At 61.8% G+C, this 47112-nt stretch carries 45 protein-coding genes and 1 tRNA gene (1 of these 46 only partly in view); 25 read left to right on the top strand and 21 right to left on the bottom strand.

All coding sequences use genetic code 11. From position 1 onward, the window contains the following. Window positions 1-103 precede the first annotated feature (103 nt). The 4 genes from AC1RJY_RS11040 to AC1RJY_RS11025 all read right to left on the bottom strand — a co-directional run bounded on the left by AC1RJY_RS11040 (window position 104) and on the right by AC1RJY_RS11025 (window position 3452). Complete coding sequence (locus AC1RJY_RS11040; RefSeq protein ID WP_498602290.1) at window positions 104-652, bottom strand: TOPRIM nucleotidyl transferase/hydrolase domain-containing protein; 549 nt, start codon at window positions 650-652, stop codon at window positions 104-106. An 82-nt stretch (window positions 653-734) separates the two neighbouring features. Further along, complete coding sequence (locus AC1RJY_RS11035; protein WP_498602289.1) at window positions 735-1679, bottom strand: COX15/CtaA family protein; 945 nt, start codon at window positions 1677-1679, stop codon at window positions 735-737. 46 nt (window positions 1680-1725) lie between these two features. Further along, on the bottom strand, window positions 1726-2490 hold the full coding sequence (locus tag AC1RJY_RS11030; RefSeq protein WP_014921879.1) for an ABC transporter permease: 765 nt from the start codon (window positions 2488-2490) through the stop codon (window positions 1726-1728). After that, the gene (locus AC1RJY_RS11025) at window positions 2487-3452 is read right to left on the bottom strand and encodes an ABC transporter ATP-binding protein (protein WP_498602288.1); all 966 of its coding nucleotides are present in this window, start codon (window positions 3450-3452) and stop codon (window positions 2487-2489) included. The genes AC1RJY_RS11030 and AC1RJY_RS11025 overlap by 4 nt, the downstream gene beginning before the upstream one ends. 109 nt (window positions 3453-3561) lie before the next feature. Here AC1RJY_RS11025 and AC1RJY_RS11020 point away from each other — a divergent pair, with 109 nt between their 5' ends. The 6 genes from AC1RJY_RS11020 to AC1RJY_RS10995 are packed head-to-tail and all read left to right on the top strand — an operon-like array spanning window position 3562 to window position 8715. Then, complete coding sequence (locus AC1RJY_RS11020) at window positions 3562-4383, top strand: helix-turn-helix transcriptional regulator (RefSeq protein WP_014921880.1); 822 nt, start codon at window positions 3562-3564, stop codon at window positions 4381-4383. Next, a complete protein-coding gene (sufB, locus tag AC1RJY_RS11015; protein ID WP_011774792.1) occupies window positions 4383-5846 on the top strand; it encodes a Fe-S cluster assembly protein SufB in 1464 nt (487 codons plus the stop codon). The genes AC1RJY_RS11020 and sufB overlap by 1 nt, the downstream gene beginning before the upstream one ends. A gap of 2 nt (window positions 5847-5848) precedes the next feature. Beyond that, the gene (gene sufD / locus AC1RJY_RS11010) at window positions 5849-7162 is read left to right on the top strand and encodes a Fe-S cluster assembly protein SufD (RefSeq protein WP_011774793.1); all 1314 of its coding nucleotides are present in this window, start codon (window positions 5849-5851) and stop codon (window positions 7160-7162) included. 21 nt (window positions 7163-7183) lie between these two features. After that, the gene (locus tag AC1RJY_RS11005) at window positions 7184-7540 is read left to right on the top strand and encodes a non-heme iron oxygenase ferredoxin subunit (protein ID WP_011774794.1); all 357 of its coding nucleotides are present in this window, start codon (window positions 7184-7186) and stop codon (window positions 7538-7540) included. A gap of 43 nt (window positions 7541-7583) precedes the next feature. Then, window positions 7584-8369, top strand: coding sequence for a Fe-S cluster assembly ATPase SufC (gene sufC, locus AC1RJY_RS11000; protein ID WP_011774795.1), 786 nt, complete (start codon window positions 7584-7586; stop codon window positions 8367-8369). Between the two features lie 13 nt (window positions 8370-8382). After that, window positions 8383-8715 carry a metal-sulfur cluster assembly factor gene (locus AC1RJY_RS10995; protein ID WP_011774796.1) on the top strand — a complete coding sequence of 111 codons (333 nt, stop codon included), beginning with the start codon at window positions 8383-8385 and terminating at the stop codon, window positions 8713-8715. Between the two features lie 115 nt (window positions 8716-8830). Here the strand turns inward: AC1RJY_RS10995 and ypfJ are convergent, their stop codons facing one another. After that, complete coding sequence (gene ypfJ, locus AC1RJY_RS10990) at window positions 8831-9733, bottom strand: KPN_02809 family neutral zinc metallopeptidase (protein ID WP_014921883.1); 903 nt, start codon at window positions 9731-9733, stop codon at window positions 8831-8833. A gap of 61 nt (window positions 9734-9794) precedes the next feature. Here ypfJ and AC1RJY_RS10985 point away from each other — a divergent pair, with 61 nt between their 5' ends. Continuing rightward, on the top strand, window positions 9795-11186 hold the full coding sequence (locus AC1RJY_RS10985) for a class I adenylate-forming enzyme family protein (RefSeq protein ID WP_498602287.1): 1392 nt from the start codon (window positions 9795-9797) through the stop codon (window positions 11184-11186). Further along, window positions 11158-12399: a thiolase family protein gene (locus AC1RJY_RS10980; RefSeq protein ID WP_498602286.1), complete on the top strand. Its 1242-nt coding sequence runs from the start codon at window positions 11158-11160 to the stop codon at window positions 12397-12399. Before AC1RJY_RS10985 ends, AC1RJY_RS10980 begins: the two co-directional genes overlap by 29 nt. Here AC1RJY_RS10980 and AC1RJY_RS10975 read toward each other — a convergent pair. Genes AC1RJY_RS10975 through AC1RJY_RS10965 form a run of 3 tightly spaced genes read right to left on the bottom strand, consistent with a single transcriptional unit; the run spans window position 12396 to window position 14418 of the window. Continuing rightward, window positions 12396-13025, bottom strand: a complete 630-nt coding sequence (locus AC1RJY_RS10975) for an energy-coupling factor transporter transmembrane component T family protein (protein WP_011774800.1) — start codon at window positions 13023-13025, stop codon at window positions 12396-12398. The genes AC1RJY_RS10980 and AC1RJY_RS10975 overlap by 4 nt on opposite strands. Continuing rightward, the gene (locus AC1RJY_RS10970) at window positions 13022-13771 is read right to left on the bottom strand and encodes an energy-coupling factor ABC transporter ATP-binding protein (RefSeq protein WP_014921886.1); all 750 of its coding nucleotides are present in this window, start codon (window positions 13769-13771) and stop codon (window positions 13022-13024) included. The genes AC1RJY_RS10975 and AC1RJY_RS10970 overlap by 4 nt, the downstream gene beginning before the upstream one ends. Window positions 13772-13788: 17 nt before the next feature. Next, window positions 13789-14418 carry a biotin transporter BioY gene (locus AC1RJY_RS10965; protein ID WP_210063814.1) on the bottom strand — a complete coding sequence of 210 codons (630 nt, stop codon included), beginning with the start codon at window positions 14416-14418 and terminating at the stop codon, window positions 13789-13791. Between the two features lie 275 nt (window positions 14419-14693). Between AC1RJY_RS10965 and AC1RJY_RS10960 the strand changes: the two genes are divergently transcribed. Beyond that, window positions 14694-16292: an ABC-F family ATP-binding cassette domain-containing protein gene (locus AC1RJY_RS10960; protein WP_011774803.1), complete on the top strand. Its 1599-nt coding sequence runs from the start codon at window positions 14694-14696 to the stop codon at window positions 16290-16292. Window positions 16293-16300: 8 nt separating this feature from the next. On the opposite strand, the gene AC1RJY_RS10955 is transcribed toward AC1RJY_RS10960, so the two are convergent. Genes AC1RJY_RS10955 through AC1RJY_RS10940 form a run of 4 tightly spaced genes read right to left on the bottom strand, consistent with a single transcriptional unit; the run spans window position 16301 to window position 18406 of the window. After that, complete coding sequence (locus tag AC1RJY_RS10955; protein ID WP_011774804.1) at window positions 16301-16786, bottom strand: YbaK/EbsC family protein; 486 nt, start codon at window positions 16784-16786, stop codon at window positions 16301-16303. Then, on the bottom strand, window positions 16770-17636 hold the full coding sequence (locus tag AC1RJY_RS10950) for an SURF1 family cytochrome oxidase biogenesis protein (RefSeq protein WP_011774805.1): 867 nt from the start codon (window positions 17634-17636) through the stop codon (window positions 16770-16772). The genes AC1RJY_RS10955 and AC1RJY_RS10950 overlap by 17 nt, the downstream gene beginning before the upstream one ends. Continuing rightward, window positions 17637-17912: a hypothetical protein gene (locus tag AC1RJY_RS10945; RefSeq protein ID WP_014921889.1), complete on the bottom strand. Its 276-nt coding sequence runs from the start codon at window positions 17910-17912 to the stop codon at window positions 17637-17639. Then, the gene (locus AC1RJY_RS10940; protein WP_011774807.1) at window positions 17909-18406 is read right to left on the bottom strand and encodes a DUF3099 domain-containing protein; all 498 of its coding nucleotides are present in this window, start codon (window positions 18404-18406) and stop codon (window positions 17909-17911) included. The genes AC1RJY_RS10945 and AC1RJY_RS10940 overlap by 4 nt, the downstream gene beginning before the upstream one ends. A 153-nt stretch (window positions 18407-18559) precedes the next feature. On the opposite strand from AC1RJY_RS10940, the gene fabG reads away from it, so the two are divergent. The 3 genes from fabG (at window position 18560) to AC1RJY_RS10925 (ending at window position 21998) form a co-directional block, all read left to right on the top strand. Then, entirely contained in the window at window positions 18560-19285 is a 726-nt protein-coding gene (gene fabG / locus AC1RJY_RS10935; RefSeq protein ID WP_043470263.1) for a 3-oxoacyl-ACP reductase FabG, read from the top strand. Between the two features lie 116 nt (window positions 19286-19401). After that, on the top strand, window positions 19402-20154 hold the full coding sequence (locus AC1RJY_RS10930; protein ID WP_014921891.1) for an SDR family oxidoreductase: 753 nt from the start codon (window positions 19402-19404) through the stop codon (window positions 20152-20154). Between the two features lie 341 nt (window positions 20155-20495). Continuing rightward, complete coding sequence (locus AC1RJY_RS10925; RefSeq protein WP_011774810.1) at window positions 20496-21998, top strand: sugar ABC transporter ATP-binding protein; 1503 nt, start codon at window positions 20496-20498, stop codon at window positions 21996-21998. Window positions 21999-22078: 80 nt separating this feature from the next. On the opposite strand, the gene AC1RJY_RS10920 is transcribed toward AC1RJY_RS10925, so the two are convergent. Next, the gene (locus AC1RJY_RS10920) at window positions 22079-22606 is read right to left on the bottom strand and encodes a hypothetical protein (protein ID WP_238324304.1); all 528 of its coding nucleotides are present in this window, start codon (window positions 22604-22606) and stop codon (window positions 22079-22081) included. A 360-nt stretch (window positions 22607-22966) separates the two neighbouring features. After that, window positions 22967-23860 (bottom strand): phosphoserine phosphatase SerB, encoded by an 894-nt coding sequence (gene serB / locus AC1RJY_RS10915; RefSeq protein ID WP_210063812.1) that lies wholly within the window; start codon window positions 23858-23860, stop codon window positions 22967-22969. A 110-nt stretch (window positions 23861-23970) separates the two neighbouring features. On the opposite strand from serB, the gene AC1RJY_RS10910 reads away from it, so the two are divergent. From AC1RJY_RS10910 to lplAB, 5 genes are all read left to right on the top strand, one after another. Next, window positions 23971-24756 (top strand): ABC transporter ATP-binding protein, encoded by a 786-nt coding sequence (locus tag AC1RJY_RS10910; protein WP_043806098.1) that lies wholly within the window; start codon window positions 23971-23973, stop codon window positions 24754-24756. A 19-nt stretch (window positions 24757-24775) separates the two neighbouring features. Then, a complete protein-coding gene (locus AC1RJY_RS10905; RefSeq protein ID WP_011774814.1) occupies window positions 24776-25561 on the top strand; it encodes a sulfite exporter TauE/SafE family protein in 786 nt (261 codons plus the stop codon). 7 nt (window positions 25562-25568) lie between these two features. Beyond that, window positions 25569-26378 (top strand): TrmH family RNA methyltransferase, encoded by an 810-nt coding sequence (locus AC1RJY_RS10900; protein ID WP_011774815.1) that lies wholly within the window; start codon window positions 25569-25571, stop codon window positions 26376-26378. A gap of 141 nt (window positions 26379-26519) precedes the next feature. Continuing rightward, window positions 26520-26777, top strand: a complete 258-nt coding sequence (locus tag AC1RJY_RS10895; protein ID WP_017200906.1) for a type B 50S ribosomal protein L31 — start codon at window positions 26520-26522, stop codon at window positions 26775-26777. A gap of 76 nt (window positions 26778-26853) precedes the next feature. Next, complete coding sequence (lplAB, locus tag AC1RJY_RS10890) at window positions 26854-27963, top strand: lipoate-protein ligase LplAB (RefSeq protein ID WP_498602285.1); 1110 nt, start codon at window positions 26854-26856, stop codon at window positions 27961-27963. A 10-nt stretch (window positions 27964-27973) separates the two neighbouring features. Here lplAB and pepN read toward each other — a convergent pair whose 3' ends face one another. Both pepN and AC1RJY_RS10880 read right to left on the bottom strand, forming a co-directional pair. Continuing rightward, complete coding sequence (gene pepN / locus AC1RJY_RS10885; RefSeq protein ID WP_498602284.1) at window positions 27974-30577, bottom strand: aminopeptidase N; 2604 nt, start codon at window positions 30575-30577, stop codon at window positions 27974-27976. Window positions 30578-30581: 4 nt separating this feature from the next. Beyond that, window positions 30582-31631, bottom strand: a complete 1050-nt coding sequence (locus AC1RJY_RS10880; RefSeq protein ID WP_498602283.1) for a YeiH family protein — start codon at window positions 31629-31631, stop codon at window positions 30582-30584. A gap of 110 nt (window positions 31632-31741) precedes the next feature. Here AC1RJY_RS10880 and AC1RJY_RS10875 point away from each other — a divergent pair, with 110 nt between their 5' ends. The 3 genes from AC1RJY_RS10875 to AC1RJY_RS10865 are packed head-to-tail and all read left to right on the top strand — an operon-like array spanning window position 31742 to window position 35128. After that, window positions 31742-33298, top strand: coding sequence for a circularly permuted type 2 ATP-grasp protein (locus AC1RJY_RS10875; protein ID WP_014921897.1), 1557 nt, complete (start codon window positions 31742-31744; stop codon window positions 33296-33298). A gap of 55 nt (window positions 33299-33353) precedes the next feature. Continuing rightward, window positions 33354-34280 carry an alpha-E domain-containing protein gene (locus AC1RJY_RS10870; protein WP_014921898.1) on the top strand — a complete coding sequence of 309 codons (927 nt, stop codon included), beginning with the start codon at window positions 33354-33356 and terminating at the stop codon, window positions 34278-34280. Further along, the gene (locus AC1RJY_RS10865; RefSeq protein ID WP_011774822.1) at window positions 34277-35128 is read left to right on the top strand and encodes a transglutaminase family protein; all 852 of its coding nucleotides are present in this window, start codon (window positions 34277-34279) and stop codon (window positions 35126-35128) included. Before AC1RJY_RS10870 ends, AC1RJY_RS10865 begins: the two co-directional genes overlap by 4 nt. 72 nt (window positions 35129-35200) lie before the next feature. Here the strand turns inward: AC1RJY_RS10865 and AC1RJY_RS10860 are convergent, their stop codons facing one another. Next, a complete protein-coding gene (locus AC1RJY_RS10860; RefSeq protein ID WP_011774823.1) occupies window positions 35201-36652 on the bottom strand; it encodes an SDR family NAD(P)-dependent oxidoreductase in 1452 nt (483 codons plus the stop codon). A 64-nt stretch (window positions 36653-36716) separates the two neighbouring features. Beyond that, window positions 36717-38129 (bottom strand): glucose-1-phosphate adenylyltransferase, encoded by a 1413-nt coding sequence (gene glgC, locus AC1RJY_RS10855; RefSeq protein ID WP_011774824.1) that lies wholly within the window; start codon window positions 38127-38129, stop codon window positions 36717-36719. Window positions 38130-38222: 93 nt separating this feature from the next. On the opposite strand from glgC, the gene glgA reads away from it, so the two are divergent. Further along, window positions 38223-39419 carry a glycogen synthase gene (gene glgA, locus AC1RJY_RS10850; protein WP_014921901.1) on the top strand — a complete coding sequence of 399 codons (1197 nt, stop codon included), beginning with the start codon at window positions 38223-38225 and terminating at the stop codon, window positions 39417-39419. A 143-nt stretch (window positions 39420-39562) separates the two neighbouring features. On the opposite strand, the gene AC1RJY_RS10845 is transcribed toward glgA, so the two are convergent. Both AC1RJY_RS10845 and AC1RJY_RS10840 read right to left on the bottom strand, forming a co-directional pair. Beyond that, window positions 39563-41668, bottom strand: coding sequence for an acyl-CoA dehydrogenase family protein (locus AC1RJY_RS10845; protein ID WP_014921902.1), 2106 nt, complete (start codon window positions 41666-41668; stop codon window positions 39563-39565). Window positions 41669-41714: 46 nt separating this feature from the next. After that, window positions 41715-42503 carry a TetR/AcrR family transcriptional regulator gene (locus tag AC1RJY_RS10840; protein WP_014921903.1) on the bottom strand — a complete coding sequence of 263 codons (789 nt, stop codon included), beginning with the start codon at window positions 42501-42503 and terminating at the stop codon, window positions 41715-41717. Here AC1RJY_RS10840 and AC1RJY_RS10835 point away from each other — a divergent pair. Genes AC1RJY_RS10835 through AC1RJY_RS10825 form a run of 3 tightly spaced genes read left to right on the top strand, consistent with a single transcriptional unit; the run spans window position 42502 to window position 46128 of the window. After that, on the top strand, window positions 42502-43854 hold the full coding sequence (locus AC1RJY_RS10835) for an acetyl-CoA C-acetyltransferase (protein ID WP_014921904.1): 1353 nt from the start codon (window positions 42502-42504) through the stop codon (window positions 43852-43854). The two genes, AC1RJY_RS10840 and AC1RJY_RS10835, sit on opposite strands and share 2 nt — an antisense overlap. Window positions 43855-43864: 10 nt before the next feature. Further along, complete coding sequence (locus AC1RJY_RS10830; RefSeq protein ID WP_014921905.1) at window positions 43865-45205, top strand: 3-oxoacyl-ACP reductase; 1341 nt, start codon at window positions 43865-43867, stop codon at window positions 45203-45205. Continuing rightward, window positions 45202-46128, top strand: coding sequence for a MaoC/PaaZ C-terminal domain-containing protein (locus AC1RJY_RS10825; protein WP_210063807.1), 927 nt, complete (start codon window positions 45202-45204; stop codon window positions 46126-46128). Before AC1RJY_RS10830 ends, AC1RJY_RS10825 begins: the two co-directional genes overlap by 4 nt. A gap of 152 nt (window positions 46129-46280) precedes the next feature. Here AC1RJY_RS10825 and AC1RJY_RS10820 read toward each other — a convergent pair. Then, a tRNA-Leu gene (locus tag AC1RJY_RS10820) sits at window positions 46281-46363 on the bottom strand. A gap of 268 nt (window positions 46364-46631) precedes the next feature. Between AC1RJY_RS10820 and AC1RJY_RS10815 the strand changes: the two genes are divergently transcribed. Next, window positions 46632-47112 carry the start of a M20/M25/M40 family metallo-hydrolase gene (locus tag AC1RJY_RS10815; RefSeq protein WP_043470269.1) on the top strand. The gene runs 824 nt beyond the window's last position, so 481 of the gene's 1305 nt are visible here — the first part of the coding sequence; the start codon lies at window positions 46632-46634; its stop codon lies beyond the right edge, outside the window.

The following is a 47112-nucleotide window of genomic DNA, read 5'->3' as shown; positions in this document are numbered from 1 at the left end:
CCCTCTCTCACATCCCTCGGGCTTGAGCCCAACCCTCTCTCACATCCCTCGGGCTTGAGCCCAACCCTCTCTCACATCCCTCGGGCTTGAGCCCAACCCTCTCTCACATATCGAATGATGCAACCAGGCGAGCGAGAGGGGGAGGCGCCTGTCCGTGCGGTAGCGCGGCGACCAGCAGGGGAGCGTATCGAATCTTGTTGCCGCTGCGTCCGCCGAAAAACCGGCGCAATTGCATCGTTATGGGTTGGTCCCGCAATGAAGGCTGGCGTTGAAGGAGCTCGAACGACGCGAGCTCGCCCTGGTCTTCGATGACGCTGAGCACGGCTTCAATGCCAAGGCAACGGATGAGTTCGTCCTCCAGATCAGCATCACAGACCTGGAACCCGAGCTCCTCCAATGGGCCGACCCCCAGGCCTGCCCTGCTGAGGGCGCGGGCAACTCCCGGAGACTCTGCTGAGTCGCAGAGGCCCAGCAACCTGTGACCGGCGCCTTTCGGACCGTAGCGCTCGAGGAAGTGGACTATGCTCGTGGCGCCGCCCATCGGCACCACCGAGATTCTTCGCGCGCTGATGTCATATCCACGGAGGGCGGCCAGTGCCTCGACCGCCAGGCGGTCACTTTCACCCTCTACCAGTACTGTCGTCGACTCCATGGGGACAGTATGCCGGACGCTATGCCGGCCAATCCGGCTGGACCCCAAACCCAAGTACTGTCAGGGAGCATCGGTGGTGGAGCTAGTTGGCGGGGCTGTGCTTCGCTACATCAGCGGCGTTGGTGGCCGCACTCATCAACACGGCAGCACCGAACATGTGCGCGCCGACCAAAAAAGCCGGAATTCCGTTGTAGTACTGCGTGAAGCCGATGACCGCCTGCAGCAATGTAACGCCGAGCAGAAGGTATGCGGCCGTGCGGAACGGGCCCCCAATCTTGTGACGGACCACCAAGTACACCGCGAACAGTGTTCCTGCCGTGATGAGGTAGGCCGGTACGGCGTGGATATGCGAGAAGAGATCCCAGTCCAGGTCATTTCGCGGAGCGTCTGCATCTCCTGCGTGGGGCCCGGCGCCAGTGACCACAACACCCAGCATGACCGAAAGTGCCGAGAAAACAGCGACAGCCATCATCAGGGGGCGTGCGATGGAGGGGAGCGCCGGAAGGGTGCGGTTCATGAAGCGGCCGGTCCGCCCATAGGCCCGGTTGACCAGCAGTGTGGCAAAGACCACCAGGGCCATGGAGACAAGGAAGTGCAGCCCGACAACCCACGGGTTGAGGCCGGACAGAACGGTAATACCGCCAATGATGGCCTGGGCCGGGATGCTTGCAAGGAGCCCCAGGGCAAGGATGAAGAGGTCGCGACGTTCCTTGCGGAGGTTCCACAAGTACACGAGCATGAGCGCGGCAACGGCCGCGAGGGCGAACGTGAGCAGGCGGTTGCCGAATTCAATGAACCCGTGGATGCCCATCTCCGGTGTATTGACCAGGGAGTCGTTGGTGCAACGGGGCCACGTGGGGCAACCCAGCCCCGAGGCGGTGAGGCGGACGGCACCACCGGTCACCACAAGAACCGTCTGCCCAATGAGGGACAGCAGGGCCAACCGGCGTACGGCCTTGTTAACCTCGGTGGGCAACTTGGACGTGAATCGCTGGATGGTTTTCGGGAGGCGCGATGCCGTGCTCACAGTTTTCTCAACTCTCAGTTCTGAATGTTGGTGGATACCAGGTTGCTTAGTTCCACTTAAACCAGCGGATGGCTGCAGCGCCGGCCAGCACTGTCCACAGCAGGAGGATCACAACGGCAGGGAACGGGACGGCCCCCGCCAGAAAGGCGTCCCGGAGTGCTTGGCCCAGCGCACCGGAAGGAAGGAATTGGACGATGCCCTGCAGCAAAGAGGGCAGTCGTTCGGCCGGTACCACTATGCCGCCCAACGCTCCGAGGAGAATCCACAGCAGGTTGGTGATCGCAAGGGTAGCTTCGGGCCGTACCGTTCCAGCCACGAGCAAGCCCAATGCGGTGAAGGCAGCAGCACCGAGAACCAGCAGACCGAGCCCCGGAAGCCAGGCCTCCGGCCGCGGCTGCCATCCCAGCAGACCGGCAACGGCCCCTACTACCAGCACTTGGAGGAACAGAACCACCAGCACGGCGAGGATCTTGCCCGCGATGAGCCCGCCCCTGCCAAGGGGAGTGGTGGAAAGAAAGCGGAGAACTCCGTATCGGCGATCAAAACCGGTAGCGATGCCCTGACCGGTGAAAGCCGTGGACATCGCGCACAGGGCGAGAATTCCCGGGGTCGCAACGTCCACACGGGAGCCACCAAGGCCATCCAGCATCGGGGTGACCACCAACCCCACGAGCGCCATCAGAGGCAGCACGATGGCGAGAATGAGTTGCTCACCATTGCGGAGCATGGTGATGGTCTCGTAGCGCCCCTGCTGCATGATCCGGCGCGGCAAGGATGCCGGCCCGGCGTTAGGGGAGAGAAGCTTGCTCATCGGAGTTCCCTTCCGGAAATGTCCAGGAACACGTCCTCCAGGCTGCGGGCTTCCAATCGCAATGAGGCAGGCATGATGTTCCGTTCAGCCCACCAGGCGGTGAGGGCCGCAAGGTCCTTCGGCGTGAGTTCACCAGTGATGGTGTAGCTGCCCGACCGGGTCTCGGTGACCTGGAGGCCCGCACCAAGCACGTTGGCAAAGTTCAGCCCGGCCGGAGCATCAAAGTACAGTGTCCGGTCCGAAACAGCGGATTCGGCGGAATGGTCATGTCGAAGCAGTTCGGCGACTGTTCCTTCCACAACGTTATGACCGCCGTCGATGATGTAAACATAATCCGCCAGGCGTTCGGCATCATCCATGAGGTGAGTCGTCAGGACGATTCCCATGCCTGCGTCCCGAAGTTCCGCGATGAGATCGAAGACCATCTGGCGTGACTGTGGGTCAAGCCCCGCGCTGGGTTCGTCCAGGAACAGGATCTCCGGGTTTCCTACCAAGGCTGCCGCCAGTGCCAGCCGCTGCTTTTGGCCGCCCGAAAGACGCCGCACGCTGGTCCTGCTGAACTGGTTGATACCCAGCCGCTCCACCAGGGCGTCAACGTCCATGGGCTTTTGGTACATGCCGGCAATGTGCCGCAACAAAGATATGGGACGGGCCGACGGCGGGAGGCCGCCGTCCTGGAGCATCACACCTACGCGGGACCTCAAGCCGGCTCCTGCCGTGTCCGGGTCCTCGCCAAGGAGGGAGATTTTTCCGTCCGTTCGCTTCTGCAGGCCTTGGGCGCATTCCAGAGTGGTGGTTTTACCTGCGCCGTTAGCCCCCAGCAGGGCGGTTACTTGGCCGCGTTCGGCCACGAGGGACAGCCCGCTGACCACCCTGAGCATTTTGCCGTCAAGGGAGGCCAGGGGGCCTACGTCCTTAATGAGTCCATCTATAGTGAGGACAGGGGAATCGGGGGATCGCACCAGAGTATTCTACGGGAAGTAGTACGGTCACACTTGGCGGGCGGCGCAGGTCAGTCTTGCCTTACTGGATGCATGAAACAAATTACGACATGATTGTGTTGTGTATTCCATGAGCAGTCCAACTTCCATGCCCTCAACACGGCATGCTGCAGCGGCAGAGGCATTCGTTGCCTCGCCTGCGCTGCCGGACGCGGATGACCGCACACGGGACCGCGTCTTGAGCGCCGTCCTGGAGAACGGCCCGGTAAGTGCCGCGGAACTGGGCGACCTTCTAGGATTTACGCCGGCTGCGGTGCGGCGGCACCTTGACCACCTGGAACGCACCGGCGTCATCGAAGTCAAGCGTGTGGCCAAAGCCGGTTCCGGCGCAGGCCGTCCGGCCCGACGATATGTCCTTAGCTCGCAGGGGCAGTCCAAGCTAGGCGACGATTACCTGAATATTGCCAGTTCGGCACTCAGGCGCCTTCAGGAGCTTGCCGGCGAGGACGCAGTCCGTGAGTATGCCGAAGAACGCTTCTCGGACATGGAGCGCCGCTACGCCCCCGAGGTGGAAGCCGCCGGTAGTGACATCACGGCGCGCGCAATGGCGTTGTCGAAGGCCCTCAGCCGTGATGGCTTTGTTGCCTCGGCCCATTCCATTGAAGCCAAGGCCCCTCTGCCGGCCGCGTTGTCCAGCGTTCAGCTGTGCCAGGGCCACTGCCCGATTCAGCGGCTCGCCGCAGAGTTTCCCGTGTTCTGCGACACCGAGACCAAGGTCTTCTCGCGTTTGGTGGGCGTAGATGTCCGGCGCCTTTCCACCCTCGCGCAGGGCGGACACGTCTGCACCACCCACATACCTACCGGGCGCCCGGCTGCCACGGCATCCCCAGATGTCGCAGTGCAGCCCGGGAACCCGTATCAGGAATCAAACAACCAGCAAGAAAGGCCGTGATGACGGACCAAATAGCAGAGAAAGCGGTAGCTGACGGCACTGTGATCTCGGAGATTCTGGAGAAGAATCCCGAACTGCACGGTATCGGAAACTACGAGTACGGCTGGGCCGACAAGAACGACGTAGGCGCCAACGCCCGTCGTGGCCTCAACGAGGAGGTCGTCCGTGACATCTCCTCGAAGAAGAACGAGCCCGAATGGATGCTCGATCTGCGGCTCAAAGGCCTGAAGTACTTCGACCGCAAGCCCATGCCTACCTGGGGTGCAGACCTCTCCGGCATCGACTTCGACAACATCAAATACTTCGTTCGCTCCACTGAGAAGCAAGCGGCAACATGGGAAGACCTTCCGGAGGATATCCGGAACACCTATGAGAAGCTGGGCATTCCCGAAGCTGAGCGCAGCCGCCTTGTCTCGGGCGTCGCTGCCCAGTACGAGTCCGAGGTTGTCTACCACCAGATCCGTGAGGACCTGGAAGCCCAGGGTGTCATCTTCCTGGACACTGACACCGCCCTGCGCGAGCACCCGGAGATCTTCCAGGAGTACTTCGGCACCATCATCCCGGTGGGCGACAACAAGTTCGCTTCGTTGAACACGGCCGTATGGTCCGGCGGGTCGTTCGTGTACGTGCCCAAGGGCGTTCACGTGGACATCCCGCTGCAGGCCTACTTCCGCATCAACACGGAGAACATGGGCCAGTTCGAGCGCACGCTGATCATCGCTGATGAGGACTCTTACGTCCACTACATCGAAGGCTGCACGGCTCCGATCTACACCTCGGATTCCCTGCACTCGGCCGTCGTGGAGATCATCGTGAAGAAGGGCGCCCGCGTCCGCTACACCACCATCCAGAACTGGTCCACCAACGTGTACAACCTGGTGACCAAGCGCGCCATCTGCGAAGAGGGCGCCACCATGGAGTGGATCGATGGCAACATCGGATCCAAGGTGACCATGAAGTACCCGGCCGTCTACCTCGTTGGTGAGCACGCCAAGGGTGAGACGCTGTCCATCGCCTTCGCCGGCGAGGGCCAGCACCAGGACACGGGCTCCAAGATGGTGCACATCGCGCCGAATACCAAGAGTTCCATCATTTCCAAGTCCGTGGCCCGCGGCGGCGGACGTGCTGCTTACCGCGGCCTCGTGCAGGTCCGCGAAGGCGCCAAGCACTCCGCCAACACGGTCCGTTGCGATGCCCTCCTGGTGGACACCATTTCCCGTTCGGACACATACCCGTACATCGACATCCGCGAGGATGACGTTGTCATGGGCCACGAGGCCACCGTTTCACGCGTCAGCGAAGAGCAGCTCTTCTATCTGATGTCCCGCGGCATGCCTGAAGACGAGGCCATGGCCATGATCGTGCGCGGCTTCATCGAGCCGATCGCCCGTGAATTGCCCATGGAATACGCTCTTGAGCTGAACCGCCTGATTGAACTGCAGATGGAAGGGTCCGTCGGTTAACAATGACTGATATCACTACTGAAAAGGCGCGCATCGGCGCGCCCTCGGCCCAGCCGTTTATCAACGGCTTCACCGAGGAAGGCGAGAACCTTTCGCCCGTCAACACCGGAACGAACACCAGCACGACGTCGGAGCAGCCTTCCGCTGGTCCGCTCGCCGGCGCTTCGGCCAAGAGCCACTCGCACGGTGGCGGGGTCGGCATCCCGGACAGTTCCCGCGCCGGCCGCCTCACCTCATACAAGTTGGCAGACTTCAAGCCGCTGAACGGCCTCGAGGAAGACTGGCGCTTCACTCCGCTGAAGCGTCTCCGCGGCCTCCACACCGAGGTCCTCAGCGGCGCAGCTCCGGCTGTCAGCGTTACTGCACCGGCCGGCGTTGTTGTTGAAACCGTTGGACGCGATGACAAGCGCATCGGCCAGGCTGCCATTCCGGAGGACCTCGTGTCCGCCAATGCTTGGGAGAACTTCGCCGAAGCTACAGTCGTCACCGTGCCCGCCGAACTGCAGGCCGACAGTGAAGTTTCGGTCCTGATCACCGGCGCCGGAGAGGCTCCTTCTGCCCAGCACATCGTGATTGTGGCGGAGCGTTTCTCCAAGGCTGTGGTGGTTCTGGACCACCAAGGCAGCGCGGTTGTCTCCGAGAATGTGGAGATCATCGTTGAAGACGGCGCCGAGCTGACCGTCGTCTCGCTGCAGGAATGGGCCGACAACGCCGTTCACGCGTCATCGCAGCAGGCAAAGATCGGCCGCGACGCCAAGTTCAAGCACATCGTTGTCAGCCTTGGCGGCGACCTTGTACGTGTCACCCCGTCCACGCGCTTCACTGCCCCCGGCGCCGACGTCGAAATGTTCGGTCTGTACTTCGCCGATGCCGGTCAGCACCTTGAGCAGCGTCTCTTCGTTGACCATGCAGTGGCCAACTGCAAGTCCCGTGTCCTCTACAAGGGTGCTCTTCAGGGACGCAATGCCCACAGCGTCTGGGTTGGCGACGTCCTGATCCGTAAGGAAGCTGAAGGCACGGACACCTATGAGGCCAACCGCAACCTGGTCCTCACGGACGGTGCCCGCGCTGACTCGGTTCCCAACCTTGAAATCGAAACCGGTTTGATCGAGGGTGCAGGCCACGCCAGCGCCACCGGCCGTTTTGATGACGAGCACCTGTTCTACCTCATGGCCCGCGGCATCCCGGAAAAGGTTGCCCGCCGTCTGGTGGTCCGGGGCTTCCTTAACGAGATCATCCAGCAGATCAAGGTCCCGGCAATCGAAGAGCGCCTGACCGCAGCTGTTGAGCGCGAACTCGCCGCGACCGACAACTAAGACAGGCCAGGCAGAGCAACAATGAGTGAAGAAACCAAGGGCGAACTGGTATGCAACGCCAATGACATCCAGGTCAAGCAGGCGCTGCGTGTCCTGATCGACGACTACCCCGTAGCCATCGTCAAGGACTCGATGGGCGATATCCACGCCATCGCCGATACCTGCTCGCACGCGGACATCTCGTTGTCCGAGGGTGAGGTTGAAGGCTGCGCAATCGAGTGCTGGGGACACGGTTCCCAGTTCGACCTCCGCAGCGGACAGCCCCTCCAGCTGCCTGCTTACGACCCCGTGCCCGTATTTGCCGTCACCATCGATGGCGACGACGTTTACGTGGACGTGACCAACGTTGTGAACGGCGCCTCGGTAGATAACTACTGAGCGCCCAGTACCGCCAGACTTACGAACGGAAAGAAAGAAGAGCATGTCAACTCTTGAAATCAAGGACCTGCACGTCAGCATCGAGACGGAGCAGGGCACCAAGGAGATCCTGAAGGGCGTCAGCCTCACCATCAAGACCGGTGAAACGCACGCCATCATGGGCCCCAACGGCTCGGGCAAGTCCACCCTTGCCTCCACCATCGCCGGTCACCCGCGCTACAACGTCACCAGCGGCACCATTACGCTGGACGGCGAAGACGTTCTTGAGATGAGCGTCGACGAGCGCGCACGTGCAGGCGTCTTCCTGGCCATGCAGTACCCGGTAGAGGTTCCCGGCGTCACCATGACCAACTTCCTGCGCACCGCCAAGACCGCGATCGACGGCGAAGCACCGGCCCTGCGTACGTGGACCAAGGACGTCAAGGCTGCCATGCAGCAGCTCCGTATCGACGCCGACTTCGCACAGCGCAACGTCAACGAAGGCTTCTCCGGTGGTGAGAAGAAGCGCGTTGAGATCCTTCAGCTCGAACTCTTCAAGCCGAAGTTCGCCATCCTTGACGAGACCGACTCCGGCCTGGACGTCGACGCTTTGAAGGTTGTCTCCGAGGGCGTCAACCGCGCCCACGAAGAGGGCAACATGGGCACTCTGCTCATCACCCACTACACCCGCATTCTGCGCTACATCAAGCCGGACTTCGTCCACGTGTTCGTTGACGGCAAGGTTGTTGAAGAAGGCGGACCCGAGCTCGCAGACCGTCTTGAAGAAGAGGGCTACGACCGCTACGCCCCAGGCGCCGGCGTTGCCGTTGCTCCTGCTGTGCAGGCCTAGTTAGGATCGTTCCATGACCGAAATCAACACGGCGCGAACCAGCCTCGAGGACGTCGAGGAAGCGCTCAAGGACGTCATCGACCCGGAACTCGGGGTCAATGTGGTGGATCTGGGCCTTCTTTACGGACTCAAGTACTCCGATGAGGACGGCGCGCTTCTGATCGATATGACACTGACCACGGCGGCCTGCCCGCTGACGGACGTGCTTGAAGAGCAGGTGGGCAAGTCCCTCGACGGCGTGGTTGATGATTGGCGCCTGAACTGGGTGTGGATGCCGCCTTGGGGTCCCGAGCGGATCACCGACGACGGCAAGGACCAGATGCGGGCCCTCGGCTTCAACATCTGATCAGCAGTTTTTCGCTCGCTACCAGCGGGCACAAGGAAGGGTTCCGGGCCATTGGCCCGGAACCCTTCTTCGTCTTACCTTCCAGCCCTGTTCTTCCAGCCCTGGCCTTCCAGCTCTAGGGCGCTGCAACTCCGAAGGTGTCGCACTTGTTGATGTCACCTGTGGTGTAGCCCTGATAGAACCACTTCTGCCGCTGTTCACTGGATCCGTGCGTCCACGATTCCGGGGACACGCGCCCCGTAGCCGCCTCCTGGATGCGGTCATCGCCGACGGCGGACGCGGCCGAGAGCGCGTCCTGCAGGTCTTGTTGGGTCAGGGGATCAAGGAAAGGCTTGCCGCTGGCATCCGTCTGTGTCGTAGCGTGGCGAACCCACAGACCGGCAAAGCAGTCGGCTTGGAGTTCCACCCGGACTGCTCCCGACTGCGGACCCTGGGGGTCCTGCTGTGCTTGGTCCAAGGTGCCCAGAATGTTTTGGACATGGTGTCCGAATTCGTGGGCTACTACGTACTCCTGTGCCAGTGGTCCTCCCGACGAGCCGAAGCGGGTGACCAGGTCATCGAAGAACCCGGGGTCAAAGTAGGCGGTGGTGTCCGCAGGGCAGTAGAACGGTCCCACGGCACTCGTGGCCGAACCGCAACCCGTGGTGGTGGCTTGGCTGAAAATGACGGTATTTGGCCGTGGATACTGCACGTTGTAGTCCGCAAGGTAGTCAGGCCAGAACGCATTAAGGCTGTTCACGGTGCCCGTGATCCGGCAATCCAGCCGCTTGTCCGCATCAGCGCCGGTCTGGCACTCCTGGACACCTCCGGCACCACCGCCACTTTCGACGGCGGGTGGCTGGCTTCCGCTGCCCGTCAGGTCCCCGAGGATGTTGGGATTGATACCGAAGAGTGCCAGCAGCAGCACCACTATGCCCCCTCCGATCCCTCCGCCGATCTTGGTGCCGCGGCCCATGCCACTGCCACGTCGGTCTTCCACTTGCGAGGGGTCCAGCTGCGCGCCGTCATTGAAACTCATACAGTCAGAATAGACGTCACTATTGGTGCCCGGTGCCGGACACTGCAGTAAAATTGCGTGGATGCCTTTCCTGGACAAACTTCAGCTCTGGGCCGAGGAGCGCCCGCACGACGCCGCCGTCGTTGTGGGCAGCAGCCGGCTCACCTGGGCGGGACTCCGCGACGCTGCAGCAGGGCTGCTCGGTGATGCGACTGCCACAACTGTCCTTGCCGAGCCCAACTCCGTTCGCTTTGTGGAGCGGTACACTGCTGCGGTGGCGGGGGAACGGCGCTGTGCCGTACTGGACCCCGAATGGCCGTCGCCAATGATCGAAGAAGTCTCGTCGCGGATCGTCGAGGCCATCACGCCGGTTGAGACCGGGCTGGTGGATGGAGATCCGTCGAGTACCTTCCTGATCGGGCTTACCTCGGGCACCACCTCTGTCCCCAAAGCCTTCACCAGGTCCCGCCGTTCCTGGCAAGTGTCCTTCGAAGCTTCGATCGAGTTCTTTGGCCTCTCGCAGGACGACCGGACCCTTGCGCCGGGCCCTTTGTCAGCCAGCCTGAACTTGTATGCACTCTCGGAGTGTCTGTACGCCGGAGCTGCATTCCACACCCTTGAATCGTTCGACGTCGGCGACGCCCATGCTGCCATCAGTCACGATGGCATCACCCGCCTGGTCCTGGCACCCACTGCGTTGAGGTTGCTCAGCGAGCGGGGTCTCGCAGGGGACGTTGATGCTTCCGGCATTCGCAGCATTATTTGCGCAGGTTCCAAGTTGGATGCCCGGACGTTGGAAGCGGCCCGGCGTTGGGCGCCCCGCGCCGCCATCTACGAGTATTACGGGGCTTCGGAGTTAAGCTTTGTTTCCGGCACCCGTTTGGCCGCTGGTGAACCCTTGGATTCCGGTGGTACCGGGATCGGCTTGCCGTTTCCGGGCGTGGAGCTGAGTATCCTCGATGATGCCGGCAGCCCCCTCCCGGACGGTGAGCACGGAAATATCAGCGTTCGCAGCGGAATGGTCAGCAACGGCTACCTTTGGGGCGACGATGGACAAGCCTTGCGGTGCATCGATGGTTGGTACACCGTGGGGGACCAGGGTTTCCTGGACAACGGCACTCTTCACATCCTTGGCCGCCGCTCGGACATGATCATCACCTCGGGAAAGAACGTTTACCCGCACGAGGTAGAGCTTGCCGTCGCATCCGTGCCGGGTGTGGATGTTGCGGTTGCAGCGGGTGCGCCCGACGATATCCGCGGCCAAAAGGTGATCGCCGGCGTCGTACCTGTGTACGGTGCGGTCACTGCCACCCAGCTCCGCACAGGGCTGGATGGTCTGCTGGCACGGGACAAGTGGCCGTTGCAGTACTACTTGTTGGCGGAGCTTCCCATGACCGACAGTGGCAAGGTCAGTAGAAAAGTCCTGCTGGACTGGATCAAGAACCATGACCCCCGGGCACAACTCCTTGGGTAGCGGAAGCCCCGTGGCCAGCGTCGAGGAGTTGCAACGCGAGTCCGACGAATCGCGGCAACCGGTCATCATCGCCGCGCTCCGCTCTCCGATCTGTCGTGCCAACGGGCAGCTGAAGCATCTCCGTGCGCCGGATCTCCTGGCACCCGTGTTGGGTTCCCTCCTGGAGACAGCGGGCGTGGATCCCACGGACGTGGACGATGTCATCATCGGGAACGCCGTGGGCGGAGGCGGTAACGTGGCCAGATTCGCTGCACTCCAGGCAGGGATGCCCATCACAGTGCCCGCCCTCACCGTTGACCGGCAATGCGGCTCGGGTCTTGACGCCATTGCACTGGCGTCACGCCTGGTTGCAGCCGGCGGTGACCCTCTGTATCTGGCCGGTGGGGTGGAAAGCATCAGTACCGCTCCGGCCCGGGCCAACAGAACCAACGACGACGAACTCGACTTCTACTCCAGGGCCAGCTTCGTGCCGCCACAGTTCGGCGACCCTGACATGGGTATTGCTGCGGAGAACGTTGCCCGCGAGTTTGGCGTGACACGTCAAAGACAAGACGAGTACGCACTCAGGAGCCATCGCCGTGCGGTCGACGCCGCGACGGCGGGCACATTTGCGGATGAGATCGTTCCGCTCAAGAACAACGAAAAACTGGTGGATTCCGACGACGGCCCCAGGGCTTCCCTGCGGGCGCCGCTGATGGCCAGGTTCCCCGCTGCGTTCGTGGCCGGGGGAACGGTCACGGCAGCGAACTCATGCTTTGACGCAGACGCCGCGTCCGCCGTCGTCATCACGTCGCTCAAGCGGGCCCGCTCCATGGGTGCGACGGACGGGCTGCTGGTGCTGGGATGCGACACCGCCGGCGTTGATCCCACACTCCTTGGCATCGGAGCCGCCCATGCCGCCGAACGGCTCCTTGACCGTCACGCGATGGCCGTGGGAGACATTGATCTGATTGAGTTCAACGAGGCCTTCGCCTCCCAGGCCATCGCTTGCCTGGATCACTTGGGTGTAGATCCTGGCAGTGCCAACCTGGATGGCGGCGCACTGGCCCTGGGTCACGGCTACGGCGCCTCAGGGGCGGTCCTGGTGACGCGGCTGATGGCCCAGGCGCGCAGCCGATATGCCTCCCAAGGACAGAGCCCCATGGCGTTGGCAATGATCAGCATTGCAGGCGGCATGGGAACCGCAGCGCTCCTGCAGTACGCCAGGCTCTAGTCCCTCAGGTCCGGTTCGCCCAACCCGCGGGCTGCCAGAGCGTCACCCGTTTGCCGGGCATACGCCACGGTGGTGATGAACACGGGCAGAACCAGCGCTCGGGGATTGCGTTCAAGCCCTCGGGCCCGCGCTGAGTCCCGGACGTCCGAGAAAGCGCCCGCTATGTAGGGGATGCTCCTCAGCATCACCGCGATGGTCAAGGCGAAGCGCTCCGGGTCGGCACCGAAGCGCCGGAACGGTTTTGCGAGGGCCACCACGCCATCCAACAGGTCCTGTACGGGAGTGGTTGCCGTCAGCACTGAGGCAGCCACCACGCAGACCAGGACGTTCAGGACGATGCGCCCTGCGGTGGGGGCCCCGAGTTGCCACCATTGGAAGAGTCCGATGACCAAGAGGATGGGCGTCACCATCCACACTGCACGCAGGAGGCGGCGGAACCCGGCGCCCGTGAGCAGGAACAGGCCGCACATGATGGCGAAGATCACAAGGGATACGGCCCAGTCCACAATGAGGAAGGATGCCGTTCCGCAAGCCGCCACCACCAGGAATTTCAGCCACAGGGGAGTGCGGTGGATGATCGAGTTCCCTCGCACGTAGTTGGCGATCAGGAAGCCATGCCCCCTCATCTCGGCACATCACCTAAGCGGGCGCCATGCCCGACGTCGTCCAAGGCAGCCGCGCACAGTGCACGGTAACGGGCGACGCCGTCGGCAGCACCGCCGTCGAACACGATGCGTCCGGACTCCACCACCAACACCCGGTCCATATCGAGCGCGAGGTCCAGATCGTGCGTGGACATGATCACCTGCTGGTCCAGTCCGGCGATGGTTCGCCGCAGGAGTTCGCGGTTCCTCAGATCAAGGAGGGTGGACGGCTCGTCGAGAACCAAGACTGTGGGGTCGACGGCAAGGACTGCGGCCAACGCCAACAACTGCCGTTCACCACCGGAGAGTTCGTAGATGCTTTGATCGGCCAGATGAAGCAGGCCGAAGCGATCCAGCACTGCTTCTGCCCGCGCGGCCCGCTCCTTGGAGTTCTTGACGGAACGGCGTAACGAGAGCTCAACGTCTTCCCGCCCGGTAGGCATCACCAACTGTGACAGGGGATCGGTAAAGACGAAACCCACATTGCCGCGGACGCGGCGTACATCGGAAACAGAGTCGACGCCGTGGACCACAACCGTGCCAGCGCTTGGAACAACCAGGCCGTTCAGGAGCCGTAGCAGCGTGGATTTCCCGGATCCGTTGGCTCCGATCACCGCGATCCGGCGCTCGGTCAGTTCCAAGGAAAAGTCGTGCAGCAGGGTCTTGGGCACGTCGCTGCCATCAACCGCCACGTGCACCGAGACCCTGCTGAAACAGATGGAGTTCATGTACTGATTGTTCCCGCTTACTTGACCCGGCGCACCAGGACGTCCGGGAAGGCCTTATGAATCGCCACGGCGATGATCACGGCCAGGACGTTCTTGATGATGTCACCGGGGACGAAAGGGAGGTCGGCGAGGAAGGCCTTGGGAAAGTCCAACTTCGCATTGACCATCATGCCCAGGACGCCAAGTGCGTGGATAACCACGATGCTGCTTACCATGGCCGCTGCGAAGAGCCACAAGGCACGGAACTTAACCGTCCTGCGGATGACCACCGCCGCCAGATAGCCGGTTGCCGCTGCCGCCAGTGGAAACGCGATGATGTAACCAGCGGATGGAGTGGCAAGGATACCCAAGCCACTGCGGCCACCACTGAAGATCGGCAGCCCGGCGAAGCCAAGCAACACATAGAGGCCGACGGCGGCGAAACCGCGCCCGGCGCCCAACACCAGTCCGCTGAGCATCACGGTCAGGGTCACCAACGTGATGGGAACGCCAAGGGCGCCTACCGGAATACCGGGGACGATCGCGGAGGCTGCCACGAGGGCAGCGAAAACCGCGATGAGGCCCAGATCGGTGGCGGTCCAGCGTTTGCGGGACGTGGTGGTGCGCTGCCCAGTGGCAGAGGCAGCGGCAGAATCGGTCTGGCTCATGACGGTCCTAACGGGTGTGATGCGATGCGATGAAAATGTTTGTTTCCCCTCTTGTCGAGGGTACGGAGGGATCGAATGCCGGATTTTGGAGCCTTTCCACAATGCTGAGCGGGAATTCTTTGGCCGTTGGCACAGTTTTCCTCTCCGTAGGCCGATGTCAGCCCTCGGCCGGGGTACCGGTAGACTTGAACAGGCTGTTCTCACGGCCGCCCCCGCCGCACTTATCGGACCCACCGGTCCCCGCGAGCGTTCCCCATTGAAAGGCATCACCCGAATTGATTACCGTCCAGGACCTCGAACTCCGCGCTGGCGCACGCCTGCTCATGGACCAGGTCAACTTCAGGGTGGACAAAGGGGACAAGATTGGACTCGTCGGACGTAACGGTGCCGGCAAGACCACCCTCACCCGGGTCCTCGCCGGCGAGGGGCTTCCCGCAGGCGGAAAAGTCACCCGCAGCGGTGAGATTGGTTACCTTCCGCAGGACCCGCGGACACCGGACATGGAACAGCTCGCCCGCGACCGCATCCTTTCCGCTCGCGGCTTGGACGTCGTGGTGGGCAAGCTCAAGAAAGCCCACGAGGACATGGCAAGCGATGATGCAGCCGTCCAGCGCAAGGCCATGAACCGCTATGACCGCCTGGAGGCTGAGTTCCTTTCGGGTGGCGGCTACGCTGCCGAAGCTGAAGCCGCTGCGATCTCCTCCAACCTCGCGCTGCCGGACAGGCTCCTCAACCAGCCGCTGAAAACACTATCGGGTGGCCAGCGGCGCCGTGTGGAGTTGGCGCGCATCCTGTACTCCGATGCGGAGACCTTGCTCCTCGACGAGCCCACCAACCACCTTGACGCCGACTCCATCACTTGGCTGCGGGACTTCCTTAAGAACCACCAGGGTGGATTGATCGTGATCAGTCACGACACCGACCTGCTCGAAGCAACGGTGAACAAGGTCTTCCTCCTGGACGCCAACCGTGCCCAGATCGACTTTTACAACATGGACTGGAAGCGCTACTTGCTCCAGCGTGAAACGGACGAGCGCGCCCGGAAGCGTGAACGCGCCAATGCTGAAAAGAAGGCGCAGGTCCTGATCGATCAGGCCAACAAGATGCGTGCCAAGGCAACCAAGGCCGTGGCTGCCCAGAACATGGCCAAGCGCGCTGAGAGGCTCTTGAGCGGTTTGGAGGCCGTACGCGAAAACGACCGCGTGGCAGCTCTGCGGTTCCCGGATCCGTCTCCTTGCGGCAAGACCCCCTTGACGGCGGAGGGATTGAGCAAGTCTTACGGTTCGTTGGAGATTTTCACGGACGTGGACCTTGCTATCGACCGCGGCTCCAAAGTGGTCATTCTTGGACTCAACGGTGCCGGCAAGACCACTCTTCTGCGCATGCTGGCTGGTGTCGACAAGCCGGACACCGGCGACATCATCCCCGGACACGGCCTCAAGGTGGGCTACTACGCCCAGGAGCATGAGACGCTCGACGTCGACCGCACGGTCCTGGAAAACATGCGGTCTTCAGCTCCGGACATGAAGGATGCCGAAGTCCGAGGCATCCTGGGCTCGTTCCTCTTCTCCGGTGACGACGTTGACAAGCCCGCAGGCGTTCTCTCCGGCGGTGAGAAGACCCGGTTGGCCCTGGCTACAATTGTGGCCTCCAGCGCCAACGTGCTGCTCCTCGATGAGCCCACCAACAACCTGGACCCTGCAAGCCGCGCCGAAATCCTGGGCGCACTGAAGAACTACAGTGGCGCCGTCGTCATGGTCAGCCACGACGAAGGTGCTGTGTCAGCGTTGAACCCGGAGCGCGTTGTGTTGCTCCCGGACGGCGTTGAGGACCACTGGAACGAAGACTACCTGGACCTCATCACGCTGGCGTAGGGACTGGGCTAGCGGACCTGGAGAGGTTCCGCGGCGGTGATTCGTGCCAGTTCTTCATAGCTGATGGAGAACATTGAGTTGTGATCTCCTGCGCCGGCCCAGAGGACCGGGTGCGCTTGGAGTGAGATGTCCAGAAGCGTCCTGATCTTCCGGGGGTGGCCCACCGGCGCAACTCCGCCTACTTCCTGGCCAGTGTGTTGCAGCACGAATTCCGGCCTGGCACGGCGGATCTTTCCGATGCCCAGCTGATCGGCCACCATCGTCGTGTCCACCTTCGCCGCACCGCTGGCGAGGATAAGCAGGGGCTCGCCGTCGAAATCGAAAATCAGGCTGTTGGTGATCGCCGCTACATCGCAGCCAAGGGCCGATGCTGCCGCAGCCGCTGTGGGCACCTTTTCCTTGAAAATCCGGACCGTGTCCTCTGCACCAGCCGCTATCAAAGCAGACCGGACGTTCAGGACGGGATCATGAAACAGTTCAGTAGCCTTGTGCATCCAGAATGGCGTCTTCCTCTTCTTCGGACGTGGGCCGTTTGTTTTTGCGGGGAGCAGGCGTGCGCTTCTTGGGCGTGCCACCGGCGGCAAGGATGTGCTCGTCCTCTTCCTCTTCTGCGTCGATGGCCGCGTTCCGGGCCTGTTGCCGCGCTGCGTATCCGAACCCGATAAACATCAAGACGCCAAAGGCGAACCACTGCAGGGAGTAGGAGAGATGCGTGCCCTCTTCCGTGGCTGGCTTAGGGAAGGGCGTGGGCATGGGTTGCACCGCAGGAGTCTCGCTTGCCAATTGCCCATAGGCTCCCGTGGCTATGCCGTAGGGGAGTTCAGTGGCAAAACTGGCCAGGTCAATGGAGGCGAGCTGACCGTCCACGGCGCCGCGGTCCAGCTTGGGCTCTGCCGGCTTGAGGCGGGCGACCACGGTCACCTCACCTGTGGGAGGCGCGGGAACGACGTCGGGACGGCCAGGTGTGTCGTTGCCGATCGGCAGCCAGCCGCGGTCAATCACCACGGCTTCGCCTGTAGTCAGCCGGAAAGGAACTACGACGTCGTAACCTGGCTGGCCGTTCAGCGGCCGGTTTCGCACAACCCGCTGACCATCGAGGTCGTAGCTGCCACGCATCTCAACCTGGGTCCATTCCCTTTCAGGATCCAGATCCTGAAACTGGTCCTTGATCTCCGCGAAGGGGATAGGGGTGGCCGAGTAGTTGCTCACCACACGATTGATTTCCGCCAGCGTTTCAGCCCTGCGGTCCATCTGCCAACGGCCCAGAAAAACGCAGGCCGTGGCGAAGATAACAGCCAGCACGAAATACCCCAGCCACTTGCTGGAGAAAAGGAAACGGTACATTCAGCCGGCCTCATTCGATGTTGCTTCACTCGCCGTGAACGGCACGGTTTCTTTCCACAGGCCGCGCGTCTGCAGGTAGTCCTCCAGCCAGTCCCGGTGGTCTCCGCACGAAAGCCATACCTTGCGGCGATCCGGCGTGTGGATCCGGGGATTGTTCCACAGGAGTTGCCACTCAGCGCCGGCACGGCATCCCTTGCGGGAGCACAACGCAGGAACCGTGGCGCGTTCGGCCTCCTGGCCGGCCGCCCCTAAGCCGCCAAGATTAAAGATATTCATGAAGCCGCCCGTTCGTCGCCGGGATGTCCGGCCTCGCTTGCACGGCCCGCTGCGGGGCCCGCTTGATTGCTTGGTGGTTCTTCATCCACCAGTTCACCTTGGAGCACTGTTGGTGCGTCTGCAGGAGTTTCTTCCGGCTCTGAGGAACGTTCTATTTCCGGGACGGCCACGTAGTCCAGCAAGGACTCGCTATGGTCCTCGGCTTTGTCGTTGCCGTTGGCGATGACCACAGCGATCCATGGCAGGAACACTGCGCCTGCGATGGCGATGATCTTGAACCAGCCGTCCACCACGAAAATCAGGATGATGCAGACCATGCGGATGCCCATGGCCACCGCGTACTTGATCATGCGATCACGCATGTCTTCGGAGTGTGCCGCAGCGGCATCTGTGATGCTGTGGACTTCGGGGTCGCTGGAAACAGCGTCCGGTTCCCCGGGCACTTGCTGCAGGGGACTGTTTTCTCGTGTCACAACTGAATCATCACGCTCCAAAGGCCTCTTCCAATTCTCTCACCAAGGCTGTACCCGCCCAAACCGCGCTGGTTTCCGGTTACCCGCGGGTTGCAACGAGCTGCGGATAGGATCGACACAGGAAAATCCCCCTTCATTGCGGCATACGAATGCCGCGGAACCTGGAGCGAAAGCATGTCTGAAGCAGCATCCACCGGCCGCAGCGTCCTCATTACCGGCGGCAACCGGGGCATCGGCCTCGCCATTGCAGAATCGTTCCTTGCCAACGGTGACAAGGTTGCCGTCACCTACCGCAGTGAAACAGATCTGCCTGAGGGCATCCTGGGCGTCAAGGCCGACGTCACGGACGAGGCATCGATTGACGCTGCGTTCAAGGTTGTTGAAGAGGCGCATGGGCCAGTGGAAGTGCTGGTAGCCAACGCAGGCATCACCAAGGACACGCTGCTGTTGCGGATGAGCGAGAACGATTTCACCTCAGTTCTGGACACCAACCTGACCGGCGCCTTCCGGGTCATCAAGCGGGCCTCCAAGGGCATGATCCGGCTGCGCAAGGGTCGCGTGGTCCTCATATCATCAGTCTCGGGTCTTTACGGCGCCCCCGGCCAAATCAACTACTCCGCTTCCAAGGCCGGAATGGTGGGCATCGCACGGTCACTGACCCGCGAACTCGGCAGCCGCGGTATCACTGCCAACGTAGTTGCTCCGGGTTTCATCAACACGGACATGACCGCAGAACTGCCGGAGGAAACTCAGAAGTCCTACTTGGCCAATGTTCCTGCGGGACGCTTCGCCGAGGCTTCGGAAGTCGCAGACGTTGTTCGCTGGGTTGCCAGTGACGAGGCAGCGTACATCTCCGGCGCCGTGATCCCGGTTGATGGCGGACTGGGGATGGGCCACTAGGCCACTAGGCTGCACAGCAGATTTTGTCCGGGACCAACAACGGATTTCTTTCCTGCCGCTGGCATGATGGAAGTCGAGCCCACGGAATTTGGATGAAGTGAACAAAAGGAGCACGAATGGGAATGCTGGATAACAAGACCGCCATCGTCACGGGATCTTCCCGCGGAATCGGCGCCGAAGTTGCCAAGATCCTCGCAGGTGAGGGTGCCGCCGTCGTGGTTAACTATCGCCAGAAGGCGCCTCGCGCCAACAAGGTAGTAACCGAAATCCAGGCAGCAGGCGGGCGCGCCGCTGCCGTAGGCGCGGACCTGACAACCGATGAAGGTGTTCACGCGCTGGCAAGCACCGCCATGGAGGAGTTCGGGTCCCTGGACGTACTGGTACTCAATGCCTCCGGTGGCATGGAGTCGGGCATGGAAGAAGGGTACGCACTCAAACTGAACCGCGATGCCCAGATCAACATGCTCAATGCAGCCGTTCCCCTCATGCCCGAGGGTTCGCGCGTGGTCTTCGTCACCAGCCACCAGGCGCACTTCGTCGAAACCGTACCCACCATGCCCGAGTACGAGCCCGTGGCAAAGAGCAAGCGTGCCGGCGAGGACGCCCTGCGTGCGCTCCTGCCGAACCTTGCCGACAAGGGCATCTCCCTGGTTGTTGTATCCGGCGACATGATCGAGGGCACCGTGACGGCGACCTTGCTCGATCGCTCCAACCCGGGAGCCATCGAAGCTCGCCGCGCAGAAGCCGGCAAGCTGTACTCCGTGGAGGAATTCGCGGCCGAGGTCGCCAAGATGGTGACCGCGGACGTCGAATCCGGCCACACCGAATACGTGGGCGGCTCCGACTACTTCGGCAAAACCGCCGAGTAGCGCGCACAGCAAACCAGCAGCGGTCCGGGACATACGTCCTGGACCGCTTCTCTTTAACCGGCTTTCCAGCGTTAACCAGCCTTCCGGAGCAGAGGATGACAATCCAATAAAACATTCGGATTTTTGCGTCACGAATTGGTGGTTATTGTCTTGCGTTTTTAGCTTTGCATTAACGGACCTCTTCTGATTGACTTTCCACAGCGCCCTCGTCCCAATCAGCAATCGAATTGCATAAACACGGACGGCGGGATTACGCCCAATCACCCAGCTCAGGCAGCAGGTGGAAACTTCACGGGGTGACTCCAGTGGCGGCTTTTGTCCCTTTGCTTTAGGAGCTTTCTTTGGACCTGTTATTGCGCGCCGATGATATCCACGCCTCGTACGATCATCGGCGCATCCTTAAAGGCGTCGGACTTTCGGTACAACGCGGCGAGATACTGGGGTTAATTGGAACCAACGGTGCGGGAAAAACCACCCTTATGGGCGTACTGGCCGGATCTCATAAGCACGATGCCGGATTGATGACGCTGGCCGGAGAAAAGTATGGGCCGGACTCTATGGAGGAAGCGCAGGCCTGCGGCGTCGGGCTCATCCCGCAGAACTTCCGCATCGACCCTCAACTAAGCATTGCGGAGGCCATCTTTCGTGGCACTTTCCAAGCAGGCAAGCCCCATCACGAACTTCGTAACCAGGCATCCGAACTGATCCGGGACATCGGCATCAGCTTGGATCCCGACACGAAGGTCGGAACGCTGATTCGCGCTGAGCAAGCCCTTGTGGAAGTCCTGAGGATGGTTGCCGAGGAAGCCCAGTTGGTCATCATGGACGAGGTTGCCGCCTCGCTGCCGGACCATGATGTAGCTGTACTGCATCAGGTCTTGCGAATGCTGGTCCGGCAGGGACGGGCCATCATCTACATCACGCATCGTCTGGATGAGGTCAGGTCCATTGCGCACCGCATAGCCGTCCTGAGGGAAGGCAGGGTGCACAAAATACTGGAAGCCAGCAGTACTGACATCGATGAACTGGCATTCCTGCTGCTTCAACAAGAACTGGAAGGCAACGCCAGGCCCACTGACCCGGCTGGAGGTGACGAGGCCCTCCGGGTGGTGAACCTCAGCATGGAGGACCGGGTTCGGGAGGTCACCTTCAATGTGGCCAAGGGCGAGATTTTTGGCTTGGCTGGAACACATAGATCGGGCGTCTACGAGTTGGTCGAAGCGCTTGCGGGCGTCCGCCCCAGCACATCGGGCCACATCCATTTGCACGGTGAACCCGTACAGATTCGAGGGGTCCAGGATGCCTTGCGCCTGAAAATCGGCTACTTGTCCGATGCTGCAGACAATGGTGAGGCAACCGGCAGCATTATGGACGGCCTTCAGGCAAGCGCTAACGGGGGTGCCGCAAATCTACAGGATGAGGTTACCCAGCTTCGTGGAGTAGTTGAAGTTATTCGACGCATGCGCATCAGCACGACGAACATCCATGGCGACATCAGCACCTTGTCGGGGGGCGACCGCCAGAAAGTCCAGCTCGCGCAGTGGATGGCCACGGGCTGTGATGTGCTGATCCTTAGCCATCCAAGCCGTGGCATTGACATCGGCGCAAAAGACGCGGTTTACAAGATGCTCAACGAGCTCAGTCAGACAGGGGTAGCCATTATTCTCCTGTCGTCCGACTTATCCGAACTGGTCAGCTGGTGCCACCGCATCGGCGTGATGCGCGACGGCGAACTTGTCACTATCGAGGCCAATGCCAACACCAATGAGGACGTATTGGTCCACCATATGTTGGGCGTGAAGTTTGAAACCGGCGGAAGCGAGGCCCGTCGCGTGAGAAATTAACGCGCTTCTGATTGCTGAAGTGCAAAGGGGACGGTGGCACAGAAGCACACCGTCCCCTTTGCTTTGCCCTCAGGGGTTTGTCAGATGGTGATGTCCTTGGCGAGGTTCTTGAGCTTGTGCCTGGCCAGCGCCAGATTGGCGTACGTGCGATCGAGTACCAGATAGACGAAGAGGCCTCTGGAACCGCTTGAGTTCAGAACGTTGATGAGGTGGTACTGCGTGCCCAACGTAATAAGAATGTCGTCAATGTCGCTGTCAATGCTGAGATCGGCCATGGTGCGCAGCTTGGCGCTCACTACATTTGAGTTGCCCGCGGCAGCAACGCCCAGGTCGAAGCCCGGGTTTCCGCCTTGGGCCAAGGCCATGCCGCTGGAATAGTCCACCACGGCCGCACCGGTGGCCCCTTCAATGGCCAGTAGTTGCTTGATGGCCTCATCGAGTGTGCTCATATCGGGTTGTTCCTGTTCTGTTGTGTAACCGGAGGTATCCGTGCAGTCGGCAGTTCGGATTGCATCCACTCCGTAGAGATTCGCGTGGAAAATCTCATGGAGGGGCGTAAAGGGCTCGTCTTGCGGGGCGTGGTCATATCCAGCTGATTCGAATCTCACGATGCGTTTCCGCCATTTCCACCCTCGTTCCGAACGGCTCATTTTATGCCCCCGCATTTCCATCATCCCGACCTACCGCCTGCTATGCGGAGTTACTTATAGGACTCTTCACTTTACACAAAAAGTATCAGTTCGATGCAACCGGATTTACGCACCCCCGGCAAATACGCACGTGGTCGGCAATTAGTATCAGTTCGATAAATTACCGCAAATTCTTCGTCACGAAATTGGTTTTGTTGTTTCGCCACAGCCACCATGGCTCGGGTGGGGCATGCGGTCATGCAGAAGCACCGGTGGAAAAATTCCACCGGTGCTTCGGTCATGCGATCGTGAGGCGGCGTCGCGCGGGCGACGCCTGAATCAGACGTTGGCGATATGCCGCACGGCGTCCAGATACGGGATGGTAATAACAGCGTCGGCTACTGCGCGCACGGCCGGTTTGGCGTTGAAGGCAATTCCTATGCCGGCAGCACCGAGCATGTCCAGGTCATTGGCACCGTCGCCCACCGCAATGGTGTGCTCAAGGCCGATGCCTTCCTCAGCCGCCCATTCACGCAAGTACTTTTCCTTCGCGGCCCGATCGATGACCGCGCCAAGTACCTTACCGGTCAAGGCGCCGTCGATGATCTCGAGCTCGTTGGCAATCCAATAGTCCAGGCCGAGTTGCTCGGCGATGGGACCCAGGATCTGGTTAAAGCCGCCGGACACCACCGCCACCACGTGGCCAGCCTCCTTGAACGCGGCTACCAATTCTGCCGCTCCAAGACTTAGGCGCACCTCTTGGCGAACAGAATCGACGACGTCGGCCGGCAGGCCGGCGAGGACGGCAACGCGTGCGTGCAGGCTCTGGGCGAAGTCCAACTCTCCGCGCATGGCAGCCTCCGTGACGGCGGCGACTTCCTCGCGCTTGCCGGCGTGCGCCGCCAACAGCTCGATGACCTCTTGCTGGATCAGGGTTGAATCCACATCCATGATCAGAAGCTTCCGGGGGGCCTGGCGCAGGGCCTCCGGAACAATGGCTGTGTCCACCCCTGCCTTCGCGGCTTCCGCCACGAGCCGCCGCACGGTCAAGAGATCCGCATCCGTGTCAGCGCCGACGATGAGTTCGGCCGTATGCACAGCGAAGCGCTCGTCACCGCCGTGTGATTCCGATGACACCGAGGCACCGGCGTCGGCTAGTACCTTGAGCAGGTTTTCCAGTGATTCGGGGGACAAATTCACGCCGTAGCTGACTGCAGCCAAGTTCGAAGTCATGGCCTCAATCCTACTGAGGCTGCCGCGGGCACCCGAATTCGTTTCGGCTGGTAAAGCAGGAGAAACCCCGGTTATCAGTCATGTGCATTTTTGTCCTAGTGTCTACTGCTATGAGTGATGTTCTGGAATTGGCTTCCGTCAGCGTTGTCCGAGGCAAGAAGACCCTGCTGGACAAGGTCGATTGGGAAGTCAACGAAGGCGAACGCTGGGTCATCCTGGGGCCGAACGGCGCCGGTAAGACCACCCTTCTCCAGATTGCTGCCGCCCGCATGCACCCAAGCAGCGGCAGGGCAGGGATCCTTGACGAGACAATGGGGCGTGTTGACGTCTTTGAACTCCGCCCACGCATCGGCCTTTCATCGGCGGCACTCGCTACACAGATTCCTGAACACGAGAACGTCCTGAACGTCGTTGTCACCGCAGCCTACGGCGTCACCGGACGCTGGCGCGAGGGATATGAACGCGACGACGAACGCCGCGCCTTCGGTCTGCTGAACGACTGGGGGATGGGTCCCTTGTTGAACCGCACCTTTGCCACCCTGTCCGAGGGCGAGCGCAAACGCGTCCAGATCGCCCGTGCGCTCATGACCGACCCCGAATTGCTGCTCCTGGACGAGCCGGCAGCAGGCCTTGACCTCGGCGGACGCGAAGAACTGGTGCACAAGCTTGGCGAGCTCGCCAGCGACGAAGCAGCACCGGCGATGGTCCTTGTCACCCATCACCTTGAGGAAGTGCCGCCGGGATTCACTCACGCCATGCTGCTCCGCGAAGGCGGAGTGGTCGCTGCCGGCCCCATCAAGGAAGTCCTCACCGACGAGCACCTCAGCAACACCTTCGGCCTGGCCTTGGATGTTTCGGAAAACGCCGGCCGTTACACGGCTACTGCCCGGCGCTAGAGGGGTTCTGTAACTTACTGTGGAGATTCTTAGCAGCATTCTGGTCTTTTTCGCGGGCTTGTGGGCCGGCACCATCAATGCCGTAGTCGGCTCCGGCACGCTTGTGACATTCCCCGTGCTGATAGCACTGGGAGTGACACCGGTTGTCGCGTCCATGAGCAACGCCATGGGCCTGGTGGCTGGAACGGCCGCGGGAGCGTGGGGCTATCGGCGAGAGCTGGCGGGCCGGGGAAGGCAGTTGATGAAGCTGCTTCCGGCCTCCCTGCTGGGTGGCATCACCGGCGCATGGCTCTTGCTGCATTTGCCGGAAAAGGTCTTCCATTATGTGGCCCCCGTCCTTTTGGTGCTGGCCCTTCTGATGGTGCTGTTCCAGCCCAAGCTGCAGGCGTGGATTCGTAGCCGGGAACAGAATCCAGAGCATGCCATCCGGGACCGAAGCCACGGGATCCTCCTGGTGGTTCTCGTTTACTTGGCCGGCGTCTACGGCGGCTATTTCGTTGCCGCGCAGGGCATTCTCCTGGTCGGTATCCTTGGGGTGTTCCTTACGGGCACCATGCAAAACGCCAACGCCATGAAGAACATCCTGGTGCTCGGTGTGAACATGGTGGCGGCCATCTCTTACCTGATCTTCGCCTTCGACCGCATCAACTGGCTCGTTGTCCTGCTCATCGCCGTAAGCTCCACCATCGGCGGACTTGTGGGTGCCAAAGTGGGCCGGAAGTTGTCGCCCCGGGTTCTCAGGGCGGTCATCTTCACCCTCGGCATCGTGGCCCTCGGCTTCATGATCGCCAATCTGCTGAAATAATCGCCCGGTGACCTTTCACTACCTTGAGTCCGCAGCTGATCCACGAGTCACGGACTACACCACGCTCACTGACGTACACCTCCGGAAACTTCGCGAGCCGCGGGAAGGCATGTACATCGCCGAATCCTCCAAAGTCCTCCGGAGGGCACTGGCGGCAGGCCACCAGCCACGTTCCTTTTTCCTGGCAGAGAAGTGGCTCGAGGACTTGGACGACGTCTTCAAAGCCCACCCTGATGTTCCGGTCTACATCGGCAAGGCATCCTTGCTGGAGGAAATCACCGGATTCCATCTGCACCGCGGTGCCATGGCTGCCATGCACCGGCCGGCTCCGGTTCCGTTGGCGACCCTCCTGGCGAACGCGCAGCGAATCGCCGTCCTGGAGGACATCGTGGACCACACCAACGTGGGGGCCATCTTCCGTTCCGCCGCCGCACTCGGAGTAGATGCTGTGCTGGTCTCCCCGCGTTGCGGGGACCCGCTCTATAGGCGAAGTGTCCGGGTCAGCATGGGCACTGTTTTCCAGGTTCCCTGGGCGCGGCTGGAAAGCTGGCCGGACCACCTCGCTCAGCTGAAAGAGCAGGGGTTCACAGTGGCGGCTATGGAGCTGACCGATAACGCAGTGGACCTGGACGATCTTGCGGCAAGGAAGATCCCCAAACTGGCCCTGGTGCTTGGAACCGAAGGTGCTGGCATGAGCGAGGAGACGTTGGCCGCCGTCGACCTCGCCGTCAAGATTCCCATGCGTGCCGGCGTCGATTCGCTCAACGTCGCAGCCGCCTCGGCAGTGGCGTTTTGGGAACTCCGTCCGCGCGATTGATTGCAGTTCGTACGGGGTGGCCGTTTCCGCTATGATTGGTTGTTGGCCCAGCCGCTGGAATGTTCACATTGCAGCCAAGGTCCACCTCCATTCATACCTGGCAGCTGGCAAAATCCAGTTGCGCGAACAAAAGGTCCCATTATGAAGTCTGATATCCACCCGAAGTACGAAGCTGTTGTTTTCAACGACCTGGCTTCCGGTACGCAGTTCCTGACCAAGTCCACCGTGTCTTCTTCGAAGACCATCGAGTGGGAAGACGGAAACACCTACCCGGTTATCGACGTCGAAATCTCTTCGGAGTCCCACCCGTTCTACACGGGCAAGCAGCGCATCATGGACTCCGCTGGCCGCGTCGAGCGCTTCAACGCTCGCTTCAAGGGCTTCGGCGGCAAGAAGTAACCACTTCACCCCAAGGCTTTTCAAAGCCCGCATTGCCGGATTTCCGGCAATGCGGGCTTTTGCGTTTTCCGGCAAGATGGACAGCATGACTTCCCACCCGGATCACGAATCGCCCATCCACGACGACGGCACGCGCCTTCACGGTGAATATAAGGTACCGGGCGGCAAACTGGTAGTGGTGGACCTTGAGGTGGACGACGGACGATTTTCCAAGGTCTCGCTGAGCGGCGACTTCTTCCTGGAGCCCGATGAAGCCCTTGAGGACATCAATCGCGCACTGACCGGACTCCCGGACAACTCAACAGCGGCCGACATTGCCGCAGCCGTTGCTGCCGGCTTGCCTGAAGGTGCAGTCTTGTTCGGGTTCTCCGCTGAGGCGGTGGCTGTCACAGTCCGGCGCGCACTTTCCAAGGCCACCGGGTGGGCAGACCACCAGTGGGAGGTCATCCCGCCCTCGGTTCTGCCCACACAGGTCAATGTTGCGCTGGACGAGGTCCTCACGGAGGAAGTGGGAGCAGGGCGGCGCAATCCCACCTTGCGGTTCTGGGACTGGGAAGAACCGTCCGTTGTCATCGGCAGCTTCCAGTCGGTACGGAACGAGGTGGATCCGGACGGCGTTTCCCGGCACGGCATCACGGTGGTGCGCCGCATCAGTGGTGGCGGTGCCATGTTCATGGAAGCCGGCAATTGCATCACTTATTCGCTCTACCTGCCGCAGACGCTGGTGGATGGGATCAGCTTCGCTGACTCATACGCATTCCTGGATGCCTGGGTCATGGCCGCACTGGAGAAACTGGGCATTACCGCCTTCTACGTCCCCCTGAATGACATTGCCACCGATCAGGGCAAGATCGGAGGGGCAGCACAGAAGCGGCTCGCCAACGGCGGCATGCTCCATCACGTCACCATGAGCTACGACATCGACGCCGACAAGATGGTGGACGTCCTGCGCATCGGCAAGGAGAAACTCTCCGACAAGGGAACCCGGAGTGCCAAGAAGCGCGTGGACCCTTTGCGGCGCCAGACAGGACTAGCGCGGTCGGTGATCCTTCAGGCCATGCAGGACGTCTTCACCGAACGCTACGGTGCTGTGGAAACCCGGCTCACCCAAAGCGAACTCGACGAAGCCAGGCAGCGCGTGGACGCTAAGTTCGGCACTGACGAATGGTTGAACCGGGTTCCCTAGATCCGTGCGGTCAGCCGGTAGCCTGGGCCGTCAAGGCGCGCAAGAGGTGGCTCCGTTGCTCGATGATAATGCGACGCAAGGCACGGGGTGCGTCAGCGTGGTCACGAAGCCACTGGTCCGCACGCACCAGCACCGGATGTCGAGCAGGCTGTGTGCTTTCGGACAGGTTCTGGGCTCCCGGGAAGAGGCCACGAACAATCCTGCCCGCGATTTCAATGCTGCGTTCGGACCACACGCGCTCAAGGCACTCGAAATAAGGCTCCACGTAGCGTTCCAGAAGGTCTCCGGGAGCAGTAGCGAAGCCCGCTATTGTGGCGCTGAGGAGCTCGTTGGAAAGGCCTGTGCTGTTGACTGCGGAGTCCCAGGCAGCTGCCTTGACTGCTGCGTCCGGCCGGGCTGCGGAGGCCAGGGCATGGCCTTCCCTGCCCGATGCTGTCGTATCCGTGTCAAGCTCCCTGTCCAGCTCGGCCAGGCTTGCTTGCCCATGGGCTGCCAACGCCTGCCACAAGCTCCATCGCAGTTCAGCGTCGACGGCCAAACCCGCCACTACGATGCTTCCCTCCAGAATTCCCCGCACCAGGGTTAGCTGGCTGTCTCCATGCCTGGAAACGTCGGCCAAGGTCCTGGCCCAGGCAAGTTGAGGGTCAGAGCCGGGAGCAGCAGCCATCAACTGGTCACCGGCCACGGCTAGGAAGTCCTTTCGCACACCTTCGCGCGTCGCTGCCGGGACGTAACGTTCGATGGCGCTGGCGGCGTTGCCCAGCACGTTGAGCAGGACACCTATGCCCGCTTCCGTAGGCGCGAACTGCTCGACGGCGGACACGTAACCTGCCGCCGGGGTAACGCCATCCCGGGCCGAATCCCAGAGCGCGGTCCAGCAGAGAGCGCGCGCCATGGGATCCGAAATCTTGTGGAGCGATGTCCGGACTGTGTGTTCGGACTCAGGGTCCAGCCGGACTTTGACGTAGCTCAGGTCGTCATCATTGACCAGGAGCAGCGCGGGCCGACGCTTTCCATTCAACGCAGTCACCAGGGTGCTCGGACCGGCGACGTCCACGTCAATGCTTTCAGTCCTCACCAGGGCACCGGTGGAGTCGGCGTCATACAAGCCCAACCGCATACGGTGCGGACGGAGTTCCTGGTGGCCCGTCAGGGGATCGATGGCCTCCTGCTGGAGTGTCACGGCGCCGAGGACCCCGCCGTCCTCCACGAGCTCGGCGGCAACCGTGGAGATACCGGAAGTCTGCAGCCATTGGCGTGCCCAGTCCGAAAGGTCCCTGCCGGAGGCAGCGCTGAGCGCTTGGAGGAGGTCCTCCAGGGACGTATTGCCGAACTCGTGATCCCGAAAATATTGACATGACCCCGCGATGAACGCATCAAAACCAACGTAGGCTACCAGTTGCTTCAGAACCGACGCGCCCTTGGCATACGTAATGCCGTCAAAATTCTGTTTAGCCGCCTCAAGGTCCGGGATATCCGCCACGATCGGGTGCGTGGTGGGCAGTTGGTCCTGCACATAAGCCCAGGCTTTCCGCTTGCTGGCGAAATTCACCCAGGCTGTGTCCCAATCCGTAGCCCGGTCCACTCCGAGCGTCCCCATGTAATCGGCGAACGACTCTTTGAGCCAGAGGTCATCCCACCAATTCATGGTGACGAGGTCGCCAAACCACATGTGGGCCATCTCGTGCATCAGGGTGTTGGCGCGGGCCTGGTACTGGGCATCGGTGGCGCGGGAAGCGTAGACGTACTTTTCCGTGAACGTCACCAGCCCGGGGTTCTCCATGGCCCCGAGGTTGTATTCGGGCACAAAGGCTTGATCGTACTTGCCCCAGGGATAGGGGTAGGCGAAGAGGTCGTTGAAAAACGCCAGCCCGTTCTTCGTCAGCCCGAACAACTGATCGGTATCAAAGGAGTCCGCCAAGGAGGCGCGGCAGAAAAGTGCCAGCGGCACGTCAAGGCGGGTGCCGTCGTCGAGCGTTGCTCCCCAGTGATCCGTGGCCTTGAAGTAGGGACCGGCGAGCACGGTGGTGATGTACGTGGACATTCGTTTGGTGGTGGCGAAATCCCACCGCGAAGCAGCAGGGTCGCCCGCCACCGGCGTACGCGTCTCCTCAACTCCGTTGGACGCGACTTCCCAGCCGGCAGGCGCCAGCACGTGGAAAGTAAATTCGGCTTTCAGGTCCGGTTGTTCGAAGTTGGCAAAGACGCGGCGACTGTCCGCGGGTTCATACTGCGTGTAGAGGTAGCACTGGCCATCGGCGGGATCCACAAAGCGGTGCATGCCCTCGCCGGAGCGGCTGTAGAGTGCCACCCCGGTCACAGTCACAGTGTTGTCGGTGGCGAGACCTTCCAGGATGATCCTGTCGTGGTCCACCACAGAGCCAACGTCAAGCGTCCGGCCGTTCAACACCACTGACTCGACGCCGCCGCTGATGAAATCCAGGAAGGTAGCGGAGCCGGGTTCGGCCGAGAAGGTGATGGTGCTGGTACTCGGGTATCCGGCGACGGCGGGATCTGCCGCATCGCGGACATCGAGGGTGACGTCGTAGCTGTGGGTGGTGATCAGGGCTGAACGGGTAGCGGCTTCATCGCGCGACAGATTGTGATTCGACACACAGCTATCTAATCATGATCCACGCAGCCCCCAGGCCCAACGATGCGATGAGCAGCCAAGAGCCCAACGCCACCAAAATTGCGCGCCCTCCCGTGTGAATCAGCGTGCGGACCCTCACCGCGGACCCCAGCCCGAACAGCGCCGTTGCCAGGAGGATGTCCTGGACAGCCGCTGCGATTTCCAGTCCCACCGGCGGCACCCAGCCCAAGGACCGGACTGCAACCATGGACAGGAAGCCGACGACGAACAGCGGGACGATGGGCGGGAAACGGCCATCGATGCTCTTGGCCGCGTCGCCCTTCCCGTTGGTGCGCTCCCGCACGTGGAGAATCCGCTGGTGCACCCCGGCGGCTGCCGCAACGGGCGCCAGCAGGACCACACGGGTCAACTTCACGACGACGGCAATCGCCAGCGCCGATGTACCTGCGGTTTGTGCTGTGGCCACCACTTGGCCGACGTCATGCACGGACGCGCCGGTCCATGCCCCGAACTGTTCGGGATTGAGGTTGAGGGGGTGCATCAGCAGGGGCAGTACACCGATGGCAAGGGTGCCACACAGTGTCACGAGTGCCACCGGGAGCACGGTGTCTTGATGCTTGATGCGGCGCACAGCTGCCATCGCGCCGATTGCGGAGGCTCCGCAGATGGAAAAGCCCGTGGCGATGAGGAGGGCAGCTTCTCCCGGAAGACGCAGCAAACGCGCCAGTCCGTAGGTTCCCGCAAAGCTCAGCAGGACCACGCCTGCGATCAGGAGGAGGGACAGCCACCCCAGGCCGATGACGTCGCCGATGCTGACTTTGAGGCCCAAAAGCACGATTCCGGCACGCATGAGGTGCTTTCCGGCGAAGTCCAGGCCTGGTCGGGCGCGTCCCGCAGTCAAGACCGCCGTGCCCGGTATATTTGCTGAGAGCAAGCCCAAGGCAACTGCGAGTGTCATGGCCGGGACCGCCGGGAAAACGGTGTGGATGGCGAAGGCAAGACCCGTTGCGGCGATGCTCAGGACCAACCCGGGCCCCAGCCGGGAAAACTGGGGCGCAAGAGTGTTGAAGGGCATGCCTCAACCCTGCCGGATGGGGGCACGGAAGGCGAACCGGGAGCACCCGGAAACGGCGACACAATCAGCGCGAAATGCGCCCGACCCAAAAAGGTGATTACCTGAATCCCATGTCTGACCTATTCCAGGATTACTCCGAGGCCGCCGCACGCAGTGGCGCCTACGACGAGATGTTTGCCCAGGGCCACGTTGCCAGAAGATCCTATGGTCAGGTTTCCGGGGCTCTCCGCGAGCTTTCCCTGGCGGATGTCACCGCCCGTGCCGACTCGATGGCACGAACCTTCCTGGACCGTGGCGTGACGTTCGACTACGCGGGGGAGGAACGCCCCTTTCCCTTGGACATTGTTCCGCGTGTCATTCCCGCCGATGAGTGGAATGTGTTGGAGCGCGGCGTGGCCCAGCGCGTCAAGGCTCTCGAAGCATTTCTGAACGACGTCTACGGGCGGATGGCAGTAGTCACAGATGGCGTGATTCCCCGGCAGCTTGTGACAACCAGCGCACACTTCCACCGTGCCGTGCACGGTTTCGAGCCATCAGGCGGGGTTCGCGTCCATGTGTCGGGCATTGACGTGGTTCGCGACGCCGCAGGAACCTTCCGAGTGCTCGAGGACAACGTCCGCGTACCTTCGGGGGTCAGCTACGTCCTGGAGAACCGGCGGGCCATGGCCAAGGGTTTGCCCGAGGCTTTTGGCCAGCAGCACATCCGGCCTGTGGAGGAGTACCCCCGGAGGCTCCTGTCCGCACTGCGCAAAACCGCTCCCGCCGGCGTGGACGATCCCACCGTGGTTGTCCTGACCCCGGGCGTCTTCAACAGTGCGTACTTTGAGCACACCCTCCTTGCAGGGCTGATGGGCGTGGAGCTCGTTGAAGGCCGTGACCTCATTTGCCGTGGCAACCGCGTTTACATGCGGACCACTGCCGGTGAGCAGCGCGTGGATGTGATCTACAAGCGCATCGATGACGACTTCCTGGATCCACTGCAGTTCCGCTCGGATTCCATGCTCGGTTGCCCGGGACTGGTCAACGCCGCCCGAGCCGGGGGAGTGACCATCGCCAACGCTGTGGGCAACGGAGTAGCCGATGACAAGCTCGTGTACAGTTACGTGCCTGACCTGATCCGGTACTACCTTCACGAAGAGCCGATCATCGCCAACGTCGACACTTTCCGGCTTGAGGAAAAGGAAGCCAGGGAGCATGTTCTGGACCGCCTCGACGAACTGGTGGTCAAGCCCGTGGACGGCTCAGGCGGCAAAGGACTGGTCATTGGGCCGGACGCCACGAAGGACGAACTCGACGCCCTGCGCAAGCGCGTCATTGCAGATCCCCGCGGATGGATCGCACAGCCAGTTCTCCAGCTCTCTACGGTGCCGACGCTCTCCGGAGACAAGTTCGGCCCCCGCCATGTGGACCTGCGGCCATTTGCAGTCAACGACGGCGACGACGTCTGGGTCCTGCCCGGAGGCCTCACCCGGGTGGCACTCAAGGAAGGGTCTTTGATAGTGAACTCCAGCCAGGGCGGCGGTTCCAAGGACACCTGGGTTTTGGCCGACTCTCCGCAGCTGCCGGCCGAGATCATTCCCCGCCAATCCGTTACTGTCCGTGAGCAGGTATCCGTGTGGCCCGTGGAGAGCAACTGGCGGGACCGCCAAACGGAGCAGCAGCAGTGAACGCACTCCACCAACACTTGAACTTCGATTTGCACCACGCGAAGGAGGCAGTTCCATGCTGAGCCGCATTGCTGAGTCACTCTTCTGGATCGGACGCTACGTAGAGCGTGCCGACGGTACTTCCAGGATTTTGGATGTCCACCTTGAGCGCCTGAACCACCTGCCCCTTGAGGAACAGCGAAGCGTCGCCCGGGAGCTCCTTGCCGTGATGGGTGCCAAACCCCAGAGCGAGGACTTCGGCCTCCCGGAACTCCTGCACGCGTTGGCCTATGACAAGCACAGCGCATCGTCCATCGCAGGTTCACTCGGGGCAGCCCGCGAGAATGCGCGGCGGGCCCGCGAAACCGTGTCCCAGTCCCTCTGGGAAAGCCTCAACACCACCTATTACGGCCTCAACCAACACCGCAAGGACGTTGTGGGAACCTACCGTTTCTGCAATTGGGTCTTGGAGCGGACCGCCATGGTTCGCGGTCTCGCGGACACCACGGTCAGCCATGATGAGAGCTGGTTGTTCATGGTGCTCGGCCGCTCCTTGGAACGGGCCGATATGACTGCCCGCATGTTGTCGACGCGCGATGTTCAGTCCGCTGGAATGTCCTGGGTCAACATGCTGCGGTGCGCAGGAGCTTATGAGTCCTTCATCCGAACCCGAAGGGCAGCGTTCGGAGACCAGCACGCGGCGGAATTCCTGCTGCTGGACCGGTTGTTCCCGCGGTCGATTGTCTATGCTTTGCGCGATGCCGATGAATGCCTCGCCAAGCTGGATCCATCAGCGCAGCGCGTGGGATTCATCAACGATGCCCGGCGAATTGTTGGCCAGGCCCGGACATTCCTGGAATTCCACCGCACAGACGATCTCATGTCCGAACTGCCTGAACACATGGAACGTGTGCAGAAGGCCGTAACGCAGGCGTCTGACGCAATTTCCCGTAAGTACTTCAATCAGGCTGATGAGCACGCCTGGGTGGGAGAAGTTTCATGACCCGGCTGAGCATCATTCACAAGACTGCCTACAAGTACAACCGCCGCGTGACCCTGTCCTATAACGAGGCCCGGATGACTCCGCTGACTGATGGCCAGCAGGTGGTCCTGGAGTCCTCACTGAAGGTTTCACCTAACCAGGCCTCGGTCAGTACCTACCGTGATTATTGGGGGACGCGGGTCACAGCTTTTGATATGCAGATGCCGCATGAGAGCCTCGAAGTCCTCGCGACAGCCACCGTTGAAGTGCACCGCACCGAGCGGGTGGCAACCGAGGATGACATCGTGGGGTGGGATGTCATAGCTTCGGAGAAGGTCCAGGACGAGTTCAGTGACTGGTTGCCGCAGTCCCGGCTCAGCGGGCCCGGTGAGGAAGTCCTCGAAATCGTCCCGGATGTTGTCAAGGGGAAGAACCCCCATGAGGCAGCGCTGGCAGTATTCGCGTGGATGGCCGGCGAGATGACCTACATGAAGGGCACTACGGGGGTCACCACCAATGCCGAACAGGCATGGTCCCAGCGCCAAGGCGTGTGTCAGGATCTCGCGCACCTGGCAATCGGCGCCCTACGCTGCAGTGGCATCCCTGCGCGCTACGTTTCCGGCTACATTCATCCCCGGTCCTCGGCGGACATCGGCGAAACTGTTGCTGGCCAATCACATGCCTGGCTGGAGTGGTGGGATGGCGAATGGCGCAGCTGGGACCCCACCAACCACAAGCCTGCCGGTGATTACCACGTCACAGTTGCCCGAGGCCGCGACTATCGCGATGTTCCCCCGCTGAAGGGCATCCTGTCAGGTGGCGGTGGTTCAGGGCTCGCCGTCTCAGTGGAGATCACCCGACTCGCTTAGGTTTTTTTGTACAGATAAGGCCCTTAAGAGTCGCTCTTAAGGGCCTTATCCGTACTCAAGCCTGGCGTCTTTCTACCAAGGTGACGGCTTGTAGTCCTTGAGGAAGACGCCGTACTGATCTTCACCCTTTTCACCCATCACGATGGGGTCGTACACACGTGCGGCGCCGTCCACCAGGTCCAATGGAGCATGGAATCCCTCTTCCATGAGCCGGACCTTTGTGTAGTGCGGCCGCTCGTCAGTGATCCATCCGGTGTCCACTGCGGTCATGAGGATGCCATCGGAATCCAGCATTTCCTGTGCGCTGGTCCGGGTCATCATGTTCAGCGCAGCCTTGGCCATGTTGGTGTGGGGGTGGCCTGGGCCCTTGTAGGCGCGGGAGAACTGCCCCTCCATGGCCGAGACATTAACGATGTACTTCCTGTGGGCTGTGGACCGCTTCATGGCATCGCGTAGACGGCTGACCAACAGGAAGGGTGCTGTGACGTTGCACAACTGGACCTCGAGCATCTCCAAGGGATCCACCTCGTCCACCACCTGGGTCCAGCTGTTGATGGAGGCGAGGTCCGGTACCAGGCCACCGGCGTCGATGGCCGTTCCCGATTCAATTCGTTCCAGTGATGCCGATCCGGTGGAGAGTGCCAGAGACGTGATCGCGTCGCCCGCCAAGACCGGATGTTCGGTGACGCTGCTGGCGAGGGCCAGCGGGTGCTTGTCATGGGCATGCCCGAAGGTCACCAGCTCCGGGCCGCCGTTGGCAGCGTCAAGGGCTGCAGGCAACGGCTCGTCCTCAGCGTCCACCAAGGGCTTGTAGGCGTTGCCGGAACGCCGCACCGTCTGTGCGGCGTTGTTAATGATGATGTCCAGCGGGCCGGCCTCGTTGAGCGAGTCCGTCAATGCCATGACTTGTGCCGGATCGCGGAGGTCTATGCCAACGATCCGGAGCCGGTGAAGCCACTCGCTGCTGTCTTCCATGGCAGCGAACCGACGCGCGGCGTCCTTCGGGAAGCGAGTGGTGATGGTGGTGTGGGCACCATCACGGAGAAGCCGCAGTGCGATGTACATGCCGATCTTGGCGCGTCCACCGGTCAACAAGGCCCTGCGTCCCGTGAGATCGGTGCGGGCATCGCGCTTGCTGTGGCTGAAAGCCGCGCACTCAGGACAGAGCTGGTGATAAAAAGCGTCAACCTGGGTGTAGTGCTTTTTGCAGATATAGCAGGGACGCGAGCGGATGAGATGACCCGCGATCTCGCCGGTGGCAGAGGGTGCCAGCTTGTTGCCGCGGGTTTCGTCGTCAATGCGGTCCGGCGCGGCGGTAGCCGTCATGGCGATGACGGCGCGGTCAGCCTCTGCGATGGAATCGCGTTTGGTGACACGACGGTGGCGTTTGACGGCCTTGAACATCTTGCCGGTGGCACGGCGGACTGCAACATAGTCCGGGTGCTCTTCGTCGTAGACGTGGATCGTGGTCAGAACCTTGAGGCAGGCCTGGATCTCTTCAGGCGTCAGATCGGTGGAGCTCATTGACCTGATTTTACAGCCTTGGGAGCCAGTGGCCTGCCTCGGGTTCTGTGTACGGTACTACCGGCTAATGCGCGGCACCCTGCGCCGCGGCGTCCGCCACTCGTGACTGGATGCCTGCAGCTACCTTTTCAGCGGAGTCGCGGATATCGGGATCATCATGGGTGGCTGCCTTGACAGCTTCCGGCAGCCCCCGGCGGTGTTGAGCGGACAGCGCGAGCTCTGCCTCACCGGGCTCGGGGACAACCTGGCCCTTCGCCAGCACGGTAATGCCTGACTCCGTGACCTTATATCCCCGGGCCTTATCCAAGGCCGGGTCCAAGCCGATGGCCGCACCGGCAGGGACCTTGACGTTCTTGTCCAGAATCGCCCGCTTGATCACGGCACCTTCGCCGACGCGGACTTTGTCCATCAGCACAGAGTCCTGGACCCTGCTGCCGGCCGCCACGTAGGCGTCGTTGGAGAGGACTGATCCCTCCACAATGCCACCGGAAACTACAACGCCGCTGGCAACAATGGAATCGAGGGCCGTTCCCACTGTGTTGTTCTCGCCTCGAACAAACTTTGCAGGCGGCGAGATGCTCTGGCGCGTGTATATCGGCCACTCGGAATTATAGAGGTTGAAGATCGGCACGGGGGAGATGAGGTCCATGTGTGCGTCGTAGAACGAGTCGATGGTGCCGACGTCGCGCCAGTAGGTCCGGTCGCGTTCGGTGGCACCTGGAATGTCATTGAGCGTAAAGTCATACACGCCCGCTTCGCCTTGGTCCACGAAGTAGGGGATGATGTCACCGCCCATGTCGTGCTTGGTATCGAGGCGTTCCGCGTCCACATGCAGCGCTTCAACAAGGGCATCAGCATTGAAGACGTAGTTGCCCATGGATGCCAGGAACTGCGTGGGGTCGGCAGCCAGCCCGGGGGTGCTGGCCGGCTTCTCCACGAAGGCGGCAATCTTCTGGGGATCGTTCTGGTCTACCTCGATCACGCCGAACTGGTTGGCCATGTTCAGCGGCTGCCGCACTGCAGCGACTGTTGCTTTGGCGCCACTGGCAATGTGCTGCTCCACCATTTGGGAGAAGTCCATGCGGTACACGTGGTCAGCGCCGACCACTACCACGATGTCCGGGGCGTCGTCATGGATGAGGTTCAGCGATTGATAGATGGCGTTGGCACTGCCAAGGAACCAGCTCTTGCCCACACGTTGCTGCGCAGGAACAGAAGCAACGTAGCGGCCCAGCTGCGTGGACATACGCCACGTTTCCGAGATGTGCCGGTCAAGGCTGTGCGATTTGTACTGCGTCAGAACGACGATTTTCAAATATCCCGAATTAACGAGATTGGATAGTGCAAAGTCGATTAGCCTGTAGCCGCCTGCGAACGGAACCGCGGGCTTGGCCCGATCCGCCGTCAGCGGCATGAGTCGGTTGCCTTCTCCGCCTGCCAATACGATTGCCAGAACTTTCTTCAACGCCATGGTCACAGCTCCCCGTACGTCTTCGTATCCCCCAAAAGTCCGATTTTCCGGACTCTTTCACACTAGAACACATACGCCGGAACGACTACGTTGGTTAGCGTGCGAATAGACATTGTGACTAAAGAATTCCCTCCGGAAATTTATGGCGGTGCCGGTGTCCACGTTGCCGAGCTCAGCCGGGTGCTGGCAAAGCACGTTGACCTTCACGTTCGGGCGTTCGGCGCGCCGCGTGATGCCGACTATCACGGGGCTACCGTGGCGTCCTACGCCACGCCCGAAGACCTCGGCGAAGCCAACGCTGCCCTCCAGACCCTCGGCGTGGACTTGAGGATCGTTCCGGACATTGCGGGAGCGGATCTTGTCCACTCGCACACCTGGTACGCCAATATGGCCGGCCACCTCGCGTCGCTGCTGCACGGCATTCCGCACGTGCTCAGCGCCCACAGCCTGGAGCCACTGCGCCCGTGGAAGGCGGAGCAGCTCGGAGGCGGCTATGCGCTGTCCTCCTGGGTGGAGAAGACGGCGTATGAGGCGGCCGCCGCCATCATTGCTGTGTCCGATGGCATGCGTCAGGACATCCTCCGCAGCTACCCCAACGTGGATCCGGACAAGGTCCGGGTTGTCCACAACGGCATCGACGTTTCCCTGTGGGAACGTGATGAAGAGGATGACGCAATCCGGGCACTGGGCATTGATCCTGCCAAGCCCAGCGTGGTCTTCGTGGGCCGCAACACCCGCCAGAAGGGTGTGCCGTACCTGCTCCGAGCCGCGTCAAGCCTGCCTGACGATGTCCAGTTGGTCCTGTGCCTCGGGGCCGCTGACACTCCCGAGCTCGCCGCCGAAACTGCGCGCCTCATCGAGGAGTTGCAGGCCAAGCGCGAAGGCGTCGTCCTCATTGAGCGGATGCTGCCCCGGAAGGAGCTGATCCAAGTCCTCAGCCACGCCACGGCCTTCGCCTGCCCTTCGATTTATGAGCCCCTGGGCATCGTGAACCTGGAAGCCATGGCCTGCGGTGCCGCAGTGGTGGCCAGTGCCACCGGCGGCATTCCGGAGGTGGTTCAGCATGGCGAAACCGGACTCCTGGTCGAATTGGAACAGGTTACCGACGGAACCGGAACGCCTTTGGATCCGGAGAAGTTCGTCAGCGACTTCGCTGCGGCCCTGAATGAAGTAGTAGCCGATCCTGCCCGCGCCCGCGAGATGGGAATTGCAGGGCGACGCCGGGCGGAGGAACACTTCTCCTGGGAGTCCATTACGGAAACCACGCTGGAGGTCTACCGCTCAGTCCTGCGGTAAGGCAGGACTAAAGCGTCCCGGCATCACGTCAAACCACGACGGCGCCGTCCCCTTTGGTGGGGACGGCGCCGTCGTGCTTTAACAAAGTTCCGCAAGCTTGAACAAAGTTCCGCAACTGTTCACCGTTTGGTGAGGAAGTACCGCTAACGCGACTTGCGGGCCTTCAGGGCAAGGAGCGTTTTCTCGTCTGCAGGGCCGCTTCCGCTGGCCCGCTGCTCGCTGAAGTGCTCGCGGGCTTCATCCTGCCTGACGGCTTCTGCACCGCTCGCTATGGAAGCACGCAGATGCTCGGGACCGTAGCCGAAAGCATCCACGAGGTCCACGGCGTGCGGGCGGATCTTGACCAGCAAGCGGTTGATGTACGTACCCACGGTCCGGCCCCGCTGCATCGAAAGACGCCCGTTCATGAGGTACCAGGACAGGTGCTTCTCGATCAGGGACAGCCCGAAGAGGTCGCGCAGCCACGTCAGGACCCGCTTGGTCCCTTCATCAGAGACGTGGCCCAGAGCCTCAGTGAAGGCTTCCCACTGGAGGAGTTCGGCGTGCGCCTGGGCCGCTTCGATGAGTTCGTGTTGGTGCTGGTTGAAGAGGGCTGCAGCCTGGTGCTGGGGGAGCTTGTTGGCGCCCTTCAGTGCCGCACCGACTTCTGCCACCATCGACTGCACGCGGTCTGCGAGGAGGGTCCGCTGGCCTTCCTCATCCCGCAACGCCAAAGCAGCCTTTTGGACTGAACCGGTATCGGCCACGAACTGGGCCACCTGCCTTAGACCCGTACGGTGCAGAGCCACCCCGGCCGCCTGGTCCACAACGTAGCGGGCCAGTACGCCAAAGTCCGCGCTGCGGAATTCCTTGGCGTAATCGGCCAAGAGGCGCTTGGCCACCAGTTGGAGCAGGACAGTGTTATCGCCTTCGAAGGTTACATAGACGTCCAGGTCCGCTCGCAAGGAAGCAAAGCGGTTCTCGATCAGGAAGCCTGCGCCGCCGCATGCCTCCCGGCATTCCTGCAATGTGTCCAGGGCATGCCAGGTGCTGAGCGGTTTGAGCGCGGCGGCCAGGGTTTCCAGGTCCTGGCGGTCGGCATCGGTGTCGTGGGCGCCGGAGAAGACGTCGTCGAACTTCTGCAACAACTGTTCGTGCGCGAAACTGGCGGCGTACGTGGTGGCGAGCCGGGTGAACAGGCGGCGCTGGTGCCGCTGGTAGTCCAGCAGGACCTCTTCATCGGTGCTGGACGACGCGTTGAATTGCCGGCGCTCGGTGGCATACTGAATGGCGGTCTTGAGGGCAACCTTGCTGGCAGCCACAGCGGCTCCATCCAGGGAAACACGGCCTTGAACCAAGGTGCCGAGCATCGTGAAGAAGCGGCGTCCCGGGCTTTCAATGGTGGAGGAGTAAGTACCGTCCACAGCGACGTCACCGTAGCGGTTCAGGAGGTTGGTGCGGGGGATGCGTACATTCGCAAAGTGCAACCGGCCGTTGTCAATGCCGTTCAGTCCACCCTTGATGCCGTCATCTTCACCGCCGATGCCCGGGAGGAACTCCTTGGTGGCTGGATCGCGGAGTTCCACGTAGAAAGCGTGGACACCGTGATTCACGTTCTTGGTGATCAGTTGGGCAAACACCACAGCGGCCAGGCCATCGTTGGCTGCATTGCCGATGTAGTCCTTCCATGCCGCCCGGAACGGCGTATTGATCACGAATTCCTGGCTGGCTTCGTCGTAGGTAGCCGTGGTGGCAATGCTGGCGACATCCGAGCCGTGGCCCGTCTCGGTCATGGCGAAGCAGCCTGGAATCTCAAGGCTCATGATGCCGGGGAGCCACTTGTCCTGATGTTCCACGGTGCCGAGGTGCATCACTGCAGAGCCGAAGAGGCCCCACTGGACGCCAGCCTTGATCTGCAGCGACGGGTCGGCGGTGACGATCTCTTCGAAGCCGGCGATGTTGCCGCCATGGTCGTCGGAGCCGCCCAGCCGGGTGGGGAAGGCGCGATGGACGGTGTTGTTGTCCACCAGGAACTTCAGCTGCTCGAACACTCGGGCACGGTGCTCGGTGTGGTGCAGGCCCTCGATTTTCTGGACCGCCGGGTTGCCTGCCACCGCGCGGGCCTGGTGCCGGATGTGGGCCCACTTGCCCAGGAGCTGCTCTCCCAGGGCAGCGACATCCACCACAGGCTCGGCAGCGCTGGGCGTGGCTGCGTCGTCGCGGCCTGAGGGCTGGTTGGCCGATGAGGCCCGGTCCACTACTTCAGTCATGTTGTTTCCTTCTTTGGTTCCGACAACTGATGAGTCATTTCTTGCGTCAGGTGGTGGTCTTGAGTTCCGGGGCGATGCCCAGGCACAACCAATCAGTGATCTGCCCGGCCATGGTTGCTTGGTCGGGTTTGGTGCTGCTGGCGGGGCTTCCCAGCCACATTTCGCCCGCGTTCCTGACCAGTCCGATGGCGGCAGTGGGCCAGTACACGATGACGGATTCTTTCTCTTCGCCGAGGTGCTCCCGCATGGGAGTCGCGATCATGTCCGTGATTTGCTCGAAGAAGTTACCCAACGCGCCTGAGGCCGCGATAGCGTCTTGGGCCGAAGCCTCCCCGGGAGTGAGCCGGGTGATGAAGGCGTAGACGTTGGGGCTGGACTCGGCCATCTGCAGGTACGCGGAAACCATGGCGAACAACCCCTCGCGGGGTGTCTGGGCCAGTTGGGCGGCTTCCTGCATGCGACGCTGCATTTGACCCAGTACAACCTCGCCCATTGCTTGCTGAAGCCCGGCTTTGTCCCCGAAGTAGCGGTAGAAGACCGACTTCGACGTTCCGGCTGCTCCGGCGATGTCCTCCATCGAGGCGTCACTTCCCAGCCGGTGAACTGCCTTGCGGGCGGTTTTGATCAGTTCCCGCCGGCGCTCTTCACGGTGGGACTGCCACCGTGCCGCTCGCCCGTCAACAACGGCTTCGGACTCCATGGCCCCGGGGACTTCGAGGACAACCTCGGGGGAGCCGGCGGGGCTGGTGGATTCTTCGTGGCGACTGTTCACGATACCCAGCGTATCAGGTACGCTGGGTATCAGTAACTGGCATCGATCGAAGGAGATAAGCATGGCTGCAGCAGACGTGACCACGGACGGGCCCTTGGAACCGGCTTCCACCCCTCAAGCAACGCGCTCGGCGGTCATCGTGGGCGGCAACCGCATTCCGTTCGCCCGCACTGGCGGGGCATATGTTAAGTCCTCCAACCAGGACATGCTCACCGCTGCACTGGAAGGGCTCATTGCCAGGTTCGGTCTCCAAGATGAACGCATTGGGGAGGTGGCAGCCGGGGCAGTGCTCAAGCACTCAAGGGACTTCAACCTCACCCGGGAAGCCGTCCTCGGCTCTGCCTTGTCACCCGAAACCCCCGCATATGACCTCCAACAAGCCTGTGCAACCGGCCTGGAGACCGTTCTTGGGTTGTCCAACAAGATCAAGTTAGGGCAGATCGATTCAGGGATTGCCGGTGGGGTGGACTCGGCATCGGATGCCCCGATCGCTGTCAGTGAAGGCCTGCGCGAAATCCTGCTGGACCTGAACCGGGCCAAGACCCCCATGCAGAAGCTGAAGATCATCGGCCGGATCCGCCCCAAGGACCTGGCGCCGGATGCCCCCAACACCGGAGAGCCCCGCACAGGGCTGTCGATGGGCGAACACCAAGCCCTCACTACCGCCCAGTGGAAAATCTCCCGGGAAGCGCAGGATGAATTGGCTTTCAACAGCCATCGCAACCTCGCTGCCGCCTATGAGCGAGGCTTCTTCGATGACCTCATCACTCCGTACCGCGGCCTTAACCGCGACTCCAACCTGCGCGCAGACACCACACTGGAGAAGCTCTCCACGCTGAAGCCCGTGTTCGGCAAGAACCTGGGTGCCGAGGCGACCATGACCGCGGGAAACTCGACGCCCCTCACCGATGGAGCCTCCGCGGTCCTGTTGGCAACAGAAGAATGGGCCGACTCACACGGCCTGCCCAAGCTCGCAACCGTCCTGGATGGCGAGGCGGCCGCCGTCGACTTCGTTCACGGTAAGGACGGCCTCCTCATGGCGCCTGTTTTCGCAGTCCCGCGCCTGCTGGCCCGCCAAGGATTGACCTTTGAGGACATCGACTTCTTCGAAATCCACGAGGCCTTCGCGGGGACCGTTCTCAGCACCCTGGCGGCGTGGGAAGACGAGGAGTTCGGCCGGACGCGGCTGGGCCTTGACGGAGCGCTGGGCAAAGTGGACCGTGCCAAGCTCAACGTCAACGGATCATCGTTGGCTGCCGGCCATCCATTCGCAGCAACAGGTGGGAGGATCGTGGCCTCACTTGCAAAAATGCTCCATGAGAAGGGTGCCGTCAACGGCCGCCCCGCACGGGGCCTGATTTCCGTGTGCGCCGCAGGTGGTCAGGGTGTTGTTGCCATTCTGGAAGCAGCGTAGGGGGAGCGAGATGACAGATAAATACACACAGCTCGTAAGTCAGGGACTGGGGAAGGACGTAGCCAAGAAGCTCGGCCTGCCGCAGCCCGTTGTGCTTCGACGCCACCAACCCGGCGATCCGCTCATCACGGGCCCGGTCCTGGTCAGCGGAGACAGCGCAGGGGCCGATGACATCGCCACCTCCCTGCTCGGCTGGGGCTTGGACGTCCGGCGCAACGCGCTGCCCAAGGAAAAGTTGGGTGCCATCATCCTGGTGCTCGACGCCGTCCAGCATCCCGAAGACCTGGGCAAACCCGTACTTACCGCCGGCGCCTCCTTGCGGGACCTTTCGCCGAACGCCCGGGTTGTCACCATCTCGAGGACATCGCAGTCGGCCCAGTCGCCGGCATCCGCTGCTGCGCGGCAGGGGGTTGACGGGCTGCTGCGGTCCTTGGCCAAGGAGCTGCGGTCGGGAGCCACGGCAAACGGCATTCTCTTGGATGACCATCTGGCGACCACCAGCCCTTCGGCCCTGGGGGCGTTGCGGTTCTTCCTTTCGGGCCGCTCCGCATATGTGGATGGGCAGTTCCTGACCATCCGCTCAACGTCGGGCAGCTTGCCAAACGACGCCGACAAACCCCTCTCCGGCAAGGTGGCAGTGGTCACCGGCGCAGCACGGGGAATCGGAGCCGCCATCGCCCGGACCCTGCACCGCGACGGGGCCAAGATCGTGGCCGTGGACATCCCCGCGGCTGGAGACCACCTGGCAGCTGTTGCCAACGAGGTCCGCGGGACAGCCCTGCAGCTGGATATCAGTCGGGATGACGCCGGCCATCGCATCATCGAGCACGCCGTGGAACGCCATGGGCGACTCGATATCGTAGTCCACAACGCCGGAATCACCCGCGACAGGCTCTTGGCCAACATGGACGAGGGCCGTTGGCAGTCTGTCATCGCCGTCAACATCGCAGCCCAGCTGAGAATCAACGAGGCCCTTTTGGCGTCGGAGTATTTCAGGGATTCGCCGCGAATCGTTTCGGTCGCGTCCACCAGCGGCATCGCCGGCAACAGGGGGCAGACCAACTACGGCGCGTCCAAGGGGGGCGTCATCGGAATGGTCAGGTCCACCGCCCCGCTGATGGAGTCTTTTGGGGGGACGATCAACGCAGTTGCCCCGGGCTTTATCGAAACCGAAATGACCGCCAAAATGCCCTTCGCCATCCGCGAGGCAGCACGCAGGCTCAACTCTCTCAAGCAAGGCGGGCAGCCCCAGGACGTGGCGGAAGCCATTGCCTTCCTTTCCAGCGATGCTGCCGGTGGAATTTCCGGAGAAGTACTTCGCGTCTGTGGACAACAACTGGTGGGAGCATGAACCATCCCCAGCCCGTTATCCTCGGTGAGCTGCCATCGCTGTCCAAGCTGTACGTCAACGCGGCCACAACGGCAGCCCGTAGGCGGGTCCTCGGGGCCAGCACAGGAAAGACGAAGTTGCCGGCTGTCAGTCACGAGGTGAGGGGGGTCCGGGCCGACGTCGGCAACCTGACCGCGTACCAGCACCTGGTAGGGGAGACGGCAAGCGATATTCTCCCGGCAGGATATGTCCACGCTTTAGCCTTTCCTGTTTCCATGAGTGTCATGAACCGCGACGACTTCCCGTTGCCGCTCCTGGGCATGATCCACCTAAGGAACCACGTAGAGCAGCGGATGCCGATCCACTTCTCCGACTCTTTGGATATCCGGTCCTGGGCGGAGAACCTCTCCGCCCACAGGGCGGGAACAATGCTGGACCTGGTGGCGGAGGTCCACGCCGGCTCCAGCGGAGACCTGCTGTGGCGAGGCGTCTCCACCTACCTTGCCAAGGGCGTCTTCCTGCCGGGCATCGACAAGCCGGGCAGCGTCAACGGAGCATCGGGAGCCTCGGACTTCTCACCCCCGGACCCCACTGCCCTGTGGCAGCTTGGCCTGGACATCGGGCGCAGCTACGCCACCGTTTCGGGTGACTTCAATCCGATCCACTTAAGTGTCCTATCGGCCAAAGCACTGGGGCTGCGAGGATCCATTGCGCACGGCATGTACTTGGCCTCGCGTGCGCTGGCTGACGTTGGTGCCGTCAAGGCGGATTCCTTCATCTGGGACGTGGCCTTTGAGGCTCCCGTGTTCCTGCCAACGCGGGTTGCCTTGGACATCACCACGGTCCAGTCGGCTTCTGGACGCTGGGAACGATCGGACTACGTTGCGTGGAATCCCCGCAGCGGCAGGCGGCACTTCATTGGCAGCGTTTCGGCCTTGCTCTGAAGTCCGCGAAATGGGACGGCGGCGGTCACTCACAAGGTGACTGCCGCCGTCGTCATTAATTCCATAGTGATCAAGGTCGCATCGCAACTTGCCCGGGAAAGCCGGGAAAACAAACAAGGCCCGAAATCCGTAGATTTCAGGCCTTGTGATTGTGCGCGGAGGGGGACTTGAACCCCCACCCCCTTTCGAGGACTAGCACCTCAAGCTAGCGCGTCTGCCATTCCGCCACCCGCGCAGGTGGTGTTCAGAAGTTCATTTTGCACCTTGCGGCGCTTCACTTTCCTCCGAAGCAGCGAGAAAAACTCTAACACGGTTTCAGGGCGCTGAAAAATCGGCGCGGATCAGGGCTCCTCTGCAGGCGCGTCCCAAGACCCACGGCGAAACGAATACCTGACTGAGCCCGCTGCTGGTGAGTAGGCTGAGGGAACACGGGACGGAAACGCTGGGAAAACCACAGCGTGCGTCACCGGAACCTGCAGCCCAGCAACGCAAGGAGAGTTTCCATGTCTGTCATCCGCCCCGAAGACGAAGTCGTCCGGATCTGCCAGGAGCTCATCCGCATCGACTCCTCCAACTTCGGAGACGACTCGGGGCCGGGGGAGCGTGCGGCAGCTGAGTACACAGCCGGGCTGATCACCGAGGTTGGACTTGAAGCTGAGATCTTCGAGTCAGCCCCGGGCCGCGCCAACGTGGTAACCCGCATGGCAGGAGAAGACCCGTCGGCGGACGCCCTGGTAGTGCACGGGCACCTTGATGTTGTCCCGGCCCTCAAAGACCAATGGAGCGTGGACCCGTTCAGCGGCGAGTTGAAGGACGGCCTGGTCTGGGGTCGCGGCGCCGTGGACATGAAAGACATGGACGCCATGATCCTTTCAGTCATGCGGAACTTTGCCAGGACAGGACGCAAGCCCAAGCGCGACATCATTTTCGCTTTCTTCGCAGATGAAGAGGCCGGCGGCACCTACGGCGCCAGGTACGCGGTAG

The organism is Arthrobacter sp. GW822-FHT05G07 (assembly GCF_058799755.1).
The sequence above is the reverse complement of the archived record's forward strand: the minus strand, read 5'-3'. Positions and strand labels throughout refer to the sequence as shown.

Coding starts and splice junctions, on each gene's coding strand:
- AC1RJY_RS11005 (WP_011774794.1), top strand. CDS start 7,184: ATGAGTGAAGAAACCAAGGGCGAACTGGTATGCAACGCCAATGACATC.
- sufD (WP_011774793.1), top strand. CDS start 5,849: ATGACTGATATCACTACTGAAAAGGCGCGCATCGGCGCGCCCTCGGCC.
- AC1RJY_RS10865 (WP_011774822.1), top strand. CDS start 34,277: ATGACCCGGCTGAGCATCATTCACAAGACTGCCTACAAGTACAACCGC.
- AC1RJY_RS10845 (WP_014921902.1), bottom strand. CDS start 41,668: ATGACTGAAGTAGTGGACCGGGCCTCATCGGCCAACCAGCCCTCAGGC.
- lplAB (WP_498602285.1), top strand. CDS start 26,854: ATGGACAGCATGACTTCCCACCCGGATCACGAATCGCCCATCCACGAC.
- sufB (WP_011774792.1), top strand. CDS start 4,383: ATGACGGACCAAATAGCAGAGAAAGCGGTAGCTGACGGCACTGTGATC.
- AC1RJY_RS10825 (WP_210063807.1), top strand. CDS start 45,202: ATGAACCATCCCCAGCCCGTTATCCTCGGTGAGCTGCCATCGCTGTCC.
- AC1RJY_RS10995 (WP_011774796.1), top strand. CDS start 8,383: ATGACCGAAATCAACACGGCGCGAACCAGCCTCGAGGACGTCGAGGAA.
- AC1RJY_RS10835 (WP_014921904.1), top strand. CDS start 42,502: ATGGCTGCAGCAGACGTGACCACGGACGGGCCCTTGGAACCGGCTTCC.
- sufC (WP_011774795.1), top strand. CDS start 7,584: ATGTCAACTCTTGAAATCAAGGACCTGCACGTCAGCATCGAGACGGAG.
- AC1RJY_RS10875 (WP_014921897.1), top strand. CDS start 31,742: ATGTCTGACCTATTCCAGGATTACTCCGAGGCCGCCGCACGCAGTGGC.
- AC1RJY_RS10985 (WP_498602287.1), top strand. CDS start 9,795: ATGCCTTTCCTGGACAAACTTCAGCTCTGGGCCGAGGAGCGCCCGCAC.
- AC1RJY_RS10965 (WP_210063814.1), bottom strand. CDS start 14,418: ATGAGCCAGACCGATTCTGCCGCTGCCTCTGCCACTGGGCAGCGCACC.
- AC1RJY_RS11030 (WP_014921879.1), bottom strand. CDS start 2,490: ATGAGCAAGCTTCTCTCCCCTAACGCCGGGCCGGCATCCTTGCCGCGC.
- AC1RJY_RS10930 (WP_014921891.1), top strand. CDS start 19,402: ATGGGAATGCTGGATAACAAGACCGCCATCGTCACGGGATCTTCCCGC.
- AC1RJY_RS10945 (WP_014921889.1), bottom strand. CDS start 17,912: ATGAATATCTTTAATCTTGGCGGCTTAGGGGCGGCCGGCCAGGAGGCC.
- fabG (WP_043470263.1), top strand. CDS start 18,560: ATGTCTGAAGCAGCATCCACCGGCCGCAGCGTCCTCATTACCGGCGGC.
- AC1RJY_RS10910 (WP_043806098.1), top strand. CDS start 23,971: ATGAGTGATGTTCTGGAATTGGCTTCCGTCAGCGTTGTCCGAGGCAAG.
- AC1RJY_RS10980 (WP_498602286.1), top strand. CDS start 11,158: ATGACCCCCGGGCACAACTCCTTGGGTAGCGGAAGCCCCGTGGCCAGC.
- AC1RJY_RS10970 (WP_014921886.1), bottom strand. CDS start 13,771: ATGAACTCCATCTGTTTCAGCAGGGTCTCGGTGCACGTGGCGGTTGAT.
- ypfJ (WP_014921883.1), bottom strand. CDS start 9,733: ATGAGTTTCAATGACGGCGCGCAGCTGGACCCCTCGCAAGTGGAAGAC.
- AC1RJY_RS10955 (WP_011774804.1), bottom strand. CDS start 16,786: ATGCACAAGGCTACTGAACTGTTTCATGATCCCGTCCTGAACGTCCGG.
- AC1RJY_RS10860 (WP_011774823.1), bottom strand. CDS start 36,652: ATGAGCTCCACCGATCTGACGCCTGAAGAGATCCAGGCCTGCCTCAAG.
- AC1RJY_RS10840 (WP_014921903.1), bottom strand. CDS start 42,503: ATGCTTATCTCCTTCGATCGATGCCAGTTACTGATACCCAGCGTACCT.
- AC1RJY_RS10880 (WP_498602283.1), bottom strand. CDS start 31,631: ATGCCCTTCAACACTCTTGCGCCCCAGTTTTCCCGGCTGGGGCCCGGG.
- AC1RJY_RS11040 (WP_498602290.1), bottom strand. CDS start 652: ATGGAGTCGACGACAGTACTGGTAGAGGGTGAAAGTGACCGCCTGGCG.
- AC1RJY_RS10895 (WP_017200906.1), top strand. CDS start 26,520: ATGAAGTCTGATATCCACCCGAAGTACGAAGCTGTTGTTTTCAACGAC.
- serB (WP_210063812.1), bottom strand. CDS start 23,860: ATGACTTCGAACTTGGCTGCAGTCAGCTACGGCGTGAATTTGTCCCCC.
- AC1RJY_RS10975 (WP_011774800.1), bottom strand. CDS start 13,025: ATGAGGGGGCATGGCTTCCTGATCGCCAACTACGTGCGAGGGAACTCG.
- AC1RJY_RS10950 (WP_011774805.1), bottom strand. CDS start 17,636: ATGTACCGTTTCCTTTTCTCCAGCAAGTGGCTGGGGTATTTCGTGCTG.
- AC1RJY_RS10830 (WP_014921905.1), top strand. CDS start 43,865: ATGACAGATAAATACACACAGCTCGTAAGTCAGGGACTGGGGAAGGAC.
- AC1RJY_RS11020 (WP_014921880.1), top strand. CDS start 3,562: ATGAGCAGTCCAACTTCCATGCCCTCAACACGGCATGCTGCAGCGGCA.
- AC1RJY_RS10870 (WP_014921898.1), top strand. CDS start 33,354: ATGCTGAGCCGCATTGCTGAGTCACTCTTCTGGATCGGACGCTACGTA.